Below are 55,463 nucleotides of genomic sequence, written 5' to 3' on the forward strand. Positions count from 1 at the left end.
CCGGTCTCCTGCGGCAGCGAACCACGCTGGCGCTTCATCTTGTCGGCGGTCTGCCAGGTGCGGATCGCCACTTCGCCAACGCGACCCATCGCCTGGCTGTCGGACGAGATGATCGAGAAGGCGCCGATGTCGTGCAAAATGTCTTCGGCGGCGATGGTCTCCTTGCGGATGCGGCTTTCGGCAAAGGCGATGTCTTCGGGGATCGACGGCGACAGATGATGGCAGACCATCAGCATGTCGAGATGCTCGGCCAGCGTGTTGACGGTGTAGGGCCGGGTCGGATTGGTCGAGGACGGGATGACGTTGGGCAGCCCGCAAACCTTGATAATATCGGGCGCATGGCCGCCGCCGGCGCCTTCGGTGTGGAAGGCGTGGATGGTGCGGCCCTTGATCGCCGCGACCGTGTTCTCGACAAAGCCGGATTCGTTCAGGGTGTCGGTGTGGATCATCACCTGCACGTCGTAGTTGTCGGCGACCGACAGGCAGCAGTCGATTGCCGCGGGCGTTGTGCCCCAGTCCTCATGCAACTTCAGCGAGCAGGCACCGCCCAGCACCATCTCTTCAAGCGCGGCCGGCAAGGACGCGTTGCCCTTGCCCGACAGGCCGATGTTCATCGGGAAGGCGTCGAAGGACTGGATCATGCGCGCCAGATGCCACGGCCCAGGCGTGCAGGTCGTCGCCAGCGTGCCATGCGCCGGTCCGGTGCCGCCGCCGAGCATGGTGGTGATGCCTGACATCAGCGCCTCCTCGATCTGCTGCGGGCAGATGAAATGGATATGCGCGTCGAAGCCGCCGGCAGTGAGGATCTTGCCTTCGCCGGCGATGATCTCGGTGCCGGGGCCGATGATGATGGTGACGCCGTTCTGCATGTCCGGATTGCCGGCCTTGCCGATCGCGGCGATGCGTCCGTCCTTGAGGCCGATATCGGCCTTGAAGATGCCGCCTGACGCATCGACAACCAGTGCATTGGTGATGACGGTGTCGACCGCGCCTTGGGCGCGGGATACCTGGCTCTGGCCCATGCCGTCGCGGATGACCTTGCCGCCGCCGAATTTCACCTCTTCGCCATGAAGGGTGAAATCCTTTTCGACCTCGATGAACAGTTCGGTATCGGCAAGCCGCACCTTGTCGCCGACGGTCGGGCCGTACATCTGGGCATAGGCGGCGCGGGTGATTCTAGCCATCAGCGATTGCTCCCGAAATACGGCAAAAAACACAGCCGGTCGAAGCCCGGCCCCACATTGTCGCCATCCTATGGTCACGCAATGACCCGCTGAGCGACACCTTCCGATCCCATTTAACGTTTGAGGTGGCCGGGTCACCCCAAAACGACCGTTCGCCAATCGATGGAAAGGAAGATCCATGCGCAAAACGATAAGTCTCGCAGCCGCCGCCACCCTCCTGCTCGCGACCGCTGCCAGCGCCCAGCAACAGCCGGCGCCGCAACCCGGCGAGCCGCCGGCTTCGCCCGCTCCCGCGGCACCCGGCGCCCAGCCGGAAGCGCCGGCGATTCAGACCGTCAACGTCGTCGACATCGAAGAACTGCCGGAGGAAACGAAGACGAAGGTCAACGAAGTGATCGCCAAGCGCGGCGAGGACGGGCTGCAGAAATTGCGCAGCTCGATTGACGCGACGCCCCAGGTCAAGTCCGCGCTGGAAGCCAAGGGACTCACCTCGGCGCAAGTGATCGCCGCCAGCATGGATGCCAACGGCTCGCTGACCTTGATCACCAAGAAAGCGAGCTGACGATACGCTGTGGCGGGCCGGCACAAGGCCGGCCTGCCGCATCGGGGAGGGAACCTTCGCAGGGCAGAATACGTTTCGACTTTTTGGCGTAGTAACGAGTCTCGAAAGAGTCTCTGAAAGCGAGCGATGGCGATCACCACCTTCCCCGACACCAGATGGCTGCATATGATTGCCGCCACTGCGTTTCTCGCGGCGAGCGTTCCCCAGGCCGCTCTGAATGCACAGGGTCTGGAAGGCCCGGATACGGTCAACAAGATCATCGGCTCGGAGGTCGGCCAGGAAGAGACCAACACGGCTGTGGAAGCCGGCAAAGTCGCCACGGCGATCGACCGGACGCGTGAAAACATCGGTACGGTGCGCAAGACATCCAAGCTCGACAAAGTCGATATCGTGTTCCTCACCGACGCCGCGCGCACGGAAGGCGGTCTGCCGCCGGCGATAGCAAGCAAGGTCGAGCAGCATCAGGACGACATTGCGGAACTGCGCGAGGAGATCGAGGCGAACGCATTGCTGTTCAACGCCATCGACTCTCGACGCGTGCTGACCGAAGACGTTCTCGCCGTGGAATTCGATGATCCTGGCAAGGTCGTCATCTACGCCGCGGCCAAGCCGCCCAGCTGAGCGGAAACTGCTCGACGCGCTGGATCTCACAGCGCGCCCATGATCTTCTGCTGGAACCCGTAGACCTCCCGCTTGCCGCCGAGCGGCACCAAAGTGACGTCGCGCTCCTGGCCGGGCTCGAAGCGCGTCGCCGTGCCGGCGGCGATGTCGAGGCGCATGCCCCGCGCCTTGTCGCGATCGAATTTCAGCCCCTCATTGGTCTCGAAGAAGTGGTAGTGGCTGCCGACCTGGACCGGCCGGTCGCCGCTGTTGGCCACTTTCATGGTGACGGTCGGCTGGCCCTTGTTGAGTTCGATCTCGCCGCCTGCCGTGATGATTTCGCCCGGGATCATCGCCAGCCTCACAGCACGCCGAAGGCGAGACCGGCGGCGAGAAGCAGGATCGCCGAGAGCGACGTGCGTTTGATCGTTGCGGGGACCATCGATATGCCTTCCGTTGTCAGGATCGTGCCGTCACGCGGCCTTGCGGGCCGGGCCGCAGCCTTCGGCCTTGAGGACGCGCTTTGTCGAGGCGGGATGTTTCGTCAGCATCGCTGCCGGGCGGATCGGGCGCGCTGAAAAATTGCCGCCGCAATTCGGGCAGACGCCGCCCAGCACGTTTGCCGCGCAGTCGGCGCAGAAGGTACACTCAAAGGTGCAGATCAGCGCATCCGTCGCCTCAGGCGGCAGGTCCTTGTCGCAGCATTCGCAGTTGGGGCGCAGTTCAAGCATCTTTCCTCTCCTCACCTTATCGGTTCGTGCACGGTCACCAGCTTGGTGCCGTCGGGAAACGTCGCCTCGACCTGGACGTCGTGGATCATCTCGGCGATGCCCTCCATCACCTGCGCGCGGGTGACGACATGGGCGCCGGCCTCCATTAGCTCGGCGACCTGGCGGCCGTCGCGGGCGCCCTCGACGACGAAGTCGGTGATCAGGGCGATCGCCTCCGGGTGATTGAGTTTGACGCCGCGTTCGAGCCGCTTGCGCGCCACAATCGCCGCCATGGCGATGAGCAGCTTGTCCTTTTCCCTTGGCGTCAGGTTCATGCGTATCCCAGGAATGACATAATCGGAATCAGAGTGACCATAATTTGGGCAGACCCGCCCGTCCGTTGAGCAATTCGACGAGCGGAACCAGCCGCTTGCGGAGCTGGTAGCCGTCCTCGGCAAACAGCCTCGCAAGAAGCTTGCCAGATTTCTTCACGCTCCAGACGCTGGCGTCGCCCTGGCCGCCGATAATGTCCCGGGCCGGATCGAGAAAAGCCTCCACCCGCGGCGAGATCATCAGCACCGTCGCCATGGCGATGGCGCCGCCGGCCACGGCGGAACGGCCCAGAATGGCGGCAATGCCGGGCCCGATGCGGAAATCCTCGGCATGAACAAGGGCTCCGTCCTGGCTGACCCGCCAGCGGTCGTGGAAGCTGCCATGCGCCGCGCGTTCGCCCATGGCGAGGCGGCCGAAGACGGTCGCCTCGAGCACCAGCGCCTCGGCACCGGCGGCAAGCTCCAGGTCGAGCCTGCGGGCAAAGGCCGATCGATCAAAGACGATGGTTTCCTGCGGCAGCCAGGCGATGCGGCCGCCGGCGCCGACGGTCAGCTTCACCCGCACCTCGGCGCGATCGGATGCGGCGCGGTAAACCTTCTCGCAGGCCTGGGTGGTTATGGTGGCGGAGGCGCCGGCGCCGACTTCGACCTCCCAGCCGAGGCGGTCGCCGCCGGTCAGCCCGCCGGCGGTGTTGATCAGGACGGCTTCGAGCGGATCGGCCGAGACGGCAGGCATGCGGATCTTGGCGGAACCATCCTGATAAAGCCGCCGAAGACGCGTGCGGCCGCCATCCTTGTCACAAGCAAGCCGCGCCGTTCCGGCGACGCGCTGGGCCGACGGCACAAAGGTCAGGCCACGTTCGATCATATCCATGTCCATGGCGCCAACGTTAAGCACTCCGCCGGCTTTGTCGACATATAGCTTGTTGCTTGACAACGTTTCGGTTTCTATAGAGGAGCCGTCTTGGTACGGTCACACAGCGCCCAGCGGGATAAAAGGCGATGATGACGATTTGAGCCTGGGGAAAAACAGGCGCCGATCAGTTGGCGCCGAGAAACGACAAGGTTGGGGAAGGAACCGAATGGCTGACCAGCTGGCAACGGACATCATCGCGAAGATCAAGGCGCATGCCGAGCCCGGTGGCGAAGAAATCACCACCAGCACCGAACTGACCTCACTTGGCATTCATTCGCTGGAACTGACGGAGATCATCTTCGACCTCGAGGAACAGTATGGCATCGAGATCGAGATGAACACGGTCGATGCCTGGAGCAACCTGAAGAACGTTGGCGACATGGTCGAGGCGGTTCGCGCGCTGATCGCGAAAAAAGCCTGACTGAATGCACAAGCGCGTCGTCATTACCGGCATCGGCGGCATTTGCGGGCTCGGCACCAATGTGCCCGCGATCTGGGGCGAGATGCGCGCCGGCCGCTCGGCCATCGGCCCGATCGTCAATTCGGAGCTGCATGACCTGAAAATCAGGGTCGGCTGCGAAATCAGGACGCTTCCCGATCACGGTATCGACCGCAAGCAGGTCGTGTCGATGGACCGCTTCAGCCTTTTGGCGACGATCGCCGCGCGGGAGGCCGCGCAACAAGCCGGGCTGAACCCGCACGCAGCCAACACTTACCGGATGGGCGCCATCGTCGGCGTCGGCGTCTGCGGCTGGGAGGCGATCGAAGAGAGCTATCGCGCCATCCTGCTCGAAGGCAAGAACCGCACCGGCATCTTCACCGTGCCGAAAGTGATGCCGGGCGCGGCGGCCGGCCATGTCAGCATGAATCTCGGCCTGCGCGGGCCGGTCTTCGGCATCACCTCGGCCTGCTCCTCGTCCAACCACGCCATTGCCTCGGCGGTCGACCAGATCAGGCTCGGCCGCGCCGATGTCATGCTCGCCGGCGGCACCGATGCGCCGCTGGTCTGGGGCATCCTGAAAGGCTGGGAGGCGCTGCGGGTGCTGGCGCCCGACACCTGCCGGCCGTTTTCGGCCGATCGCCAGGGCCTGGTGCTCGGTGAAGGCGCCGGCATGGTTGTGCTGGAAACCTACGAGCATGCCATGGCGCGCGGCGCCACGATTCTCGCCGAAATTGCCGGCGCCGGCCTTTCCGGCGATGCCTCCGACATCGTCGCGCCGACCATCGAAGGGCCGGAGGCGGCGATGCGCTTCTGCCTCGTCGATGCCAGGCTCAACCCGGAAGACATCGATTATATCAATGCGCATGGCACCGGCACCAAGGCCAACGACCAGATCGAGACGGCGGCGATCAAGCGCGTCTTCGGCGATCATGCCCACAGGCTTTCGATCTCCTCGACCAAATCGATGCATGCCCACTGCCTCGGCGCGTCGGGCGCGCTGGAGCTGATCGCCTGCGTGATGGCGATCCGCGAAGGCATCGTGCCGCCGACAGCCAATTTTCGCGAAACCGACGCCGATTGCGATCTCGACATCACGCCGAATATGGCGCGCGAGCGCAAGGTGCGCGCGGCGATCAGCAACGGCTTCGCCTTCGGTGGCACCAATGCGGTGCTGGCGTTCAAGGCGGTCTGACCGCAACCGGATCATCCGATAGGGCGAAGCTCTTGCCACTCGCCGCGACCGCGCGCTGCCGCGCGAAAAATCCCCGCCCAGGAGTTTCGATGACCGACCTGTCCGCCTTTCCGATCGCCACGCGCTGGCCGGCCAGCCATCCCGACCGCATCCAGCTCTATTCGTTCCCGACGCCGAACGGGGTGAAGGTGTCGATCGCGCTGGAGGAACTCGGCCTGCCATACGAGGCGCATGCGGTGAACATCGGCAAGAACGAAAGCTGGACGCCGGAATTCCTGTCGCTGAACCCCAACGGCAAGATCCCGGCGATGATCGATCCGGACGGCCCGGGCGGCAAGCCGATCGGGCTGTTCGAATCCGGCGCCATCCTGCTCTACCTCTCCGACAAGACCGGCAAGCTGGTCCCGGCCGACCCGGTGCGGCGTTACGAAACGATCCAGTGGGTGTTCTTCCAGATGGCCTCGATCGGGCCGATCTTCGGCCAGGTCGGCTTCTTCCACAAATTCGCCGGGCGCGAGATCGCCGACAAGCGGCCGCTGGCGCGCTATCGCGACGAATCGCGGCGGCTGATCGGTGTGCTCGAGGCGAGGCTGAAGGGCCGCAGCTGGATCATGGACGACGATTACACCATCGCCGATATCTCGATGCTGGGCTGGGTGCGCAATTTGATCGGTTTTTACGAGGCAAGGGAGCTTGTCGGCTTCGACGACTTTCGCAATGTCGCGGCATGGCTGGAACGCGGCCTTGCCCGGCCGGCGGTGCAAAAGGGTCTTAGTATCCCCGCCCGGGGCTAGGTCAACAGGCCGCAGGCGCCGAGAAGAGGCTGTGCCTACTTTGTCTTGGCTTTGGATTTTGAGCCGCCCTTGCCCATGACGGAAGCGGCAAGAGATGCAGCGCTCCTGGCGGTGGCGACAACCGCACCCGCTGCGACATTGGCCGTCGTTTTGACCGTGCGCATTGCACTGTCTGCCATGGAGCTGCCACCGCTTGCCGATTTCCTCGGCTTGGCGGGTTTTGCCGTGGCCTTAGCTGCGGTCGGTGTCACTTTCTTCGGTGCTGCCTTGCCAAAGGTGGGCTTTGCCGCATCCTTGGAGCGGGCGGCGACCGCCGGGCCAGCGCCTGTCTTGGATTCAGTTGCCTTTGATCGAGTTGCCCTGCCCTTGCGGGGCGCAGGCTTTCTTGCGTTGGTTGCCATCGGAGTTGCCATTGGACAGTTTCCTCATGTCAGCATCATTGCCGTATCTGACATAACGGCCGGAAAGTCCTAAGGTTCCGGCGCGGGCTGTCCCGCAAATCAGGCGTGATCGCCGATCACCAGATCGGCGGGGCGGCGGCGGGCAAGCACGCGGTCGATGTTGGGCATGTCGTTGTAGGCGATCCAGGCGCGGGCGTCCTCGTCGGAGCGGCCATGCTCATGCCATCGCTCCAACAGCCGGCGCTCGAGCTCGGCGCGCGGCACATCGACGAAGATCGAGAAATCGAACAGCGGCGCCAGCCGCGACCAGGGTTCCTCGTCAAGCAAGAGATAATTGCCTTCGACCAGGATGAACTTGGTGTCGGCGGCGATGATCGAAGCGGCCGCGCGAGAGAACTCCATGCTGCGGTCGAACACCGGAATGGCGATATCGGGCTCGGCCGCGCGGATGCGCTTCAGCAAGGTTTCGAAACCGGCAAAGTCAAAGGTCTCCGGAGCGCCCTTTCGCGCGCGCAGGCCGCGCTGCTCGAGCACGGCATCGTCGTAATGGAAGCCATCCATGGGGACGATTTCGGCCGCACCTTCCGGCAGCAGTTCATGCAGGCGGGCTGACAGCGTCGACTTGCCGGCGCCCGGAGGACCGGCGATGGCAACGACAAAGCGCGGCGCCTTGCCGGCGCGCTTGAAGATGGTGGCGGCGAGATGAGCGGTCTCGGACATCGGAGCCTTTCTGGCTGGGTGTTTTGGATCGCATCTTGGCGATAGTTCGCGGGAAATTCAAACGCGGGATTGAAGATCGACCAATTGTCGAGGTCGCCGCCGCCCCTCATTGCCCTGCCGGGCATTTCTCCCCGTATAGTGACGGGGAGAAAGAGCTGGCCGCGACGTTGGCGCCCTTCCTGCAACGCTGGTGATTGGCGAAACCGTCGATGAGAGCGCCCCTCTCCCCGTCACTATACGGGGAGAGGATGCCGGCAGGCAGGTGAGGGGCGGCGCAAACGCTCGCTATGAGCAATTGCCCTGCGCACAGCCCAATTAGGCAGGCAGGGATTGTCCTATCCTCAGGAAATCGCCGTCGAAAGGTACTTCCCGCATTGTACCGTCGGCAGCCGCAATGCGCATATGCCCCTGCGCGGTGGCGATGTCGCGCGGCGGCTCGCCGCCGGCTTCTTGAGGCAGGGCGCCGATGACGTGGCGGAACGAGACATTGCGGCCTTCGCCAAGGGCAAAGGCGGTCGCCACCCCTTCCCGCTTCAGCCAGTTGTCACCCAGCGAGGCGGCATGGCCGAGCGCCGTGCGACCGTCCTCGATGCCGAGCACGCCGCGATGGCGGCCGCTCCACGGCGCGTAGTCGCGCCCGCCATTGCTGATCCACAGCATGGTGACCGGCAGTTCGGCCGGGTTCTTCAACACCAGCACCAAATCGGCTTCCGCTTTCCGCGCCAGCGCGGTCCAGCCCGGCCCGCCATGGTCGGCCTCGACCAGCGTGACGAAATCCTCTCGGCTCTGGTCGATGCGATAGTCGGTCAGGTCGAGCGTGCCGCCATCGGCGGCGGGAAAACGCGTCAGGTCGGTGGAACGCGCGGGATAGGCGAAGCGGAAACGGCCGCGGGCCGGATCGGGCTCGAGCGGGTCGTCCGGCGTTGCCGCAAATCGCTTCGGCGAGAAGGCCAGCCTGCCGCCGTCCTTCATCGCCGTCATCGGATGATGGGCGACGGAAATCGCGCCCGAACCGCCGGAAAAGACATGTTCCTGATAGAGAAAGGGATGGTCGTCGCGCAGGGTGAGGATCTTGTCGACCGTCGCGCCCATGACCTTGTGCTGCAGCCTGAAAACGGCCCGCCAGCCCTCGGCAGTCGCCTCGGAGGCGACGACATCCCAGGGGCTGTTGGCCGGCCAGCCATGCAGGGGTGCTTCCTCGACATCGCTGCGTGAAAACGGCGCGCAGAGAAAATCGCCGGACAGGCGAACGGTGCCGGCGGGCAGGTCCTGCGGCAGCGTCTCGCGCGGCTCGTCGATCCAAGGCGCGCGATGCAGCGGTTTTAGCCGCCGCCCGTCGATATCGACCGCCATGTCGGCGAGATGGCCGACGGCAAGATCGACCGTTACCGAAATGCCTTTTGCCGTGATCGTGAGCGTATCCATGGCGCACCTGCTGATTCTGCCGGCGCCAGCAAACCCGCTCGGTGCCGGTTGCGCAAGCTGGGTGATGGGCATTTCACGTCAGAGACAGCGGAGCACCCTGTGGGAGCGATCATTGCCGGCTGGCGGCGCTGCCCCTCATTGCCCTGCCCGTCCTCCGCAGCAGCTGCGCTGCAGCTGCGGAGGGTGGACCGGGCATTTCTCCCCGTAAACGGGAGAAAGAGGCTGGCCGCAATGCCGGCACCCCTCTTGCGAAGGCTGGTGATTGGCGAAACCGTCGATGACAGCGCCCCTCTCCCCGTTCTACGGGGAGAGGGTGCCGGCAGGCAGGTGAGGGGCGGCGCCAACGCCAGGAGCGTGGTGAATGACCGGTGTTAACGAAATAGACGGCGCCATTGGGTTACGCTAGTTTCCCATTCGTTTCAGCAACGGCTTACCTTCAAAACAGTGTCCCACCCGCGCCTCTTTCCGCTCCTCCAAAGATTTGTCGCAGCGCTGGCGCTGCTGGTGCTCGTCGCCGGCTGCGCGACGACGCCGACGGAGACCATGCTGGCGGTGCCGGCGCCGGCGCAGAAATATGCGGCTGTCGTCATCGATGCCAGCAGCGGCAAGACGCTGTTCGAGGCCAATTCGACGGCGCCGCGCTATCCGGCGTCGCTGACCAAGATGATGACGCTCTACCTTCTGTTCGAGGCGCTGGAGCAGGGCCGCATCAGCAAGACGACGCTGATCCCGGTCTCGGACAACGCCGCCAGGCAGCCGCCGACCAAGCTGCGCTTCAGGCGCGGCGAGGCGATCGATGTCGAATCGGCGATCCGGGCGATCACCGTCAAATCGGCCAATGACGTGGCGGTCGCCGTCGCCGAGTATCTCGGCGGCAGCGAACAGGCGTTCGCCGCGATGATGACCGCCAAAGCGCGCCAGATCGGCATGCGCAGCACCGTCTTCCGCAACGCGTCGGGCCTGCCGGACGCCGGCCAGTTGACGACGGCGCGCGACATGGCGGTGCTCGGCGTGGCGCTGCGCGCCCGCTTCCCGCAGCATTTCCACTATTTCTCCGAAAGCGACTTCATGTTCCGGGGCAGGCTGGTGCGCGGCCACAACGACATGCTCGGCCGCGTCCGCGGCGTCAACGGCATCAAGACAGGCTATATCAGGGCCTCAGGCTTCAACATCGTCACCTCCTACGATGCCGACGGCCGCCGGCTCATCCTCGTGGTGATGGGCGCCGACAGCGCGCGCCAGCGCAACGACCATGTCGAGGCGCTGATCCAGCGCAACCTGTCGCCGGCATCGAACACGACGACACGGTTGCTGTATGCCGAGCAGTGAGGGCTGACGAAATGCCAGGGCATTTCAAATGACGGACGTCCTGACCCTTGCGAGGCCGCGCAGCGACCGGATGCGGCGCGAACCTCATATGCGACAGCCTAGCGGGACAACTTTACGACGTCTGCCACTTGCCCGTTGAAGCCTGCGCCTGCTTCCGCTAAGAAGCCGTGGCTGGCCGGTTCACCGGCTGGTTCGTTTTCCGGATCGTCGATCCCGAAAGCACCCGTAGCTCAGCTGGATAGAGCGCTGCCCTCCGAAGGCAGAGGTCACAGGTTCGAATCCTGTCGGGTGCGCCATAGATTTGCCTCAGCCTCGCTCGATGGCCGAAGCTTTCTTCCAGCCTACTGGAACCATAGTACAGACGATGGTCGACAGCATTTCCTCAGAAGTTCGCTCGCGAATAATGGGCCTGATTCGAGGCAGGAACACGCGTCCCGAGATTTATGTTCGGCGGATCCTCCACGCTGCCGGCTATCGATTCCGCGTTCATCGTAAAGATTTGCCGGGCCGACCAGATATAGTGCTGCCGAAATACTGGACTGCAGTGTTCATAAACGGCTGCTTCTGGCACGGTCACGATTGCAGGCGAGGTAAGCGCCCGTCTTCGAACACGGAATTCTGGGCAGAGAAGATCGACAGAACCATGGGCCGCGACCGACGCAACTCGGAAGCCCTGACGGCGGCAGGCTGGCGCGTAGTGACCATCTGGGAATGCCGCCTCGAAGCCGACACCGATGCCCTGCTGGCAGACTTGGCAGACGTCAGCGGACGCGCGACGGTTCTATCGAGTTGACAAGGTACCCGGCAAAATAGCGAGCCAGCTTGGGAGGGACGGCATTTCCGATCATGCGAGCAACAGGCTCGATCTGCTCCGTCGGATAGAAAACGTATTCATCTGGAAAAGATTGCAGGATGGCTGCCTCTCGAAGGGAAATCCCGCGAACTTGCTTAGTGTCGAAATGCCCAAATCGCCCATTTGAAATGCTATGGCATTTCGTCGTGATCGTCGGCGACGGCCGATCTGGATGCATTCGGGTGTAGACATCGCTGAAGCAGCGGTCGTTGAGACGCTCGTTGACTTTGCGGTGGCAGTCGAGCGTTAGGTCGCCGTATTGGGTGTTTGCCATATAGGCGTTCGACTCTCCGGGCTTGGCGGAAGACAGACGCATGAGGTTCAGCTCGCTCAGCGAACGTGCCTTGTGGTTGGGGATTTCCGGATGGACTTCGCCCGCGGCCACAGGGGGCAAGTGTCCGATCGCACGGGACACCGAAACCAGAGTTTCGTTCGGATCGGAATCCGGCACCAACAGCTCGGTTTCCATGAGATCGGCGAAACGCTCTTCGCGGACAAGGTCGCGTCGAACTGCGATTAGAATCGACCGTTTGCGGAATTGAGGGATGCCGAAGTTCGAGGTGCACACCACCTTCGAGCCGGTCACGTAGCCCAGCTGATTGAGGCGCGCTCTGAAATCTTCCCAGATGCCTCCGTACTTGGCATCCTTGATACCTGCAACATTCTCGGACAACACCATTTCAGGCTTGTAGCGGTCGACATATTCGGCAGCTTCCGTCAGCAGGCTACGATCCTTCTCCCTTCCCAATCGGCGCTTTTCGCTCAGTTTCTTCCGGGAAAGGCGGGTGAACGGCTGGCAGGGCGCACAAATGGCAAAAAGTACCGGAGTGGCTGGAGCTTTCGACCGATAGTAGCCCAGCAGCGAATCAAGCTCCGCACACAGTTCTGCCTGTTGCCCGCCTGGGTAGTCCTCGGTTGCGGGGAAAACGTCGTAGTGGAGGAACCGTGAGTTTGAATGGTCGACCGATTCGTTGAAATTGTTCTCTGCGTAGGTAAGGCGGCAGCGATTATCTTTGTCGATCCCGGCAATCACGTAACCGCCGGCATCGATCAGACCCCGCGTCGTTCCGCCGGCACCGCAAAAAAAATCGACTGCGAGAAAATTCGGCATCTTTGCCGCCTTTTGCTCGTCTCTCTTGCCGACCGAAACACCCATCACAGTACCTTCCTGATGCGCTTGATATCGGCAGACGTGAACACACGCCAACCATTTCTGTCGCGCTTCACATCTTCGATCCTCTTTTCCCGGAACCAGCGCAGGAGGGTGCTTTTCGAGATTCCCAACTCCTTAGCGGCCCCGTCCGTGGAGTAGGTCTTCTCGCGCGACACACGTATCTCCGTGAATATATTTAATCATACTCATGATCGGAATGCAGTCAATGGTTGCAAAAGAAATTTCGTTGGAGTCACAATCGTTTAACGGGTGAGCGGTCGTCCAAAAGACGTCGCACGCGCTGGCCCATCTTACCTAGCACTGCAACATATCGCTTTGCATGGTCGTACATTTGTCATATGTACGATCGTTACTTGCCTGGAGGCGAATATGGTACGCGAAGAAGATAGAGCAAAATTTGTAAGATTGGCATCCACCCGAGTCTCCAAGGCGCTCAAGGATATCCAGCTTATCGGAAATCTCGCGAATCGATCGAACTATGACTACACGGATGAGGATATTACGAAAATTTTTAGGGCTCTGAACGACGAGATCAGCGTTTGTCGGAAACGGTTTGAACTCTCCGGAAAGAGAGATGGGGCGACCAAGTTTACGTTGGAATAGGGGAACAAATTCATGGATTCTAAAAAAGTTTGTCTGTCACTGCTGGCTGCCGAGTCCGAACTCGAGGTCGAAAAGATTCTTGCTTCAGTCCCGGAGATGCAGGATTCAAACAATTGGAAGCCTCTCGACGGTCGGGAGACCAACTTCAACGTTACTTCTAACCAGGCATCGGACGGCGGCAAGGCATTGACCGAACTGATGACCAACATGGTCGATGCCGTGCTCCTGAAACACGCCTACCTCAAGGGAATCGATCCGAAGGGCAAAAAGGCCCCCACCACCATGTACCAAGCGGTCGACCACCTCGTTCATAAGATGCACGGCGGAAAGCTGGTGAATCTCGGGCCCAACGATCCATGGCTCAAGAAGTTCGCCCAGAGCAATCTCGCGATCGGTATCACAGGTGCGAAGTCGAAGGCGGAAGGCTTGCCCTGTTATTCATTCGCCGACAACGGTGAAGGCCAGCACCCGGACGATTTTGAGACCACTTTCCTGTCGCTGAGCGCCGGCAACAAGAAATCTATCAACTTCGTCCAGGGCAAGTTCAACATGGGCTCGTCCGGCGTGCTTCGCTATTGCGGCCGTCGCTGGTTCAAGCTCATCGTGTCCCGTCGTTACGACAAGTCGGGTCCGTGGGGATGGACCATCATGCGTCGCCGCCCGACCGACGGCGATCGCATGCCTGTGGCGGAGTATTTCGTCATGCCGGGCGGCAAGATCGCAAGGTTCGATGCCGAGGAGCTGTTTCCCTACCACACGATCGAGAAGAAGCGTTACGACCGCATGCATTTGAATGCGGGCACGATCGTGAAGCTCTACGACTACCAGGTCGGGTCCCGGTTTCTCAGCTTCCGCGGTTCGCGCGATGCACTTAACGAGAACTTGGTCGAGACCATCCTGCCATTCCGCATCCTTGATCTCAGGCAGAAGCCGGATCCGAAGCGCGGTCCGGACCGCGCATTGGGGGTCGACCCACGCCCTTTTTACGGGATGGAATTCCTGCTCCTTAATTCCCACAAGGAAGAAGGACTGGAAGGCGAAGACGAAGCCTCGGGCGAAGACAGGGTTTTTGTCGGCAAGTTTTCGCACCCGAATCTCGGCGAAGTGAGCATCAGCGCGATCCCGTTGAAGCGCGACATCCCAGGGTGGCTCAAGCCGAACAACTCCAACAATCGTGTCTTCCATGCCGTCAACGGGCAGGTCCAATTCAAGCAGACACGCGGCTATCTTTCCACCACATGCGGATTTCCTGCCTTAAAGGACCGCATCGTTGTTATCGTTGATGCCAGCAATCTGACATTCGCGGCACATAACGAGGTGTGGAAGGGCGACCGGGAGCACCTTAGCAACACGCTCGATGGCGAGCGCTACGTCGAAGAGGTCACCAAGACAATAAAAGAGTCACAGGCACTGAAGGATCTACAAGACAAGATCGCCGCCGAGGAGCTGGAGCGCGCCGCGAAGACAGAGGGCAATTCGCTGTTCCAGAAGCTTGTCGACAGAGATCCCAGTCTCGCCGGCTTGCTGTCGAGCCGCGATCCTTCGATCAAGCTGCCTGCCTCCGGAGGGTCCAAGGCTGGCGGAAAAGAGAGCGGAACAGCCGAGGAGTTCGAAGGATCCTACAGCCCGACCTTTATTCGGTTGGAGGAACGCGTTGCGAAGAACGCTGTCGAAATTCCGCTGGGCCGCAGCCGACCGCTGGGAGCCAGAACGGACGCGGAGAACGATTATCTGCAGAGACCAGACAATCCCGGCCGAGTGATCCTTCACGAAGAGATTCGGAAGAAGTTCGGCGTACGCGAGCATCTGAAGGACGGTCGACTGACCCTCTACCTTTCTCCGGACAAGGAAGATGTTGATGTCGACGACACATTCACATTTCGGATCGCATTACAGGACGAAGCAATGCCGCAGGCCGTTGTATCGGAAGAGGTGACCGTGCGGGTCGCTGCCGCGGTCGATGAAGACGATGAGAAAAAAGTAAAGCCGAAGCCGAAGCCGAAGCCCGATGTCAGTGCCGGGGATAAGAAAGCAGGCGATGGGGAAGATGCCCCGACCCACGGATTGCCGGCCGTCATTCTCTTGACCAAGGACGGGCGAGAAGTGTCCGGCTATCAGACCGAAGAATGGCCGGATGACTTCTCCGAGACCGACGGTGGCCTGATTCAGGATCTCGGGCAGGAGAGCGTTTACAAGATCAACTATGACAACGTCTATCATATCAAATACCGAAAAGCGGCGAAGGACGGCGTTGCCCGCGACGTCATTACCGAGAAGTACATCCTCGGAATGCGCATTCTTTTGTTAGGCTGCGAGCACGCGCTTCGCAGCATGCATCCGACCAACAGCTCCGGAAATAGTGGCATAGGGGAGTTCATGGACGACTTTCGTCGTATGGCGGCTAGAGGCGCCGCATCCACTGTGCTGGCCTTAGCTGAAAATCTGCCGAAGATCGTCGACGCATCTTCAATTCAGCAGGCAGAGCAGGTGGAGTGATAAGGCACCGATAGATGACAAACTCAAGCTGAATTGAGGTGCAGGAAGGTGGATCGCCGCAGGGTGCGGCGATCCGGCCTTCGCGACCGCTCTGCCGGAGAGATGGGGAGCAATTTTGGCCGAACGGACCCGCCGAGCTTAAGCACCGGGGTTCCTAGACGATCCCGACCACGCCCGCCTTCGATCTCACCGATGCTCTGGAACCCAATCCGCCTCAAATGACTTGTTCTCAGATAGATCTCGAAGGGAGAAACCATTGTCCGCACCGAAGGCAATGGATGTCGTCCTCGAAAAGCTGCCTTTGAAGGATCGGCGCCTACGTGCCCGACGACTTGCTGGAAGACTGGTTCGCGCCGGGAGCGGGCATGAACCCGGTCAGTAAGAAAGCGCTGGCGGCTGCCAAGACTTACGGATGGCGCTTCGCATGCAAGTTCAAGCACTACCCCAAACCGATGGCGGCCACTATGGCCATGAAAACGTCAGTGACCGGATGAGGAACCCGAGCCACTGGACGGCTCATCGCGGCCGGACGTCTCCGAGCTGCCGACCTTGGCTTCTGGCATATTCTTCAGGGTTCTGATCACCCTGTACCGCGGTTCCATGCGCTCGTGGAGCACTCGAACGACAATGACGCCGATCGTATCGTCCGAAAGGCGACCCTTCATGTAATAGAGGCAATGCGCGGCACCTCCGCGCCTTCTCGCGGCGATCTCCAGGTGCAGCAGTCGAACACCAGGTGCGAGTTCGGCGCTCGATGGAACCTGGTCGATCCGGATCTTCCGAGATTAGCTCGATACCAAATTCGATGATGCGGGCGTACCCGACGACTTGCTGGAAGACTGGTTCGCGCCGGGAACGGGCATGAACCCGGTCAGCAAGGAAGCGCTGGCGGCGGCCAAGACTTACGGATGGCGCTTCGAATGCGAGTTCAAGCACTACCCCGAACGGATGGAGGGCGTGTTCTGGAAATGGGTGCCGGCGATCTGATCCGCACAATTGCCATCGGCCCCTTGGCGCTTCAATGATCGAGATGATTGAGATGGTCGCGAGGCGTGATCGCTCTCCTGATCGCCTCAGCCTATCGGCGTCGTCACCTTCCCGGTTCCGCCGCATTCGGGGCAGGTGCGGCCGTCGATCATGCCTGTCCCGGCGCAGCGGTGACACATATGCTCGCCGGCGCCAGCAATGCCTGCCGCGTCGGCATTGGCTTGATCTTCCGCAAGTTGCGCAGGTTTGCCTTGCAGCTTGCCTCGCAACCGGGCGGCGGTCTCGTCGACTTCGAGCGGCTTGCTGCCCGGCAGGCCTTCGCCGGATTGGCCGATGGTTTCGTTGCGCGGCCGGTCGCTGGTGCCTGTCGTTATCTTTGCTTTCTGAGCCATTGCAGTACTCTTTTGCGGTGGCACAGCTCTCAGTTTCTGCGGTTCGAACGCCTCAGCTCCGCAGAGGTTCCGGTTGGCAATCGCCGCGGCAGCCTTTGCGTCAGCACTGCCTCCAGCGCCGCAAAAAAGTCAACCGCAAAAAATCGTGGGCCTTCCCTTGATCGGCCTGAAGATTCGGCATCGAATTAGCCTTGCCGACACCCAATTCCTCCGAATCCCCAATGCCGAGTCAGCAACGACCGATGTGGGCACTGCTGAAAGCAATCGCCTATATACCGGATTCTGGCAAGGAGGTTGTGTGTGCGGCGCCAGGCTAGCGCCCGTTATCGTGTTAGGCCCGTGCTGGATCGTTGGCTGTTGATAAATGCAATCCAACAAGTCCTGCTCACCAAAACAAGCCTACAGGAAGCGAAGGCAGAAGCGAATTGCTCGTTAGGCAATTGTGGAAACCTCGGAGCGAGATTGAGCGCAACCGGGAAAAAACTGTACGCTCATAAAATGAGCAGCATCACCCTTCTGAGTCGTAACGCGTTGTCGCGATTTGCCGATCTCGTATATGTTAAGAGGGACGATCTATATCGGTTATGGTTGATTTCGCCTTGGATCAGCGTAAGTGCGGAAGGTGCGTACCCGGCGGAACGAATTCGCGATTCTATCGGCCGGCGGAGGGTTTCTGTGTGTATAGTAACCCGCCCTCCGGTATATGTTTGGCATAGCGATGCAGTACGAGTGCTGAGTTCAATCCCAGGGTCTCAGGTGTTTCATTGTCGGGAGCTCCATTCGAAATTGTATATTGCGGAATGCAATGGCTTTCGAGGAGCAGTCTTCGGTTCCCCCAATCTCACTCCGGGGGGAGAATCTCGCAATGAGGAGCTAGCAGTCGAGTTTCGTACGACGGTTTCAACGCGGGAGAACGAGGTAGCGGCACTGATCAATGACTTGGTCCGCTACGCCTCGCAACTCCGCGATCAAGACAATGTAACACTAGCGACAGGTTAGACGAGATGGCGACTCTTAAGGAATGGTTCTGCCTAGGCGGGGATCGCAAGAGCTTCAAGCCTCAGGTCCTCCAGGATCGCCAACAGGTCTTCTGCCATGAACAAGAGATTGATGGCGGTATCCTTAGCACTATCGAGCGCCAATTCGCTGCTGGCGAGCCTATTAAGATGATGCTGTGGGGAGGCTGGGGGGTCGGGAAAACTCATGCGGTCAACCACATGGCGTGGTGGCTGGAGCAGCACCTAAACGAGTACCCAGCCGAGGCGATCATTGTCGAGCTCAGTGACGTAACCAAGAAATCTCGCTTTGACATTCTAACTCGCTCTTTCCTGGACAAACTCACCCTGCCGCGGCTTATTGAACTGGTCCACGACTATTCCAGTAAAGCTGGTGGGACACATATCTCAGACGGTTTGGCGCGCATTGGAGTAGTTTCCCATGTAGCGGATGCCATCGCAAAGCTTCTGCTCGCGAGGCGCGGAGACACACCACCGCCTGACGTTCTGACTGCTTTTGAATACTTGAAGGGTGGAAAGGGTGGCTCGAACATAGGACTCGGCCAGCCGCTGAATACAAGTGAGGAATTCTACAGTGTCCTTTTGGCAGTTGGGCATATCTATCAAATAACGACTGGGAGACTTCTTGTCTACGTATGCGACGAGGCTGCCAAACTTGAGGATGTCGACAAGGACGATGCCTCTCGGCAGCACTGGATGTCTGTAAATCGTCTTATATTCGACGACAAGAATGATGTGTTCGGATTTGTCTATACGATGAGCGGTGTCAGTGAGCGACATCTGGCAAAGGTCCTTCAAGATAATCAGGTCCTGAACAGGCTGGGTCGAGCAAATCTCATCGAATTGCGAACGTGATAGGTTCCTTAGGAATCTTGTCACCACCTTTGTTGATAAATCATGTGTCGAAAAGAAATTGGCTGACGAACAACTACCTTCCGAATATGATTGGCCAGCGTACCCTTTCACTCCCAGCGCTCGATCCGAGTTCGTTGCCTATTGGAGTCAAGATGCAGAAAATGCGAAGCCGCGCGATATCTGCGACAAGTTGAATGACGTGGCGTTTCAAGCCTTAAAGCAAGGCAAGGGGCTCATTGACGAGGACTGCCTGCGCCAGGTGGGGCTGCTCTAATGAGACGCTCTGACCAGGAAACCGTCCACAACAGGGCTCCACGAAGCGTCCCCCCAAGCCATACGAACCATCGGTAGATCAAAGGCAGAATGAAATGCACAGGCTCCGCGCAAATCGCGTGGGTGGGATGTCGCGTTGAGTATGACGCCCACAGAGGCAGTATGTTGTATGCTGTCGTATGCCAGCGAATACGAGACGCCGAGCTCGACCAATGCCGACAGATACCAGATAAGTAACGGATGCTCTCCACGTTCGAAGACGGCATCCGCTCCATCCTTCCGGCGCCTCTCCAAGGAAGTAGTGACGTCGGCCCAGAAATCGGTTCCAACCCGGATTTCAGTCTTCGCCACTTTGATCAGCTTTCCGTCCACATTTTGCTTTGAAAGCAGTACAACTTGCCCATCTGAGGCAAGGGCGACCTCGCAGAGGCTTAGCCAAAAGCCCTGGTTCAAGAGCTCGCAATCCATTTCGCTCAGTCGCAACATTGCCTCGAATGAATGGTCGGTTACCGTCAGCTCACTGGCAAGCGACGCTGCTTTGACTGAGCGGCCAGCGGCGGTGATGATGGAAGTGTTGGAGCCAAACACTCCCACCGTAGCCTTGGTGCCTACGTATATTGCAGGTGCTTTCGGCTCAGAAAAGAATTCCACTTCCCCAAGCGCGACCTGACCGAAACGGTCAACTCCATAAACCTTCGCACTAGGCATTAGCGCTCCTGTAGCGCACCAACCCCCCCGCGATTGGAGTTGAGAGCACCCAGGAATTATTGTGAATGGCATAATCTAGCTCAGGGTTCAGTTGATATGCGTCCTCTTGGTCGATCTGGCATGCAAACCCTAGGTAGGCCAGGCGAGCGCAAACTGCGCTTGTATAGCTCCATGTGCCCCATTCCTTCTTCGGAAACATTTGCAGTCTGAGGCCTGAAATTGTCATACGTCTCTCACTCTTCAGCCGAGCAAAGGCGGTTGCAATACATCGATCGAATTGTGACAGATTGGTCCTATGGACAATCACCCTAAATGGCCCCCCCGCCGAGGACAGACAGGGAAGTGCGTCTGCATGCCCCAATTTCAGGGCGTAGCCGAGCATGGCTGAAAAAACCCTTGCCTCCCAAGATCCTCCAGCCTTCTCGATGCGTCCACGAAGTAGCTTAGGAGTGAGTGCGAGATAGAGCTTTGCCTGTTTGCAAACCTCAAGGAGACCCTCAGCAGCAAACGCCTCAAGCTGGTGCAAATCATCAGAGTAGAACGATATTCCGCCGAATCGCAGCTCTGCTACCGCGACCACACTAGCCGGAATATCTGCCCTGCGTAGCCATAGTCTGTCAGGCTTCAGCAAGGTCGTTCACAAATGCGCGAATCTCCTCGACACTGAGTATTCGCCCCTCAAACTGCATCTCGTCATAAACCCAGGCAAGCGCCTGCAATAGGACCCGAGGTGATGCTGCGCCTCCAGTTTTCGCGTGCAAGGCGTTCACAAGTGCAGCCAAACCGTCTGCGCCGAAAGGGGCAGCGGGGTCCCCCGAATAACCGGTCGGCCGGAATGATGCCATTCGCTCGACTGCAAATGAGACTGCTTCCGCCTCGTCGAGAGCTGGCAGCGCAATACCGGGTCGAATGCCGACAAGAGTCTTCAATTCAGAAGGTAAAATCTCCAGCGCGGTCGACTCGGCGCGGCTAGCGACGCCCAAAACGACGGATAGCCAATTGCTATTTGCACTGAGTAGACTTCTAATGCTCTGCATTATTCGCTGGCCTTGCTTTGGGTTCCCAAAGGCCAAACGTTGGAATTCATCCAAACACAACATTACGCGCTGAGATCTTGCCGCGAAGGCAGATATTATCTGACTCAATATCTCAGCCGCCCGGATGTCATCGTCAATTCTTGTTGAGATGCCGCTGGCGTTCCGCAAATCCTTCAACGAAGGTCGCCCTCCGCCAATCCAGTCGTGGATCAATGATCGTTCCGCTGCCCCCCCATGAATATAGGTTTGGGCCGCTCTGGCAAGATCTGATTCAGCAGAGCCAAATTCCTGAATAGCATTCGCGACATTCTCTAGCGGCCATGATGCAAGTACGCGGCGATAGACATCTAAGAACTGGCGCGTCTGCTCTGGCACCTCAACGTAGCTGGGTAGAAAGCGATGTGACCCGGCTTCTTTCTTTGCCATCTCAATCAAATGAAGAAGGAAGTGGGTCTTTCCGGCTCCAAAATTCGCCCAAACAATATCGAGAGACGACTCCGACCTGTTGAACATCTGGTGTACCAGCCGCTGCGCGCGACGTTTTCCGTCGGGTCGTCCCGCCCAGGTACTTGCTGTTTCAGGACTCGCAGTGAACGCGAACACCCCGGGATTAAATAGCCCGTCCCTCACCTCAAAGCTCCCCTGCGCCTGACTGACACGAATTCTGCGTCGCGGCTATATCTGCCAGCAGAGGGCCGGACAACATCTGGATGCTGTCTAGCAAACGCTAAAATCGAGGTCCGAACTTCGTTCAAATTCAGCTTAGTCCCGCCCTCGGCCGCTAGTATAGCCAAGCTAAGACTTAGACGGTCAATGGAGACTAAGGGCGTGCCGGACGTGATAAGCGTCATTGCGTCATTTAGTAACTCTATCGTGAGTTCTGGCGTACCCGATATGAGATTCTCTGGCCCAAATAGCGCTATAAGATTTTCATTCACCCATGCATTATAAGTCGTTTGCGAGCCAATCGTTCGGGCTGCGTCTGATAGACGTGCAGTGGGCATATAGAAATACTCGTAGGAACGGGACTGTGAGCCCTTTTCCAAAAGCCCTAGGTCAACAAGCGTCTCCATCCGAGACGAGGTGCGATGCCATGCGGTGGATGTTGAGCCTGGCGATTCGCCGTGACGTGCAGCCCGCTCAATGTCGGCCAGTGCATCGAACAACGGTTGTTTCTGTGAACTGGACATGGATCGAGATTTTTCGGACTCCTCAGCTAATCCCGAGATAATTTCGGCATAAATAAAGGCAGCGTCCTTTTTCTTAATTGGTTTCCCGACTTCGGCTAGTGCCAGCACCAGACCTTTAAAAACGTCGAAATCCGCTCGCACAAACGACCACGCGTACACGACCCGCTCAAGTCCGATGAGATAAGGATTTGTGTCGCCTGACCTTGCACGAATTTTGGCAACTAAACGTCCCTCTGGGGTTAAGTCCGCACTTCTGGATACGAAATCCAACAGAACCGCCCAGTCAAAGATGTGCGAAAGGCCGGTTTTTGACCCGCTCTTTCCGCCGACTGTCACTGCACCAACCCGGGAGGGAACATCGGGAAAGCTAAGCATATAGTCCTGCCACCATACCTGCGGAGGACCAGCATCCGTTGCCCACAACGCTGTGTGATCAGATATTGTCTGAACTCTTAGCTGAGGATATCGATCTTTTCCGCGCCGGACAATCGAACCAGACTCGTCGACTACATCACATAGCGACTTCGACAAAAGGTATTCGGCCACATGCGAAGCGTCTTCATCTGATACCTGCACGAATCTGGTGAGCCGCTGCGACAACTCCTCGATAACTCGGTACTCGTTTCCACCCAGATCAAGCGCTACTTCCAGTAGCACAGAAATGTGCCCCAACCTGAGCATGAACTCGTCTAGATTGAGAAGAACTCTTCCTTCTGGCGGCGACATTAGGCCTCATAGCCCCCGTGTGCCGTGGTGCGTGGCCGCATCGAGACAACACAGAGCCGGTTTAGAGCCGGCGCGTTTGCGCATGAAAACGTGGTAGTGCCCTGGTCTAGTCGACGTAGCAAATCGTCTACCGACACAGGTTGGCTGTCCACATTTGTCGCGCTTGGTAACGGCGACCTGATGTTTTCTCTCGCGACCGCCGCGTCTTTAGGGCTCGTGAGTTGGTGAACAATCAACGTCTCGATCTGGGATGTAAGCCTTGGATCAAGTGCGCTAGGTTGTTGTGTGGCTACAGCAAGGGACAGTCCGTAGTTTCTTCCCTCTTTCGCGTATTTGACAAATGTGTCACGCGCCATTCCGTTAGGTCCGGTACCTGCAAGGTTGTGTGCCTCATCCATCATCACCCAAGTGCGTGGAACTGACGTCGAAATGATTTCGGCTAGGCGTGTTGATTCTTCTTTGGTGAGATCACCAGCCAGGTCTAGCCGTTTCTGAGCGAAAGATGCATCCCTCCGCTCGCGCATGAGCCTGCGAAGCAAAGTTGATACAACCACGTTCTTCAGTGGGTCTGGCAAGCGAGCAAGCATTAGTATGGATACCCGGAAACTCCCTATGACATCGGTAAGCGGGGTGTTAGTCCCGGAGAACAAAGCTTGGGCGCCGTACGTGCCAACCCTCTGTCGTATGCTTCGAACGGTTGTGTCTTGGTATACTCCTTGTATTTCAGAACAGTTCTCCAGAAAAGCACTCAGATCGGCGAACGTAAACTGTTGGTCTGGGGCTATCCTATTCCCATTTCTGACATCGGTATACCCGTCTCTGCTGACATAGTTCAGCATGTCGGCTATCAGCATGCCCCTAGGTTCCGCGAATACATCAACCTCAAACAAAGAAGCCCAATCGTCGAGCTCCAGTTCGTGCGCCGCTATATAAAGCTGTCTCACGCCAGGCGGATCAATCGCTGGGTTCTGAAATCCCGCAGGTATCCAAAGGTCTACAGAAAGAGCACGAGACTGGAACCCAGCTTTATCCATAATGGCGAACTGCTTGCGAACTTCTGCGCTTCCGTCATTAATAAGTGGAATTGTTGAGGTCCAAAAAATGTCCATGATATCCAGGACCAACGCGCCGCGCGGGGTTGCCAATTCTGCCAGCCGCGTTGATCCTGCTCCTGAGGCTAAGCCCTCCAAAAGCAACCCGAGCGAGTACGATTTGCCGGTTCCTCGCTTGCCGAAGATACCAACAACCTGCTCACCAGTTATATCGAGCCATAGCCGCCGCCGAGCCCCTGCCTCTGCTAGTGTGCCAAGGAGCAGCTTATCTCGCCCGCGCTGCCCAGCATCGCCCACTACCAAGTCGCCCGGCTGGCGGGTCACTTCAGGTTCGAGCCGATAGTTCGTCATCTCAGATTGCTCATCCAGCAGTTTGATGCTGACCAACATATCTATGCATTGGCGGATTCGCGCAACTCGCGCCTCAGGAATGACGAAATTTTCCGTGCGGGTTTCTAACATACTGCGGGCGCGAGTTTCCCCCCATAGGCTACATTCTGATAGCTAACCCGGTCACAATCTCGTCACAGAGGTTGCAAATTTGGGACTGCAACCAGCTTGACTATGGCAAAGCCGGAGGGTTACCCTCTAACGTCAACCGGCTGTAGCCATTGAGTTATTTCCGGGGTGTGAACGATTTCGATCTTGATTGCGACCGCTGGCTGGCTGCCCTCCGAATGCAGAGATCATAGGTTAGAATCCTATCGGGTGCGCCAACTTGCGATCTGCCAAACTCTCATTTCAGCCACATCTCATAAAGCTGAATGTCGAATCCTGTCCTACCCGCATGCCGCCTCGCTCTCACCGATGGGTCTGGAACCCAATCGGCTTCGAACGACTTGTTGTCGGTAGCTCTTGAAGGGAGAGACCATTGTCCGCACCAAAGGAAATGGATGTCGTCCTCGAAAAGCTGCCTTTGAGGATCGGCGCCTACATACCCGACGACTTGCTGGAGGACTGGTTCGCGCCGGGAACGGGCATGAACCCGGTCAGCAAGGAAGCGCTGGCGGCCGCCAAGACTTACGGATGGCGCTTCGAATGCGAGTTCAAGCACTACCCCGAACGGATGGAGGGCGTGTTCTGGAAGTGGGTGCCGGCGATCTGATCCGCACAATTGCCATCGGCCCCTTGGCGCTTCAGTGATAGAGATTGCCGCGGATCTGTCAAACCGAGTGGACTTGAAGGCCATGCGTACCTATCTGCTAATACGTTCTCAGCGAATGTTAGGCATATGAGTAACGAACGCATTCAACGTCGGCTTGCCGCCATTCTGGCGGCTGACGTCGTCGGCTACAGTCGGCTCATGGAGTGGGATGAAGCAAGCACGCTGACGGAGCTGAAGCTCCGGTGGAGCGATATGGTGGAGCCGCTCGTCGCCCGCCATCAGGGCCGTATCTTTAAGACGATCGGCGATGCGATACTGGCCGAGTTCGGCAGTGCCATTGGCGCCGTCGAATGTGCGATCGAAGTGCAGCAGGCCATGGCCGCGGCGAATGCCGACGTTCCCGCGGAACGGCGCATCGTGCTGCGCATTGGTGTCCATCTCGGCGATGTAATGGTCGAGGGCAGCGATCTTTATGGCGACGGCGTCAACGTGGCCACCCGCATCGAGGGGCTCGCCGATCCGGGGGGCGTGGTGATTTCAGATGGTATCCACGAGCATATGCGCGGCCGCCTGGGCATCGATTTCGTCGACGGCGGCAATCGCGAGGTCAAGAACATCGAGCGCGCGCTGCACATCTGGACCTGGTCGCCGAAGACAGCCGCGCCCGCCGATGCAGTCGGTGGATTGCAGCCGCCGCTCGGCAAGCCGTCGATTGCGGTGCTGCCGTTCGACAACATGTCGGGCGATCCCGAGCAGGGCTATTTTGCCGACGGGATCGCCGAGGACATCATCACCGACCTTTCGAGGGTCTCGGGCCTGTTCGTCATCGCCAGGAATTCCTCCTTCGCCTACAAGGGCCAGGCACCGGATGTGCGCAAGGTGAGCCGCGAGCTCGGCGTCCGCTACGTGCTGGAGGGAAGCGTGCGCCGGGCCGCCAACCGTATCCGCATCAACGCCCAGATGATCGACGGGACGACGGGCGGCCATCTCTGGGCGGAGCGCTATGATCGCGATCTCGAAGACATCTTCGCGGTTCAGGACGAGGTGACCCGCACCATCGTCAGCGCACTCGAGGTGAAGCTGACCGCCGGCGAGGAGGCGCGGCGCGGCAAGCACGGCAAGGTCGATCCGGAGGTCTACGATCTGATTGTCCGCGCCCGTCAGACCGCCTTGCAATTTCGTCCCGAGGCATCGGTTGAAGCGCGCAAGATGCTAGAGCGCGCACTGGCGATAGATCCGGGGCTGGCTCTCGGCTATTCGGGGCTCGCCATGGTCACCTTCGCCGACTACGCCAACCAGTGGAACGGCGCGACCGAGGACAATCTGACCAAGGCGCGGGAACTGGCGCACAAGGCGATCGAAACCGACGACACCGAGCCGCAAGGCCATATCGCGCTTGCGATCTGCCTTTCCTGGATGCGGCGCCTGGACGAGGCGGAGCATGAAGCGGAGCGCGCCATCGCTCTCGACCCCAATTCCGCACAGGCCTTCAGCGTACTTGGCAGCGTGAGGGATTTCCAGGGGCAGCATGAAGATGCGGTTGCGCTTTTTACCCGGGCCCATCGGCTCGATCCCCAGTTCGACATGTCCCTGCACCTAATGGGAAGGGCCCTCCTGGCGCTTGGCCGCTTCGACGAAGCCGAGATCGCGTTCAAGCGGCGGCTGGCGCTGGCGCCGCGGACGGACATGACGCGCTTCTATCTCGCCTGCCTCTATGGCCTCACCGGACGCCATGACGAAGCGCGCCGCTACTGGCAGGAGACGCAGCAGGTCAATCCGAACTTTTCCGTTGAACGCCTCGGTCAGATACTCCCCTATCGGAATCCCAGTCAGCTCGGTCGGCTGGTGGAGGGGCTGCGCAACGCCGGCATCGCGATCTGATCAGATATTCCGGTCCACCAGGCAGATGTGGCAGCAGCCGGAACCATGGCCCGGAGTCCAGGTGACGTTCTCGAAACGCACACCTGTCGCCTCGAACAGGCCGCGATCGAATGCGCCGGCAATGCGGCACAGAACCGCGAGCTCTCGTCGCCAACGCCGGCATCCAGTCAGCCGTCTTTCAATTCGACCGATGCTCGGCTTCAAGCCGACCGTCACCGCCGGCATCATCCTGTCCGGTATCGAGATGGTTCACATGATGCGCAAGCACCAGGCGAGGTACACCTACAATCCCAATCCATCCCTGGCCGAGCAGTTCGCCATTCTCGCCGCCTGACCAACAGCGCACCACTTCTCCCTGCGTCCCAAGTCAGCCGTTGCAACAAAACCAGTCCCGGATCGTGGCGGAGACGCTGGTGCCTGGCACATCGGTGGCCGAAGCGGCGCGCCGGCGCAACATGAACGCCAACATGCTGTTCATTTGGCGTCCCGAGGTCGGGCAGGGCCGCCTGCCAGCTGTCGCGCCCCAGCCGAAAGGGGCCGACAAATCCGCTGCGATGGAGTTCATCCCGATAGGCATCATCGGTCGCGATGACGGGCCCAGGCCTATAAGCGCGGCGCCGCGATGCAAGCCTCGCTCGCGATTATTTCGGGGCCCACTGAGCCGGAGCCGCGCGATACCTTGAGGAGACCCTGGAGCGGAGGGATAAGCGGAATCCAGACACCTGATCATTGCGGATGTGCCGAGGCGGCGGTAGCTTACCTCCGGGCCATCGAACACGGGCCTTCGGGCTAAGGACGGGGTCAAATGAACAGAAGACGTCTATTGCGGACAACCGCAGCAGCCCTCCCCTTCCTGCACAGCCTGTGGTCGTGGGTGCTTAGCCCGATCCAGGCGGCGGCAGCAGACCGTTCTATGTCGCGCGTCCGTCCGACTCACCCGGAATGGCCGTCCCAGGCAAGTTGGGACCGGCTTAACCAGGAGGTCGGGGGTCAACTCGAAAAGGTTCGCTCACCGCTCGCCGCGTGCATGGAAGCGCCGTCGAGCCCCCGCTGCACCGATGTCTTCAAGGAACTGAAGAATCCCTATTACCTCGGCGACGAGGTTGGGCTAACGCAGACCCTCGGCTGGGTCGATGGCTGGACGTCACAGCCGAGCGCCTATGCGGTGGCCGCGCGAACGACCGGCGATGTCGTGGCGGCGGTAAATTTCGCCCGCGAGAACAATTTGCGGCTCGTCGTGAAGGGCGGCGGGCACAGCTATCAGGGCACCTCCTGTGCCCCGGATTCCCTGGTGATCTGGACACGCAAAATGAACGCCGTCACCTTGCATGATGCGTTCGTCGCCACGGGATGTGCCGGGCAACAGCCGCCGCAGCCGGCCGTCACCGTCGAGGCAGGCGCGATCTGGGGTCACGTCTACGACGCGGTCACGACGAAGGCGGGCCGCTACGTCCAGGGTGGCGGCTGCCTGACGGTGGGCGTTGCGGGCCTGATCCAGAGCGGCGGCTTCGGCAGTTTCTCGAAGGCCTACGGGATGGCCGCGGCGAGCCTGCTGGGGGCCGAGATCGTTACCGCCGATGGCGAAGTGAGGATCGCCAACGCCTGCACGAACCCTGACCTATTCTGGGGGATCAAGGGCGGCGGTGGCGGCAGCCTCGGCGTCGTAACGCGGCTTACGCTGCGCACACACGAACTGCCGCAGTTCTTCGGCGCGGTGTTCGCGACGATCAAGGCGGCATCGGACGCCGCCTTCCGCCGGCTAATCGGCCAGATCCTGGAATTCTACAGCGCGGCGCTGTTCAATCCGCATTGGGGCGAGCAGATCCGCCTCCGGCCGGGCAACGTTCTCGATATCGCAATGGTGTTCCAAGGGCTCGACCAGCAGAAGACGGAGACGGTCTGGCGGCCGTTCTTGGACTGGCTGGAAGGCGCTCCGCAGGATTTCAGCCTCGACTCGGAGCCGATGATCATGGCGGTGCCGGCTCGAAATTTCTGGGACCCCGCAATTCTCACAAAACTTCCCGGATTGGTGATCGCCGACGATCGCCCCGGCGCGCCAAAAGCCAACCTATTCTGGGCAGGCAACGTGGGGGAAGCGGGACAGGTCCTGCACGGTTATCAGTCCGCCTGGCTTCCGTCCTTCCTCCTGCAACCGGGCCAGCAGGGCCGTCTTGCCGATGCCCTGTTCGCGGCGACCCGGCATTGGGGCATCTCCTTGCACTTCAACAAGGGCCTGGCAGGCGCCTCTGCGGAGGCAATTGAGGCGGCCCGCGACACGGCGACGAACCCGGCGGTGCTCGACGCCTTCGCGCTGGCCATCAGCGGCGCCGAAGGGCCGCCGGCCTATCCCGGCATTCCCGGTCACGAGCCCGACGTGCCGACCGCCCGCCGGCATGCAGCCGCGATCGACAACGCAATGACCGAGGCGCGCAAACTGCCGGCCGTCGGCTCCTATGTGTCGGAAAGCGATTTCTTCGACGAGGCGTGGCGGGAGTCTTTTTGGGGCTCGAACTACGCAAGGCTCCTCGCCGTGAAGGACAAATACGACCCTGACGGCCTCTTCTTCGTGCATCACGGTGTGGGCAGTGAACGCTGGAGCGCCGACGGCTTCACGAGAGTGACCTGACATTGGCGATCGGGGCAAGGAACCTCTGCGGACACCTCAACCATTCAATGTGCGACGTTTGTTAAAGGCGAAGGTTCGCCACGGTCAGCAGAATGATTTGGCGTCATGGGCAAAATGACGGCCGAACGGATGAGCCGGGTCGTGGAATATACTCTGCTCAGCCACCATCATCGTGGTCGCCGTTCCGAGCGGCTCCCCCGTTCCCAGATTTCGCGCAAATCGCGGAAACGCGCCGCTGTGGCAGAAGAAGTCGTACCAGCCGCCCGGAACTGTGGATCGGCGCGGTCGCGTCGGCCGTTTGCCTGCGCCAACGGTCGGCGCGATCTTTATTGTCGCTTCTTTTTTCAGCCCATCTTGGCAATGACCTTTGCCATATCGTTGGCGTCTAACGCCCTTAGGGTCTGCGTTCGGACGTTGCCGAGCGAAGCTATTGATAAGCTGAGCGCGGTCGCGGCTATATCATCGTCGGCTTCGGCAATCGCGACCACGTCGTGCTGACCGAGCGTCCAGTAAAGCGAATGCACTTTGACCCCGCTTTTGGCCGCCATCTCCTTGAATGCTTCAGCACGCTTTACGGTGTCCTTGACTGTCTTTGCCCCCTGATCCGTGAAGTTGGTGAGCAGCACATAGTAAGCCATATTATCCTCCCATAGACAGGGAGGCGTGCGGGCGCTTCGGCGACCGCCGTATCTCCCGCCTCAAAGCATAGCACGTCACGCGAACTGCGTCCCATTGCTAAGGCCGATTGCAAGAATGGCTCCCTTATGACGCCTTGGCTCGGGAACAGTGGGCGGAAGGCCCTAGCAGGCCGTTGAAGAAGGATCACGTTTGGCCTGGAGGATGGCCTCGTCGCCATTGTGATGCGAATGTGATCTCGATCGAGCCGTGGTCCAGCAGTTCGGCGAAGCCATCCCTGCGACGTCGTCCAACTCCTCGCAGCCGGCCCAAGTGTAGGAAGACCGTCGAGGGACTGTAGCTGAGATCGACGGCCACTTGGAGGACAAGACTTACAGCACGCTTTCGCCACCAGCCAGAACGATTGTCATAGCGGTGTCTGTCGCTGTCCTGAGTCCAGAAGCTCGAGTCTCGATTTTCGGGCAACAATCTTCGCCCGATGTGTGGACGGGTTCATGTAAAGCGCTCTATCGCAGAGATGGTGGCGAAGTTTTCCTTCGCTGATCCGGACAAGGTCGACCGGCTGTCGAACCAGTTTCCGGTCTAGAACGGCGCACCCCGGCTGACATATCCGATGATCGTTGTCGATGAGTTGGTGCGCGGTACGACCATGTTTGTGTCGGCGCGGTGGGGTCTGATCCCGTATTGGGCGAAGGACCCGAAAGGTGGCGCACAGCCGAATCAACGCCAAGAGCGAGACTTTGAAGACCGACGGCCGAGTGGTGCCGCGCGAAGGCGGCGACTGGCAGGTGTCAAACGTGCGGTGCCGTGCCAATCGGCAGCTTTGCCCATTCCAAGATTGCGGGTCCCTGATATATTACTCTGACCATCTCGTTCGCAGGATCCGTTTTGCGCATATGCAGCCGGCAACTCGAGCGAGAGCGTAAGCAAGCCTTCCTTCCCGCCGACGCGCCGAACCTCGGAGGTGTTATGCTAGTACTGGTTTTCGGCCTCGTGATCTTCTTCGGAATCCATTCTGTTCGGATCGCCGCCGGCAGCTTTCGTGATGAGCAAATCGCCACAAACGAGCGGCGCTGGAAGGGACTTTATTCGCTCCTATCGATCATCGGCTTCGTGCTGATCGTCTGGGGCTGGAGTCTTTATCGGCCCAATGCGCCTGAGATCTACGAGCCGCCCTCTTGGGGCCGCCATGTCGCGTCGGTGTTGGTGCTCGCCGCATTCGTCTTTCTGGCAGCCGCTTACTTGCCCACGGGTTCAATCAAGCATCGGCTGAAGCACCCGATGCTGGTGGGCATCATCCTTTGGGCCATCGGCCACCTCCTGGCCAATGGCGACCTTGCCTCGCTCCTAGTCTTCGGAGCATTTCTGGTTTACGCGATTGTCGATCTCATTGCCGTCATTCCACGCGGCGATCCGGCACCCGCGGTCGTGCGACCGCGTAGCAACCTGATTGCTGTGGGCATCGGCTTGGTGGCTTTCGCATTGTTCGGGCTCTGGCTGCACGGCTGGCTGTTCGGAGTCTCGCCCTTCGCTTGAACGTCCGCAGCGACGGCGCGCCTTCGACTAGTGGCATCCCCCGAGTATCTCGCTGCGCATGGCACACCGGGATCGTTGGCGGAGATCGAGAGCCATTGTGGAATCCTCTATGCCAACCGCAATGCCGACTGGCGCTTCGGCAGTCCGGGGAACTGGACCGTGATCCGCCCTCGCGCGGCGCTTCGTGTCAATAACGGCGTGGTCATGCGCGACACCGCTGTCGCCGGCCTCGGCATTTCGCTGCTGCCTACCTTCTTCGTCCACTACCAGCTTGTAGACGGGGCCCTCACCCGAATCGACATTGGTGTAGAGGCCGAAGGCGCGGAGCTGTTCATCGCTTATCCGCGTGAGCGCAGTGCGTCAGCCAAGGTGCTCGCGCTCATCGAAAGTCTGCGGCGAAGCTTCGGCGATCCGCCTTATTGGGACCGAGCGTCCGACCAATCGCCGAGTCGCAACACGCGTCCGCCTTTTGAAGCTTAGAAGAACCGTCACCGTCGCGCCGGAATGTGCCGCCGGCAATCTTGAATTGATGAGCCGCGTGTGCATTCCATATCACCAACAAGCGTTTGCGGCGGAAGAGCTATGGTCGCGAAACTAGTACAGCCAGTCCTTCGAAGCTCATATCGGGCGTTCTGCGGCTCAGGTGTTTGAACCAGCGGAACGCACCATTTCGTGACGTTCACGACAATAAGCGACAAGGTCGCCGTTCGCACGCATCGCGGCCGTCCGAATGTCCGCTATCGTTTTTCGGACACCAGAAGTTGCCGGTCTGCTTCCGGCCCCGGTCCTGCCGGACGGCAAGGCGCCCACAAGCGGTCGTCAAGTATGCCCCATAGCTCTATCTGCAACCTTGTGAGAACACGCTAGCCGGCGTTCGACCAACCGGCGGCGGCGGGCGGCCTGAAATGTGCAGATCGAGAGACAGTCGCCCATCACGTTTCCCTTCCACTCTGCCATTGTCTGGAACCCAATCGGTTTCAGATGACTTGTTCGTTGATAGCTCTTGAAGGGAGAAACCATTGTCCGCACCTGAGGAAATGGATGTCGTCCTCGAAAAGCTGCCTTTGAGGATCGGCGCCTACATACCAGACGACTTGCTGGAAGACTGGTTCGCGCCGGGAACGGGCATGAACCCGGTCAGCCCGGCAGCGCTGGCGGCCGCCAAGACTTACGGATGGCGCTTCGAATGCGAGTTCAAGCACTACCCCGAACGGATGGAGGGCGTGTTCTGGAAGTGGGTGCCGGCGATCTGATCCGCACCATTGCCATGGGCCCCTTGGCGCTTCGGTGATCAAGGTTGCCGCGAGATCGCTCCCCCTGATCGCCTTAGCCGCCGCCGATCGGCGTCGTCACCTTTCCGGTTCCGCCGCATTCGGGGCAGGCGCGGCCGTCGATCATGCCTGTCCCGGCGCAGCGGTGGCACATATGCTCGCCGGCGCCAGGAATGCCAGCCGCGTCGGCATTGGCTTGATCTTCCGCAAGTTGCGCAGGTTTGCCTTGCAGCTTGCCTCGCAACCGGGCGGCGGTCTCGTCGACTTCAAGCGACGTGCTGCTGTCGTCGGGTTCGCCGGATTGGCCTATGGTTTCGTTGCGCGGCCGGTCGTTGGTGCCTGTCGTTATCTTTGCTTTCTGAGCCATTGCAGTACTCTTTTGCGGTGGCGCAGCTCTCAGCTTCTGCGGTTCGAACGCCTCAGCTCCGCAGAGGTTCCGGGTTGGCAATCATTCGCCGGCGGGCCGGACGGACGTGGCAAACAGCCAAGCGCATCCAGGGTGAAACGGCACGCGATCAGGGAGACACTCAAGCAGGGCAGGAAATTCCCTTCAATGGCGCCGCGCCGCTTTTGGGCCAGCGCTACGACAGCCGCTCCGACCGCACTTTCACATCGTCGCTCAGCTGCCGCACGATCCCGGCGGTCTTGCGGATGTCGGCTTCGTCGAGAGCGACGCCCATGGTCGAGGCGATCGCCATGAGCTGGGCGTTCAGCTCGCCGTAGCGCGCGGCGCCTTTGCGCGTCAGCTGCACAAGCTTCGAGCGCCGGTGTTTTGGATTGTCGATGAATTCGACGAGCCCCTCGGCCGCAAGCTCATCCGCCAGCCGCTGCATGCGCTGACGGCTGGTGGGTCGCATCTGGGCGATCTGCGGCACGGTGAGCGGACCAAGCAGCGCCACGCTTCGCATGAAGCCGAACGCACCACCGCCCCAACTGGTGATGAGCCCGGTCTTCTGGCCGAGAGCCCGTATCCTGAAGAAGCACTGGGCCACTTCGAGCATCAGCTCGGTGATCGCCTCGGCCTTGCCGTCATTGTTGGGGTCCGCCCCCTTCGTTCGGTCAGTCCCGTGTCGTGCCGACGCCATCGCTTTCTTTCCATCTATCCAGGCCAATTCTGTCGGGGCCAACTTCTGCGATTGACACCACAGTTGTCAACTTTTAGGATGACACCTTGATTGTCATTTCTAAGCGGCTATGAGCTTCGTAGCCCTAGGCATCTGCGGGAGCAGACATGGAAACGGAACCGGCTGGGGAAGAGGTAACCGACAGCGGAACCGCAGGTGTCATCGCGAGACCGCCCCTGCTCTTTCTCGCTGCTTTTCTGATTGGCTTCGTGCTGGATCGCCTGCTGCGTTTGCCGTTCCCGATTCCCAGGAATGACCTGGTCACCTGGATCATCGGCGGCGCGCTGATCGTGATCGGTTTTGCGCTTTTCGCCGCGGGCATTCGCAACTTCATGCGCGCGGAGACGCCGGTGCCGACGAATGAGCCGACGCGCGTGCTGGTGACGACCGGCATCCACGGCTGGACGCGCAATCCGATCTACCTCGGCATGTTCCTCATCTATGGCGGCATCGGCGTAGCCGCGCAGAATATCTGGATCCTTGTCCTGACGCTGCCGCTGGCGATCCTGATCCGCTACGGCGTCGTCGCCCGCGAGGAGGCCTATCTCGAGCGGCGTTTCGGCGATGCCTATCGCGACTACAAGCAAAGCGTGCGGCGCTGGCTCTGAGCGCCGCAGGAATGCCGACAGCGTGCTCTGATCCCAAAGTCTCGCCGAGCTGGTACTATTTTGTCGGCTGACGACGATCCAGAACCAACACTTAGGGATTTCAAATGAAACTCGGCTTCATCGGCACAGGCGCGCTCACGTCAGCGATTGTCACCGGACTTAAATCCGCCGCGGACAATTCCGTACCGGTTGTCCTGTCGCCTCGTAATGAAGAAATCGCTGCCGGCCTGGCGCTTCGCTACCCGGATGTACGCGTTGCACCCGATAATCAGGCCGTCCTCGACAGTTGCGATACGATCATGCTGGCGGTTCGGCCGCAGATTGCGCATGAGGTGCTTGCAGAACTGCGGTTTCGTCGTGACCATCACGTCGTCAGCTTGATCGCCACCCTGTCGCGCGAGGAGATAGCCACGTTGATCGCTCCTGTGGAGCAGGTGACGAAAGCACTTCCCATGCCGATGATCGCTCACAGGCAGGGAGCGACAATCATCTGTCCGCCCGATCGGCGCATGTCGGCGTTTTTCGGCCGGCTGGGAAAGGTGATCGAGGTCGAGGATCCGAGCGAGTTCGACGCGCTGAGCGTCGTTACCGCGACATTTGCCAGCTATTTCAAATATCTCGATACAATCCGTGGCTGGCTGACAGAACATGGCGTCGCGGATGCGCGGGCGCACGACTATATCGTCACCATTTTCAAAGCGCTGGCCAACGCACCGGAAACAGCACCGGATACGGGCTTCATGGATCTGGCGCAACACTATGCAACACGCGGCGGGCTCAACGAACAGATTTTGCGCGAGCTCACGGCACGGAATGTCTTCGATGCCTTCGCAGAAAGCCTGGATGGCGTGCATCGGCGTATCGCGGCAGGAGCAGCGCCGCGCATTGGCCCTCCATCGTGACGATGACAGTCGGCCCTGCCATAATCCTCCACACCAGCTCGCCGGCGGTGGCGATGAAGCTGTTGCGGGACAAGCATCTTGGGCTGTCGGTTTACCCTTGTGACAGCTACGCCGGTCTGGCCGCCCTGATAGAAGAGACAAAGGCCGAGATCGTCTACTCGGTGCGCTTCGACGGCACAGCGCGCTTTCCGCGTTCCGCTCTCCTGGAAAGCCCGACGGTGAAATGGGTGTCGGTCGGCGGGTCGGGGACGGATCATCTGGGTCGCTGGAACCCCGAAAAGGTGACGGTGACGAACGCCGCCGGTGTCGCGGCCGATATGATGGCCGAGTACGCGCTGGGGGCGATGCTGTCCTTCTCGCTGGGTCTACGAAATTTCGCCAGGCATCAGCGCGCCCGGACATGGATCACCGGTACGGTCGAGCCGATCCAGGGCAAGACCTTGCTGCTGCTCGGCCTCGGCAGGACCGGGCAGGCATTGGCCCGGCGCGCCAAGGCCTTGGGGCTGACGACGCTGGGCGTGCGTGCGCATCCGAGGCCAACCGTCGATGTCGACGAGGTTCACGGTATCGAGGCATTGCCGGGGCTTTGGGGCCGGGCCGACTTCATCACCTGTTGCGTGCCGCTGCTGGAGACGACGCGCGGGCTGATCGGCGCTGCGGCGTTTGCCGCGATGAACCCGTCGGCGGTGCTCATCGACGTTTCGCGTGGCGGCGTCGTCGACGAGGCAGCACTGCTGTCGGCGCTCGACGGCGGCCGTATCAAAGGCGCCGCGCTCGATGTTTTTTCGACCGAGCCGCTGCCAAAGGATCATCCACTTTGGCAGTATGAGAACGTGATCGTCACCCCGCATTGCTCGTCGGTCTATGAAGGCTGGGAGGAGAAAGCCCTCGATATGTTCGCAGACAATCTCAGCCGCTATCGGCGCGGCGAAAAGCTGCTCGGCGTTGTCGATCCAATGCGCGGCTACTAGCGATGAAGTCTCCCGACAGCGCCTCGATACAGGAAGCCGATATCGCGATCATCGGCGGCGGCATTGCCGGAGCGAGTGCGGCCTACGAACTGGCGGCCATCTCGTCGGTCATCCTGCTCGAGCGCGAAAGCCATTGCGGCTACCATTCCACCGGCCGGTCGGCCGCGAGCTTTACGGAGAATTACGGCAACGCCGTCATCCGACGGCTGGCGATCGCCAGCCGGTCTTTTCTCGAAGCGCCGCCCGAGGGCTTTTGCGATCATCCCTTGATGCTTCCGCGTGGCATGCTGACCATCGCGCGCCAGGATCAGCTGGGCCGGCTTGAAGAGGAACTCGAAAGGGCCCGCCAACTGGTCCCGTCGATCCATCGGGTCAGCCCCGAACAGGCGTTTGCGCGCGTGCCGGTGCTGCGATCCGACTATGTCGCCGGTGCGATCGTCGAACCGGACTGTCGCGAGATCGACGTCAACGAGCTTCATCAGGGTTTCCTGCGCAACGCGCGCAAGCGTGGCGGCCGGATCGTCACCAATGCAGGCGTCGAGGCGATCGAGCGGCACAAGGATCGCTGGATGCTGCAGACGAGCCAGGGACTGTTCGCCGCGCCGATCCTCGTCAATGCGGCCGGCGCCTGGGCGGACAGGATCGCCGCTTTGGCCAAAATTGCGCCGATCGGTCTCGTGCCGAAGCGACGTACCGCATTCCATGTCGCGGCACCGGATGACGTCTCCATTGCCGGCTGGCCGCTGGTCAACGATGTCGGCGAGGAATTCTACTTCAAGCCGGACGCCGGCCGGATTTTCGTCTCGCCGGCGGATGCGACCCCGAGCGAGCCGATGGACGCCTTTCCCGACGATTTCGACGTCGCCGTAGGGGTCGATCGCCTGCAGCGGGCGACGACGATCGACGTGCGCCGGATAGAACACCAATGGGCGGGCCTGCGCAGTTTCGTGAGCGACGCCTCGCCGGTGGTGGGCTTCGATGCCGAGGCCGAGGGCTTCTTCTGGCTGGCGGGCCAGGGCGGCTACGGCATCAAGACATCGCCGGCCTTGGCCAGGGCATGTCGCGATCTGATCGGCACCGGACGCTTGCCGGATGATCTGTTGCGTCAAGGCATCGAGCCGGGCGATCTTGCGCCTGGCCGGATCGGGGCGACATCTGCGCCGGAGGAAAAAGCATCGTGAGGAAGGATGACCGCATGACAATCGAACGTTTCGAGAATGGCCCACGCTTCTGCCGCGTGCTCAGCCACAATGGCATTGTCTATCTGGCCGGCATGACGGCCGACGATCTGTCGGGCGACACCACGCAGCAGACGCGCGACGTGCTCGCCAAGATCGACACCTATCTGGCGAAGGCCGGCAGCGACAAATCCAGGATCCTGAGCGCCACGGTATGGCTGCGCGACATTGCCGACTTCGACAAGATGAACGCCGCCTGGGATGCCTGGATCGACAAAAGCGCCATGCCGGTGCGGGCAACGGTCGAGGCCCGGCTCGCCGGCGACGGCTATCGCGTCGAGATCATGGTGACCGCGGCAGCCTGAACTGCGATCTATTGGGGAGACGACGCCATGGCTCGAGACCTGACCATCGCGGTCTGCCAGACCGGCCCTGTACAAAAAAGCGCGCAACGATCCGAAACGGTGGACCGGCTGGTCGCGCTTCTGGAAAAGGCGGCGGCCGCCGGCGCGGAAATCGCGGTGTTTCCCGAACTGGCGCTGACAACCTTCTTTCCGCGCTGGCGGATCGACGACCAGGCCGAGATCGAGGCGTTCTTCGAGCCGGCCATGCCGGGCCCGCAGACGCAGCGCCTTTACGACACCGCGGCGCGGCTCAAGATAGGCTTCGCGCTCGGATATGCCGAGCTGACGCGCGTCGACGGGGTCACGCGCCGCTTCAACACGATGGATCTGGTCGGGCAGGACGGCAAGCTTGTCGGGCGCTATCGCAAAATCCATGTGCCGGGATCGAGTGAGCCGGAACCGGGCACGACCGTCCATCTCGAGCGGCGTTATTTCGAGCCCGGCAATCTCGGCTTTCCGGTCTTCGTCTATCGCGGCGTGCGCGTCGGCATGGCCATCTGCAACGACCGGCGCTGGCCGGAGACTTACCGCATGCTCTGTCTCAACGGCGCTGAAATTGTCGTGATCGGCTACAACACGCCGCTGCTGCTCGATGAGGCGCCGGCGCTGGCGCATCTGCGCATGTTCCACAACCATCTGCCGATGCAGGCCGGCGCCTATCAGAACACTGTCTGGGTCGCGGCAGCGGCCAAGGCCGGCGTCGAGGACGGCCAGGCCTTGATCGGCGGCTCCTGCATCATCGCCCCGACCGGCGAAATCGCGGCGCAGGCGATGTCGCTCGACGACGAGGTGATCGTCCATCGCGCCGATCTCGACCTGATCGCCGTCTGCCGCAAGGTGAATTTCGACTTCGCCAGATATCGTCGGCCCGACCAATATCGGCTGATCGCGGATCAGGTTTGAGGTGACGGTCCTCGCTGGCGTCAGAGCGCTTTGCGTTTTGGTGGAACCAAAACGGCGCCCTAACTCTTTGTTTTAACGCATTTTGTCGGACGCCAAACGAAGACGTTTGGCTGCAAAATGCTCTAGGAAACAGCAACGAGATGACCGTTGCCAAGATCCTTCAGGGCCAGTTTCGGCGGGTCCTCGCCGATGTTTCGAGTCGGGCTCGGGATCTCCTGATCGAGACGCGCGAAACGCGGCCGGCGCTTTGCCGGATCGGGCACCGGCACGGCCTCGATCAAGCGCTTCGTGTAGGGATGGCGCGGGTTCGAAAAGACTTGGTCGCGGGTGCCCATTTCGACGATCTGGCCGAGATACATGACGGCGACACGATCGGAAATGTTCTCGACCACCGCCATGTCGTGCGAGATGAACAGATAGGCGATGCCGAATTCGCGCTGCAGTTCCTTCAGCAGGTCGAGCACGCGGGCCTGCACCGACACGTCGAGCGCCGAAACGCTCTCGTCGGCGATGATGAGTTTGGGCCTGAGCGCCAGAGCGCGCGCGATGCAGATGCGCTGGCGCTGGCCGCCCGAGAATTCGTGTGGATAGAGCTCCATCTGGTCGGCCGACAGGCCGACGCGCTCGAACAGCGCCGCCACAAGCTGGCTGCGCTCTTCCTTCGAGGCGATGCCATGGATCAACAGCGGCTCGGCAACGAGGTCGCCGACGCGCATGCGCGGGTCAAGCGAGGCATAGGGATCCTGGAAAATCATCTGCACGTCGCGGCGAACCGCCTTGCGCTGGTCACGGCCAAGGCCCGCCAGATTGCGCCCGCCGATCACGATATCGCCGTGGTAGGGCACAAGCCCGGCCAGCGCCTTGGCGGTGGTCGACTTGCCGCAGCCGGATTCGCCGACCAGCGCCAGCGTCTCGTGCGGCGCGATCGAAAAGCTGATGCCTTCGACGGCGTGGACACGGCGGTTCACTTGGCCGAAGAAGCCACCGCGCAGGTCGAAATGGACATGCAGATCGTTGACCACCGCCACGCTTGCGGGCATTTCCGCTTCGACGGATTTTTGGCGGCCGACGCCGGTACCAATGCGCGGCACGGCGGCGAGCAGCTCGCGCGTGTAGTCGGCTTGCGGGCGGGAAAAGATATCGGCGGCTGTTCCCTCCTCGACCATGCGGCCGTGCCGCATGATGACGACGCGATCGGCCATTTCGGCAACCACGCCCATGTCGTGGGTGATGAGGATGATGCTGGTGCCATGCTCGCGCTGCAGATCGCGCAGCAGTTCCAGCACCTCGCCTTGCACGGTGACATCGAGCGCCGTCGTCGGCTCGTCGGCGATCAGCACATCCGGTTTCAGCGCCAGCGCCATGGCGATCATCACGCGCTGGCGCATGCCGCCGGACAGTTCGTGCGGAAACTGTTTTAGCCGGCTTTCGGCTTCCGAGATGCGGACGGCCTTCAGCGCCTCGATGGCGCGCCGGCGGGCCTCGGCACGCGACAGGCCGGTATGGGCCTCGATGGACTCGACCAGCTGCCGGCCGATCGACAGCACCGGATTGAGCGAGGTCATCGGCTCCTGGAAGATCATCGCGATGCGGTCGCCGCGAATGCGGCGCATCCGACGCTCATCGAGCACCGCCAGATCGATCTCTCTCCGATCCATATCGCGAAGCCGGATCGCGCCGGATCCTATCCGGGCGGCGGGCTGCGGCAGCAACTGCATGATCGCCAGCGCGGTCATCGATTTGCCGGAGCCGGATTCACCGGCAATGCAAAGCGTCTCGCCGCGCGCAAGCGAGAACGATAGGTCTGATACCACCGGCCGCTCGCCGTCTTCGCCGCGCACGCTGACGGTCAGGTCGGAGATTTCCAGCACCGGTCCGGCCGTGACCGAAACGGCCGGGGCAAAAGCCCCGGTCCGCTTGCTGGTTGCGCCTTTGCTCATTCGAAGACGCAGCGCGGGAAGTAGAACGACACCACCCAGTTCGGCATGTCGACGATCTCGCTGATCCGGAGATCGCCGCAGACCGAAACCAGCATGTAGGCCTCGACCGGCTCCATTGCGTAGCGGCCGGCAAGCAGGTCGACCATCTGGGAGACCGCTTCTCTGGCGCCCGTCATCAGGTCCGGTCCGATGCCGGTCGTCACCTCATAGCCCTTGGCATCGAGATGGCGCGTCACCGGGCCAGGCGTGGTGAAGCGCGGTGTCTTCAGCCGCGCATCCTTGACCAGGTCGAGCTTGAGCACGACATCCATCGGGCTTTCGATCGCCGTGCCGCACACTTCGCCGTCGCCTTGCGCGGCATGCGTGTCGCCGACCGAAAACAGCGCACCGGCCACCTCCACCGGCAGATAGAGCGTGGTGCCGGCCGCGAGATCGCGGATGTCGAGATTGCCGCCGACGCGCCTTGGCGGCACCACCGAGTGGAGGCCCATTTCAGCCGGCGCGTTGCCGATGGTGCCGGCAAACGGTTTCAGCGGCACGCGGGCTTGCCTGCCGAACAGCGCCGGCTCGAGCGAGACGGCGTCGTATGTCCAGATGTTCAGCGCCGGTTCCGGGAAGTCGTCGGCGAGCAGGCCGAACCCCGGAATGTTCCCCGTCCAGCCGAAGCCGGACGGCTTGAACATCTCGATCGTCACCTTCAGTGCATCGCCAGGCTCGGCGCCGTCGACGAAGATCGGCCCGGTCACCGGGTTGATCCTATCAAAATCGAGCTTGGCGACGTCGGCAACGGTGCTGTCGGCCTGAAGCTGGCCACCCGACGAATCAAGGCACTGGAATTCGATCGTCGAACCGGGCGCCACCCGTTCAGCCGGGACAAAGGAATTGTCCCAGCCGAAATGGTGATGGCGCCCATGGATGGTGTAGTCGCAGTTATTGCACATCGGTCACATACACATTGTCATAGTTGATCGGGATATGGACGGGGTCGACATAGAGATTGTCGGCGCCGCCCATCCGTGCCGATTTCATGGTGAAGCGCTGCTCGTTGAAGACCGGTGCCCAGGGCGCGTCTTCCATGATCTTGCCGTAGATCGCGCTCCACATCTTGGCACGTTCGCCTGATTTGGCCGGATCGACGATCGAGTCGGCCTCCGCCGCCTTGGCGTCGAGATCCTTGTTGCAGTACCACGACCAGTTCCAGCCGCCCGGAACCGCGCCGGCGCAGCCGAGGATCGGCCCGTAGAAGTTCGACGGATCGGGGAAATCGGCGATCCAGGCCATGCCGCCGGACCAGATCATCGGCGCGCCGGCCTTGTCGCCGCCGGCTGCGATGACGTTGGCCTGCGCGAGCGACTGAATGCTGGCCTTGATGCCGACGGCCGCCAGATCCTGCTGGATCGCCTGGGCGATGCGCGGGTTGGGATCGGTGTTCATCGCGAACAGCTGCGTGTCGAAACCATCGGGATGACCGGCCTCGGCAAGCAAAGCCTTGGCCTTGGCCACGTCATAGGGATAGCCCTTGAATTCCTTGTCATAGCCGGGCATCGATGGCGGCAGCGGCTGGTTGGCCGGCACCGCACGGTTGTTGATCAGCTGGACGACACGGTCCTTGTTGATCGCCATGTTGACCGCTTGCCGCACCTTCACATTATCGAAGGGCGCCATGGTGGTGTTCATGGTGACGTAGCCGGTGTGCAACTGGCCGCCCTCGACGACGCGGGCCTTCTGCTCGGGATCGGCCATCACCTCCTGGAACTTGGCCGGCGGAATGCCGTCGCCGGGAATGTCGATCTCGCCCTTCTGCAGCCGCAGCAGTGCCACGATCGGCTCCTGCCCGATCTCGAAGCTGACCTTGTCGAGATGCGGCAGGCCCTTGTGCCAATAATCCGGGTTGCGCTCGAAGACGACGCGCTGGCCGAGCGTCCATTCGGCGAACTTGAACGCCCCGGTGCCGACCGGATGCTTGCCAAAATCCGCGCCGTATTTCTCGACTTCCTCCTTCGGCACGACATGCGAGAAGTTGATGGCCATGACATGCAGGAAGGTGGCGTCGGGCCGGGTCAGCTCGAACTTGATCGTGTAGGGGTCGACGACGGTGACGCCCGACAAGCTTTCCGCCTTGCCGGCAGCGACATCGTCAAACCCCTTGATCGAGCCAAAGAAGCCGGCGCCCGGGCTCTGCGTCTTCGGATTGGTGACGCGATCGAGCGAATATTTCACGTCGTCGGCAGTCATCTCGCGGCCATTGTGGAACTTCACCCCTTGGCGCAGCTTGAAGGTGAAGGTCTTGCCGTCGGGCGCAATCTCGTAGCTCTCGGCGAGGTCGGGCCGCAGGTTGGTGGTGCCCGGCTCGTAGTCCATCAGCCCGTCGAACAGGCTCTTGATCATCGACCAGTTCTGCCAGTCATAGCCGATGGCCGGATCGAGCGTGGCGACGTCGTCCTTGTAGGTGATGGTGATCGCGCCGCCCTGCTTGGCGTTCGGATCGACGGCGTCTTCGGCGCGTACGCTTGCCGTGCCGAGCATCAGCGCGAGCGCCGATACCGTAACAGTGGAGGTCAAGAATTTCTTCATCTCATGTTCCCTTTCTCTGGTTTTTATCGGTCTCTTTTTGGTTTTCATCTGAGCTTGATGCGCGGGTCGATGAACGGTGCGACGGTGTCGGCCAGGAGATTGCCAAGTACGATGGCGAAGGCCGAAACCAGGGTGACACCCATGATGATCGGAATGTCGACGCGCTGGATGGCCTGCCAGGCAAGCTGGCCGATGCCGGGCCAGCCGAACACGCTTTCGACCACCACGATGCCGCCCATGAAGATGCCGATGTCGATGCCGATCATGGCGATGACCGGCAGGATGGCGTTGGGAAGTGCGTGGCGGAAGATGATGGCGCCGCGCGCAAGGCCCTTGGCGCGGGCGGTCCGCATATAGTCCTGGCGCAGCACGTCGATCATCGACGAGCGCATCATGCGGGCATACCAGCCGGCGCCGAGGATCCCCATGGTCAGCGAGGGCAGCACCAAATGGCGCCAGGTGCCGTAGCCGCCGATCGGAAACCAGCCGAGCCGCACGGCGAATACATAGAGGAGCAGCAGGCCGACGACGAACTGCGGCGCCGAGACGCCGACAAAGGACGCGACCATCAGCGTCTGGTCGGTGGCGGTGCCGCGCCTGACGGCGGCAAGCAGGCCCATCGTCAGGCCGATCGCCAGCTCGCAAAGGATGGCGCCGATCATCAGCAGCAGGCTTGCCGGCAGCCGCGAGACGATGAGCACCGTGACCTCGGAACGCTGGATGTAGGAGCGTCCGAGATCGCCGCTGAGCAGGCTGGTCAGATAGTGCCAGTACTGGATGATGAAGGGCTGATCGAGGCCGAGCTGCCGGCGGATGTTCTCGACCGTCTCGGGCGTGGCGCTGCGGCCGGCGATCTGGCGGACGGGGTCGGCAGGCAGCAGGTAGAGCAGCGCAAAGGTGATCAGCGAGACGCCCAGCAGGATGAGCAGCGATTGAATGACGCGGCGGCCGAGATAGGCGATCATGCCCGGCCCCTTTGCGTCGGATCGAGGATGTCGCGCAGCGCATCGCCGATGAGGTTGAAGGCCAGCGCCAGCGCCAGGATCGCCGCACCCGGAAAGAAGACCAGCCAGGGTGCTGCCTGGAAATAGGTCTGGTTCTCGAAAATGATGTTGCCCCAGGATGCGGTCGGCGGCTGCACGCCGATGCCGAGATAACTGAGCGTTGCTTCGAGCAGCACCGTGGTCGAGATGCCGAGCGTGCCCCAGACGATGATCGTCGGCAGCAGATGCGGCAGGATATGGCGAAACAGGATGCGTGGTGCGCTGGCACCGATCGTACGCTCGGCGTCGATGAACTCGCGCTCGGCGAGCGAGCTGGTCTCGGTGTAGATGACCCGCGCGGTCTGCACCCAGTTCACCAGTGCGATCACCATGGCAACGATCCACAGGCTCGGCTGGAGTACCGCCGCCAGGCAGATGGCGAGCAGCAGCGCCGGGAAGGCCATCATCAGATCGGTGAAGCGCATCAGCGCGCCGCCGATCCAGCCGCGGAAATAGCCCGCGGTGACGCCGACCAGCGTGCCGATCAAAAGCGCCACGCCGTTGGCGACAATGCCGATGATCAGCGAGGTGCGTGCGCCGAAAAGGATGCGGGTCAGCAGATCGCGGCCGAGCAGATCCGTGCCCAGCCAGAAGCTGGCATTCGGCGGCAAGGGCGCGCCTTCAAGCGTCAGCCCGTCGAACATCTGCTCGTTCGGATCGTAGCCCGTCAGCCACGGCGCCAGGATGGCGCCGGCCACAACGACGGCAACGATCACCAGGCCGATCAATGCCAGGGGACGCTTGACCAGGCGCCGCCAGACGCCGGCGCGCGGCCTGGCCGGCATGCGCCCGGTTGCCGGAAGGTCAGGCGCGATGGGACTGGTCATCGCCGCCTTCTTCCGTCATCGCCACGATCCTGCGCGCGGCCTCCTCGACACTGATCTGCCAGCTCATCGCCAGCGACCGGAGCTGCGCATAGGCGCGGCCGTCCTCGGCGCCTTTCGACAAGGCCTCCACTGCGCGCACGATGGTCTGGCGCTCCGCGACGCGCAGGCGAAGCGACGATATCTCGCTTGCCAAAAGCTTGCGCGCCTCGAAACTCTGCCGTGCGATCAAAAGGGCGCTGTAGACGCCGGCATTGCCGACCGGCTTCAGCAACTGGGCGTCGGCCTTGTGCGACAGCGCCCACTCGATGCGGCCCGGCGCTTCGGAGCCGATCAGCGCGACCAGCGGCATCGGCGCCTCGCCCGGCGCCCATGGGAATTGTTCGTCGAAGCCGAGATCGGCATCGAAGAAGACGAAGTCCGCCACGAGCGCCTCGGCCGGCAGTTCCGGCCAGCAGCCGACCGTATCGAGGCCGATGGCCGACAATTGCCGCGTTATCGCCTGCACCGTCGAATGCGGACGATGCAAGACAAAGGCCCTGGCGCCGCCGAGATTCGGGATGCGCGGGACCTTGCTCACGAGACCACCCTCAGGCGTGGGCGGCCGAACGTCTCGGTCCGGTCATAGCGGGACAGATAGGGATCGGGCGCGACACCCTTGGTCAGCGTGACGGTCCTGAACGCGGTCCCCTCGATGCGCCCGATCTGCACCGGCAAGGTGGCGTGCTGGGTTTGCGGATCGATGGAGATGTCGCCGAGCGGGGTTCGAAACGAGGTTCCGGCAAAGGCCTGGGGAAGGTCCGGCCATTGTGCGCCGGGATTGCGGGCGAGGATCTCGGCAAGCGTCCGCACCGAGGCATAGGCCGCCGCCTCGAAGGACGAGGCCGGCATGATGGAGGGCGCCGAATCACCCTGGCGATCCGCTACCGAGATATCGTGAAAGTACGGCCCGACGGAAAGGTGGCCATTGCCCGCCTCGTTGAGCGCCGGCAACTCGCATTCGGTGAGATTGCAGGACAGGATCGGGCAGCGCTCCGGCCTGAAATGCGGGTCGCGTTCGGCAAGTTCGGCATAGGCCGCGATGAAGGCATAGGACGAGGAGCCGATCAGGTTGTTCAGGATGAACTCCGGCCGGGTGGCCTGGATCTCGGCGATCAGCCTGGAGACATCGACCTCGCCGAGCGGCAGATAGCGCTCGCCCAAAACCTTGCCGCCGGCGTCGGCGATCAGGTCGCGGGCGACACGGTTGGTCTCCCAGCCCCAGATATAGTTCGAGCCGAGCAGGAAGCCGTTGGCACCGAAGCGCGGCACTACATGGGCCAGCAGCGGGACGAGGTGCTGGTTCGGGCAAGCGTGCATGTAGACGACATGCTCGTTCGCTTCGAAGCCCTCATAGGGGCAGGCGTACCAGAGCGTGCCGCCGGCGCGCTCGAGGATCGGAATGACCTCCTTGCGGCTCCATGACGTGATGCAGCCAATGATGTGGCGCGCACTGCTGTTGGCGAGAATGTCGGCGCAGCCCGTCGCGTAGCCATCGATGTTGCCCTGCGGGTCGCGCTCCACCGGAACGAATTCGATCGGGATGGCGGGATCGGCATTGATGTCGGCGATGGCCGTCATCGCACCCGAACGGCAGGATTCGGACAGCAGGCGGTAGTTGCCCGACCGCGAGTAAAGGATGCCGATTTCGATACGCCGTCCCAAGCAAATCCCCAAAAATAACAATGCCCCGCAGCCGCCGCCGCGGAAGGCGAGGCATACGAGGCATTTTTGCCGCCCGGCGGTCGGAGCCGGTATTTTCCCCATTAGCGTATTCGGTACGGCGGGTCAGTCAAGCGGGAAAAGCGAGGGCCGGGAAAGTGACCGCGTTGCATCTGGTTGCGCGAAGGGGTCCCGCGGAAAAATGGCGTGCCCCGCCTAAACGATGCACGCGGTAAGCCCCCCTGTGCTCGCAATGGCAGAATCTTTGAGAGAATATTCCCGGCTTCGCATTTGGCGAGAAACGCGGTTCTTTGATCCGGCGGCCAGCATCCCCGATGCTGTGAAACAAGGCTTCGCACTTTGCTTGGCCACCATGATCTAACAACGGACGGGATTCATCATGATAGGGAATACCAACACTTTGCTGTCGTCCTTTTCGGCAACTATAACTCGGCGCACAGGTCTCGCATTACTTTTCGCTTCGGCCGTCGCAATTGCCGGCTTGGCTGCACCCAGTTCGGCCTTCGCCGAGGACAAGAAGGCGGTCAAGGTCGGCATCATCAGCGGCGAGGATGAAGACGTATGGCGCGTCGTCACCGCGCAGGCGGCCGAGAAGGGACTGACGATCGAGACCGTGGTGTTCAACGATTACACCCAGCCCAACGAGGCGCTTGAGCGTGGCGAAATCGACGCCAACGCTTTCCAGCACAAGCCCTATCTCGACAATCAGATCAAGACGCAGGGCTATCACATCGTCCCCGTCGGCTATACCGGCGTCTGGCCGATCGGCCTCTATTCCAAGAAACACACTGATGTCGCCGACCTGCCCGAGGGCGCCGTCATCGGCGTGCCGAACGACCCGTCCAATGAAGGCCGGGCGCTGCGCGTCCTGCAGAACGAGGGCCTCATCAAGCTGAAGGACGGCACCGGTATCCTGGCGACAACGGCCGACATCGCCGACAACCCGAAGAAACTGGTCATCAAGGAGCTCGACGCCGGCATCGTCGGGCGTTCGGTGGAAGACCTCGACGCGGCCGTGGTCAACACGGATTGGGCGCTGAAAAGCGGCCTGACCCCCGAAAACCGTGTCGCTCAGGAGCCGATCGCCGACAATCCGTACCGCAATTTCATCGCAGTCAAGGCCGGCAATGAGAACGAACCCTGGGTGAAGACGCTGGTGGCTTCCTTTCAGAACGAGGCGGTAAAGGCCGAGTTCGACAAGGTCTACAAGGGCACCGGCACCAGCGCCTATTGATGAGACATGGATCCGGGGCGTCCCGGATATGAAAAAGCGGTCCGCGCCCAACGCGCGGGCCGCAATCCTATTTACGGACCGCCGAAACAGGAACGGCCATGAACCAGCATTTCCCCGCAACTGCCGAGATACCAGCCGGCACCCCGGAGCGGCCGGAGCATGTCGTGCGGCTCACCGAGCTGAAGCGCCGCTTCGGCGCAACGCCGGCGCTCGATGGCGTGTCGCTCACCGTCCGCAAGGGTGAGATTCTCGGCATCATCGGCCGCAGCGGCGCCGGCAAGTCGACGCTGATCCGCTGCCTCAACGGTCTGGAGCGGCCGGATTCCGGCCAGGTCTTCATCGAAGGCCGCGAGATCAGCCGGCTTGGCGAGCGCGAATTGCAGCCGCTCCGGCGGCGCATCGGCATGATCTTCCAGCACTTCAACCTGCTTTCGGCCAAGACCGTCGAAGACAATGTCGCGCTGCCGCTCAAGATCGAAGGCCGTCCCGAGGCCGAACGCCTGGCGCGCGCGGCCGAGCTGCTCGAGTTCGTCGGCCTGTCGGAGAAGGCGAAAGCCTATCCGGCATCGCTGTCGGGCGGCCAGAAGCAGCGCGTCGGCATCGCCAGGGCGCTTGCCGCCCGTCCCGCGCTGCTGCTCTCGGACGAAGCCACCTCGGCGCTGGACCCGGAGACGACCCGCTCCATCCTTGCCTTGCTGAAAGACATCAACCGGAAGCTCGGCCTGACCATTCTGCTGATCACCCACGAGATGGAGGTGATCCGCTCGATCGCCGACCGCGTCGCGGTGATCGATGCTGGACGCATCGTCGAGGAAGGCCCGGTCTGGACGGTCTTTGCCGATCCGAAGTCGGCAATCACCCAGAGCCTGCTTAGCGGCATCCGGCCGCAATTGCCGGCGGAGATCGCAAGCCGGCTGACGCAGGGCGCCGGCACGGAGGCGATCCTGAGGATCGACGTCGCGGGCGAGGCGGCGCGTGGGCCACTGCTGTCCGACCTTGCTGCCGCCCTACCAGGCGGGTTTCGCCTCGTGCATGGCGGCATCGACCATGTCCAGCAGCAGCCTGTCGGCACGCTGTTCCTGGCGGTGACGGGGGCCGACGCAAATCACCTTGAACAAGTGACCGCGTTATTGAGAGCCCGCGAGGCGCGGGTGGAGGTGCTTGGCCATGTCGCCAAATCTGTTTGAGCTCCTGCTTCGTTCGATCTGGGAGACGATCCTGATGACGGCCGCGTCCGGATTCATTTCGCTCCTCTTCGGCCTGCCGCTCGGCCTGGCGCTGGTCGCCACCGACCGCGGCGGCATCGCCGAAAACCTGTGGGTGAATCGCTTCCTCGGCGCTGTCATCAACGGCTTCCGCTCGGTGCCTTTCATCATCCTGCTCGTCGCGCTGATCCCGGTGACGCGGCTGATCGTCGGCACCTCGATCGGCACATGGGCAGCGATCGTGCCGCTGTCGATCGCGGCCACGCCTTACTACGCCCGCATCGCCGAAGTGTCGCTGCGCGAGGTCGACCACGGGCTGATCGAGGCGGCGCGTGCCATGGGCGGCAACCGCTGGACGATCATCCGCGAGGTGCTGGTGCCGGAAGCCCTGCCGGGCATCGTCGCCGGCTTCACGCTGACGCTGGTGACGCTGATCGGCGCCTCGGCAATGGCCGGGGCCATCGGCGCGGGCGGGCTTGGCGACCTCGCCATCCGCTATGGCTACCAGCGCTTCGAGACGTCAGTCATGGTCGCCGTGGTCATCGTGCTGATCGTCCTGGTCTGCGGTATCCAGTGGGCCGGCGACCAGCTGGTGGCCAGGCTGGATCACAGGGGGTAGGATCAGACTCTCAGCCTCGCCCCGTCAGGATCGAAGAACGGCATCGCCGACACCACCGCGCGTGTCGGCATGCCATCGATGTCGATGCTGAGTTCCGTGCCGATCCGCGTGAACGGCAGCCGCAGATGCGCGGTCGCCAGCACCGTCCCCAGCGAATAGCCGTGGTCGCTGTAGGTGACGACGCCGGCATCCTCGCCATCGGCCAGAACCCGCGCATTCGCCGCAGCCGGCGTGCCGCCTTCGACGATCAGCCCGGTCCAGCGCTCGTCGACGCCTTTGTCGCGGATCTTGAGCAGCGCCTCGCGGCCGACGAAATCGCCCTTGTCGAATTTGATCCAGCGGTCGAGGCCGACATGGAACGGCGTGCGGGTCTCGTCCATGTCGATGCCGTGCGCCGGATAGGCCTTCTCCAGGCCAAGCGTGAACATCGCCAGCACGCCATAGGGTTTCAGGCCAAAATCGCGGCCGGCCCGCATCAACGCGTCCCAGACGGTGGCGGCCTCGTCGGCCGGCACGAACAGCTCGAAGCCGAGCTCGCCGGTGACGCCGGTGCGCGAGATCAGCAGCTTCGTCTCGCCGATGCGCCCTGATGCGAACGACCAGCGCTTCAGCCCGTCGAGATCGGCGTCCTGCACCAGCACCTTCAAAAACTCGCGCGAGCGCGGCCCCTTTATCGTCGGGAAGGCGATGGCCGCGGTGATGTCGGTGACATAGGCCTTTCGCCCTTCGGCGTGATGCAGCAGCCAGGGCAGCATTTTCTGGCGGTTGACCGAGCCGGTCACCAGCATGAAATGCTCAGGCCCGAGCCTGAACACGGTGAGGTCGTCCATGATGCCGCCATCCTCGCGGCAGATGGTGGAATAGCGCACCTGGCCCGGCCGCATGGCGGCGGCGTCGTTGACGATGACATGGTTGACCAGGGCCTCGGCATCCGGACCCTTGATGTCCATCTTGCCCATGGTGCTGAGATCCTGGACACCGACATTCTTGCGGGTGTTCAGATGCTCGTCGGCGACGCCGGAATAATATCTGGCCGAGGTGAAATCGCCGCCGACCCGGCCCATTGTCGCGCCGAGCCCGACGATATTACTGTAGAAAGGGGATCGCCGCTCAGGCATGATACTTCTTCACCAATTGTCGATGTCGGCGCTGCCCCTCATCTGCCTGCCGGCATCTTCTCCCCGTATAGTGACGGGGAGAAGGGGCTGGCCGCAACCTGGCGCCGATCCTCCACCGTCGCTGATTGGCGAAACCGTCGATGAGAGCGCCCTTCTCCCCGTCACTATACGGGGAGAAGTGCCCGGCAGGGCGATATGAGGCAGCACAACCCGAAGCGATTGCCCTGGCGTTTAAACAAGGCACTCCGTTCGAAGCGCCTCGCTACTCGCCGTAGACGTCGAAGGCAAAATACTTGTCGTTGATTTCCTGGTATTTGCCGTTGGCGCGCAGCGCGTCGATCGCCGCGTCGAGTTTTGCGGCCAGCTCCTTGTTGCCCTTCTGCAGCGCGATGCCGACGCCTGGGCCATGGATGGCCGGGTCGGGGGCCAGGGTGCCGAGCAGCTTGCAGCAGGCGCCCTCGGGCTTCTTCAGCCATTCGGTCAGCAGGATAGAGCCGTCCATCACCGCGTCGAGGCGACCGTTGACCATGTCGGTGCGGGCGTCGTCGCCGGTCGGATAGGGCTTGATGGTCGAGCCGCCGTATTTCTGCTCGGCGAAATTCTGGTGGATCGTCGCGCTCTGCACGCCAAGCGCCTTGCCTTTCAGATCGTCGGGCGAGGTGCCTGATACAGTCGAATCCTTCGGCACCGCGATGGCCGGCGGCGTCTGGTAGTATTTGTGGGTGAAGTCGACCTTCTCGGCCCGCTCCGGCGTGATGGTGATGTTGATGATGGCATCGAACTTGCCGGCCTGCAGCGCCGGGATCGAGCCGTCGAAATCCTGCACGACGAATTCGCATTCGGTCTTCATCTCGGCGCACAGCGCCTTGCCGAGATCGATGTCGAAGCCGCCCAGCGTGCCGTCGGCATTGGCATAGTTGAAGGGCGGATAGGCGCCCTCGGTGCCGAGCCTGAGTTTCTTGTCCTGGGCGGAGGCGGCGCCGGTTGCGACAGCCATGGCGACGGACGCGGCAAGCACGAAACGACCGAAAAGACGCATGATCCAGATCTCCGTTGATCCGGCAAGTCTACGGGCTTTTGTGTGCGCGGCGGAGACGGAAACGACATGCCCTGCGGCGATCACGGCGCGGCCGGGCCGATTGGAAGCTTCGTCGGTCAGCGGTATCCGGCTGCTCGTGCCCGCTCGGTGGCGGCTCGGTCGATTGCCGACCCGTCCGCCGACAGGGCGACGCCAAATTTCTCGCTGGCCTGTTCGGGCCTATAGTATCCCAAGGCCACATCCCTCTGCACCAGTTCCGGATCGCGCGCCAGGGGATCGCCATAGCCGCCGCCGCCCGGTGTGCCGACGCGCACGCGGTCGCCGGCCTTCAGGGCGATGTCCTGCTCCTTGGAGAGGTGCGGCGGCACATGTTCCTTGCCGTCGCGGAACACGGTCACCGTGTTGACCGCGCCGTCCTTGCCGCCGAGTGCGCCCTGCGGGCCGAAGCGGCCGTGGTCCATGACGAAGGAGGCGCGGGCGTCGCCGCGCAGGATCTCGACCTCATAGGCGAGCCCAAAACCGCCGCGATGCTTGCCGGCGCCGCCCGAGCCTTCGCGCAGGGCATAGTGTCGGTAGAGCACCGGAAACGCCTGCTCCATGATCTCGACCGGCGGCGATTTGGAAATGCCGATGGTCGAGCAGCCATTGGTCAAGCCGTCATGATCGGCATTGCCGCCATAGCCGCCGCCGGAGATCTGATACATGACATAGTCGCGGCCGCGTGCCGGGTCGTTGCCGCCAAGCGCGAAATTGCCGCTGGAGCCGGCGGGAGCCGCCGTCACCTTGTCAGGCAGTGCCTGCACCATCGCCGCAAACACCGCCTCGGCGATGCGCTGCGAGACCTCGGCCGCACAGCCCGATACCGGGCGCGGATATTTGGCATCGAGGAAAGTGCCTTCCGGCCGCTTGACGATCAGCGGCTCGAAGGCGCCGGCGCTGATCGGCACGTCGGGGAAAATATGGCGCATGGCGAGATAGACCGAGGACAACGTCGTCGCCAGAACGCTGTTCATCGGCCCGGCGCAAGGTTTTGACGAGCCTGAGAAATCGAAGCTGAGCGTATCGCCCTGTTTCTCGACGGCCAGCGCGATGGTCAGCGGCTCGTTCACCACCCCGTCGGAATCGACGAAGGCCTGCGAGCGGTAAATGCCATCGGGAATGGCTGATATGTTGGCGCGCATCTGCTCGGCGGCGCGGCGGCGCAATTCAGCGATCGCCTCGACAACTGTTTCGTCCCCGTAACGATCCAGGATTCCAAAGAGCCGGTCCTGGCCGATCAGCAGTGCGGCCGCCTGCGCGCGGATGTCGCCGATGCGCTGGTCGGCAACCCTGATGTTCGAGCAGATGATGGCGTAGATCTCGCGGTCGAGCACGCCCTTCTTGAACAGTTTGACCGGCGGCAGCCGCAAGCCTTCCTGCTCGACCGCCGTTGCCGAAGCAGAAAAACCGCCCGGCACCGAGCCGCCGATATCGGGCCAGTGGCCGGTGTTCGACAGCCAGCAGAAGATCCTGCCGTCCCTGTAGACCGGCATGGCGAAGCGCACGTCCATCAGATGGGTGCCGCCGAGATAGGGGTCGTTGACGATGTAGATATCGCCTGGCTCGGGCGGCAGGCAGCGGCCGTCGGCGATCATTTCGATCACCGTTTTGGTCGAATACTGCATCACGCCGACGAATACCGGCAGGCCCTGGCTGCCCTGTGCGATCAGCGAACCATCGACCGCCGAATAGATGCCGTCGGAGCGGTCATTGGCCTCGGCGATGACCGGCGAAAAGGCGGCGCGCGAGAAAGTCAGGTCCATCTCGTCGCAGACCTGCTGCAGCGCCGCCTGGATGACCGAAAGCGTGATGGCGTCGAGCTTTGCCATCTCAGGCCTCACCGATGTCGATGATGATGTTGCCGTCGCCGTCCGAGCGCGCCCGGTCGCCGGGCTCGAGCACGGTGGTGGCGTCCATCTGTTCGAGGATCGCCGGCCCCTCGACGACCGCGTCGAGCGGCAGCTTTTCCCTAATATAGACCGGCGTGTCGTGCCAGCGCCCGCCATACCAGACCGGCCGGATTTCGCGGCGGGCCTCATCAAGCGTTTTGGCGCGCCCTGCCGGGTCGATCAGCCTTGAAAGATCGATCGCCGGCCGCATGCCTGTCACCGAGGTGTTGAGGTTGACCAGATTGGCGCGGATTTCCGGGAGCTCGACCTTGAAGCGGGCGAAATAGGCCTTTTCGAACAGTTGCTGCAGCACCTCCCGCGTCACTGCGGACGAGGGTAGTGGCACGTTGATGATGTGGGTCTGGCCGACGAACTGCATGTCGGCGGAATGCGTGACGCGGATCGTCTCCGGCTTTACCGCTTCCTTGGCGATCAGCTCTTCGCCTTCGTTTCGGTGCCGTTCCAATATCGCGTGAAGCTGGGTTTCATCGAACCCGGCTACCGGCTGGTTTACGGTGTTAACGAAATCGTGCCTGAGATCAGCGACGACGCAACCGAGCGCATTGGTGATGCCCGGCCGCGCCGGCACCAGCACTTTTGGCAGGCCGAGCTCGCGCGCCAGCGCTGTCGCATGCAGCGGCCCGGCGCCGCCGAAGGCGAACAGTGCGAAATCGCGCGGGTCGTGGCCGCGCGACACCGAGACCATACGGATGGCGCCGGCCATCTTGATGTTGCCGAGCCGCAGCACGGCGCCCGCCGCCTCGACGCCGGACAGGCCGGTGGCACGCCCGATCCTGTCCTCGAATATGCCGGTGACGTGTTCGACAGTGACCGGATTTTCGACCGCAAGCAGCTTTTTCGGCGCCAGCCGGCCGAGCACCAGATTGGCATCGGTGATGGTCGGCTCGCTGCCGCCGCGCCCGTAGCAGATCGGGCCGGGATTGGCGCCGGCGCTTTCCGGGCCGATCTGGATCAGGCCCGCCGCATCGACGCGGGCGATCGAGCCGCCGCCGGCGCCGACCGTATGCACCGCCACCATCGGCACATGGATCGGCATCGCATATTCGATCTCGATCTCGTTCGATACCGCCGGTTCGGCATTG

General features: G+C 61.6%; 56 protein-coding genes, 1 tRNA gene and 2 pseudogenes (2 of these 59 running past the window's edge). 31 read left to right on the forward strand and 28 right to left on the reverse strand.

The features are described 5' to 3' along the window. Positions 1-1,184, reverse strand: partial view of an urease subunit alpha gene (ureC, locus tag IHQ72_RS02705; RefSeq protein ID WP_374120327.1) — the 5' portion only. 529 nt of this gene lie to the left of the window's left edge; only the first 1,184 of its 1,713 coding nucleotides appear in the window; its start codon is at positions 1,182-1,184; its stop codon lies beyond the left edge, outside the window. A gap of 178 nt (positions 1,185-1,362) precedes the next feature. On the opposite strand from ureC, the gene IHQ72_RS02710 reads away from it, so the two are divergent. Beyond that, positions 1,363-1,746, forward strand: coding sequence for a hypothetical protein (locus tag IHQ72_RS02710; RefSeq protein ID WP_258121036.1), 384 nt, complete (start codon positions 1,363-1,365; stop codon positions 1,744-1,746). Between the two features lie 126 nt (positions 1,747-1,872). Further along, positions 1,873-2,367, forward strand: a complete 495-nt coding sequence (locus IHQ72_RS02715; RefSeq protein ID WP_258121037.1) for a hypothetical protein — start codon at positions 1,873-1,875, stop codon at positions 2,365-2,367. 26 nt (positions 2,368-2,393) lie between these two features. On the opposite strand, the gene IHQ72_RS02720 is transcribed toward IHQ72_RS02715, so the two are convergent. From IHQ72_RS02720 to IHQ72_RS02735, 4 genes are all read right to left on the reverse strand, one after another. Further along, positions 2,394-2,699, reverse strand: coding sequence for an urease subunit beta (locus tag IHQ72_RS02720; protein ID WP_258121038.1), 306 nt, complete (start codon positions 2,697-2,699; stop codon positions 2,394-2,396). Positions 2,700-2,819: 120 nt separating this feature from the next. Then, positions 2,820-3,077: a DUF1272 domain-containing protein gene (locus IHQ72_RS02725; protein ID WP_258121039.1), complete on the reverse strand. Its 258-nt coding sequence runs from the start codon at positions 3,075-3,077 to the stop codon at positions 2,820-2,822. Between the two features lie 11 nt (positions 3,078-3,088). Next, positions 3,089-3,391 carry an urease subunit gamma gene (locus IHQ72_RS02730; protein WP_023801505.1) on the reverse strand — a complete coding sequence of 101 codons (303 nt, stop codon included), beginning with the start codon at positions 3,389-3,391 and terminating at the stop codon, positions 3,089-3,091. Between the two features lie 28 nt (positions 3,392-3,419). After that, on the reverse strand, positions 3,420-4,262 hold the full coding sequence (locus IHQ72_RS02735) for an urease accessory protein UreD (protein WP_258121040.1): 843 nt from the start codon (positions 4,260-4,262) through the stop codon (positions 3,420-3,422). A gap of 208 nt (positions 4,263-4,470) precedes the next feature. On the opposite strand from IHQ72_RS02735, the gene IHQ72_RS02740 reads away from it, so the two are divergent. The 4 genes from IHQ72_RS02740 (at position 4,471) to IHQ72_RS36850 (ending at position 7,206) form a co-directional block, all read left to right on the forward strand. Beyond that, positions 4,471-4,725 (forward strand): acyl carrier protein, encoded by a 255-nt coding sequence (locus IHQ72_RS02740; protein ID WP_095491223.1) that lies wholly within the window; start codon positions 4,471-4,473, stop codon positions 4,723-4,725. Between the two features lie 4 nt (positions 4,726-4,729). Next, entirely contained in the window at positions 4,730-5,938 is a 1,209-nt protein-coding gene (locus IHQ72_RS02745) for a beta-ketoacyl-[acyl-carrier-protein] synthase family protein (RefSeq protein WP_258121041.1), read from the forward strand. 89 nt (positions 5,939-6,027) lie between these two features. Next, entirely contained in the window at positions 6,028-6,732 is a 705-nt protein-coding gene (locus tag IHQ72_RS02750; protein ID WP_258121042.1) for a glutathione S-transferase family protein, read from the forward strand. Between the two features lie 75 nt (positions 6,733-6,807). Beyond that, the gene (locus tag IHQ72_RS36850) at positions 6,808-7,206 is read left to right on the forward strand and encodes a hypothetical protein (protein ID WP_309508755.1); all 399 of its coding nucleotides are present in this window, start codon (positions 6,808-6,810) and stop codon (positions 7,204-7,206) included. Between the two features lie 26 nt (positions 7,207-7,232). Here IHQ72_RS36850 and IHQ72_RS02760 read toward each other — a convergent pair whose 3' ends face one another. Next, positions 7,233-7,853 carry a nucleoside triphosphate hydrolase gene (locus tag IHQ72_RS02760; RefSeq protein ID WP_258121043.1) on the reverse strand — a complete coding sequence of 207 codons (621 nt, stop codon included), beginning with the start codon at positions 7,851-7,853 and terminating at the stop codon, positions 7,233-7,235. 315 nt (positions 7,854-8,168) lie between these two features. Continuing rightward, positions 8,169-9,278 carry a hypothetical protein gene (locus tag IHQ72_RS02765; RefSeq protein ID WP_258121044.1) on the reverse strand — a complete coding sequence of 370 codons (1,110 nt, stop codon included), beginning with the start codon at positions 9,276-9,278 and terminating at the stop codon, positions 8,169-8,171. A 444-nt stretch (positions 9,279-9,722) separates the two neighbouring features. Between IHQ72_RS02765 and IHQ72_RS02770 the strand changes: the two genes are divergently transcribed. The 3 genes from IHQ72_RS02770 (at position 9,723) to IHQ72_RS02780 (ending at position 11,400) form a co-directional block, all read left to right on the forward strand. Further along, entirely contained in the window at positions 9,723-10,607 is an 885-nt protein-coding gene (locus IHQ72_RS02770; RefSeq protein ID WP_258121045.1) for a D-alanyl-D-alanine carboxypeptidase family protein, read from the forward strand. Between the two features lie 219 nt (positions 10,608-10,826). Continuing rightward, positions 10,827-10,903 (forward strand) — tRNA-Arg (locus IHQ72_RS02775). Positions 10,904-10,926: 23 nt separating this feature from the next. After that, positions 10,927-11,400: a very short patch repair endonuclease gene (locus IHQ72_RS02780; RefSeq protein ID WP_258121046.1), complete on the forward strand. Its 474-nt coding sequence runs from the start codon at positions 10,927-10,929 to the stop codon at positions 11,398-11,400. Here the strand turns inward: IHQ72_RS02780 and IHQ72_RS02785 are convergent. Together IHQ72_RS02785 and IHQ72_RS02790 are read right to left on the reverse strand one after the other, a co-directional pair. After that, positions 11,369-12,616, reverse strand: a complete 1,248-nt coding sequence (locus tag IHQ72_RS02785; protein WP_258121047.1) for a DNA cytosine methyltransferase — start codon at positions 12,614-12,616, stop codon at positions 11,369-11,371. The two genes, IHQ72_RS02780 and IHQ72_RS02785, sit on opposite strands and share 32 nt — an antisense overlap. Then, complete coding sequence (locus IHQ72_RS02790) at positions 12,616-12,789, reverse strand: MerR family transcriptional regulator (protein ID WP_258121048.1); 174 nt, start codon at positions 12,787-12,789, stop codon at positions 12,616-12,618. The genes IHQ72_RS02785 and IHQ72_RS02790 overlap by 1 nt, the downstream gene beginning before the upstream one ends. A gap of 460 nt (positions 12,790-13,249) precedes the next feature. Between IHQ72_RS02790 and IHQ72_RS02795 the strand changes: the two genes are divergently transcribed. From IHQ72_RS02795 to IHQ72_RS02805, 3 genes and pseudogenes are all read left to right on the forward strand, one after another. Continuing rightward, positions 13,250-15,733: a hypothetical protein gene (locus IHQ72_RS02795; RefSeq protein WP_258121049.1), complete on the forward strand. Its 2,484-nt coding sequence runs from the start codon at positions 13,250-13,252 to the stop codon at positions 15,731-15,733. Positions 15,734-15,989: 256 nt separating this feature from the next. Further along, positions 15,990-16,227, forward strand: a pseudogene (locus IHQ72_RS02800) (hypothetical protein). Between the two features lie 367 nt (positions 16,228-16,594). Then, positions 16,595-16,720, forward strand: coding sequence for a hypothetical protein (locus IHQ72_RS02805; RefSeq protein WP_258121052.1), 126 nt, complete (start codon positions 16,595-16,597; stop codon positions 16,718-16,720). An 86-nt stretch (positions 16,721-16,806) separates the two neighbouring features. Here the strand turns inward: IHQ72_RS02805 and IHQ72_RS02810 are convergent, their stop codons facing one another. Continuing rightward, complete coding sequence (locus IHQ72_RS02810) at positions 16,807-17,112, reverse strand: hypothetical protein (protein WP_258124087.1); 306 nt, start codon at positions 17,110-17,112, stop codon at positions 16,807-16,809. A gap of 1,004 nt (positions 17,113-18,116) precedes the next feature. On the opposite strand from IHQ72_RS02810, the gene IHQ72_RS02815 reads away from it, so the two are divergent. Together IHQ72_RS02815 and IHQ72_RS02820 are read left to right on the forward strand one after the other, a co-directional pair. Further along, positions 18,117-18,983, forward strand: coding sequence for a P-loop NTPase fold protein (locus IHQ72_RS02815; RefSeq protein ID WP_258121053.1), 867 nt, complete (start codon positions 18,117-18,119; stop codon positions 18,981-18,983). A 58-nt stretch (positions 18,984-19,041) separates the two neighbouring features. Further along, positions 19,042-19,257, forward strand: coding sequence for a hypothetical protein (locus tag IHQ72_RS02820; RefSeq protein ID WP_258121054.1), 216 nt, complete (start codon positions 19,042-19,044; stop codon positions 19,255-19,257). On the opposite strand, the gene IHQ72_RS02825 is transcribed toward IHQ72_RS02820, so the two are convergent. The 4 genes from IHQ72_RS02825 to IHQ72_RS02840 all read right to left on the reverse strand — a co-directional run bounded on the left by IHQ72_RS02825 (position 19,254) and on the right by IHQ72_RS02840 (position 24,431). Then, a complete protein-coding gene (locus IHQ72_RS02825; RefSeq protein ID WP_258121055.1) occupies positions 19,254-19,964 on the reverse strand; it encodes a hypothetical protein in 711 nt (236 codons plus the stop codon). The two genes, IHQ72_RS02820 and IHQ72_RS02825, sit on opposite strands and share 4 nt — an antisense overlap. 617 nt (positions 19,965-20,581) lie before the next feature. After that, a complete protein-coding gene (locus IHQ72_RS02830) occupies positions 20,582-21,514 on the reverse strand; it encodes a hypothetical protein (protein ID WP_258121057.1) in 933 nt (310 codons plus the stop codon). Between the two features lie 113 nt (positions 21,515-21,627). Next, entirely contained in the window at positions 21,628-22,917 is a 1,290-nt protein-coding gene (locus IHQ72_RS02835) for a hypothetical protein (RefSeq protein ID WP_258121059.1), read from the reverse strand. After that, a complete protein-coding gene (locus IHQ72_RS02840) occupies positions 22,917-24,431 on the reverse strand; it encodes an ATP-binding protein (protein ID WP_258121060.1) in 1,515 nt (504 codons plus the stop codon). Before IHQ72_RS02840 ends, IHQ72_RS02835 begins: the two co-directional genes overlap by 1 nt. Positions 24,432-24,840: 409 nt before the next feature. Between IHQ72_RS02840 and IHQ72_RS02845 the strand changes: the two genes are divergently transcribed. From IHQ72_RS02845 to IHQ72_RS02860, 5 genes and pseudogenes are all read left to right on the forward strand, one after another. After that, positions 24,841-25,074: a hypothetical protein gene (locus IHQ72_RS02845; protein ID WP_258121061.1), complete on the forward strand. Its 234-nt coding sequence runs from the start codon at positions 24,841-24,843 to the stop codon at positions 25,072-25,074. A gap of 126 nt (positions 25,075-25,200) precedes the next feature. After that, on the forward strand, positions 25,201-26,955 hold the full coding sequence (locus IHQ72_RS02850; RefSeq protein ID WP_258121062.1) for an adenylate/guanylate cyclase domain-containing protein: 1,755 nt from the start codon (positions 25,201-25,203) through the stop codon (positions 26,953-26,955). 181 nt (positions 26,956-27,136) lie between these two features. Next, a pseudogene (locus IHQ72_RS02855) lies at positions 27,137-27,289 on the forward strand (IS6 family transposase); the annotation flags it as partial. A gap of 94 nt (positions 27,290-27,383) precedes the next feature. After that, positions 27,384-27,638 carry a hypothetical protein gene (locus IHQ72_RS37015; protein ID WP_374120379.1) on the forward strand — a complete coding sequence of 85 codons (255 nt, stop codon included), beginning with the start codon at positions 27,384-27,386 and terminating at the stop codon, positions 27,636-27,638. Positions 27,639-27,760: 122 nt separating this feature from the next. Then, on the forward strand, positions 27,761-29,581 hold the full coding sequence (locus IHQ72_RS02860) for an FAD-binding oxidoreductase (RefSeq protein WP_258121063.1): 1,821 nt from the start codon (positions 27,761-27,763) through the stop codon (positions 29,579-29,581). 344 nt (positions 29,582-29,925) lie between these two features. Here the strand turns inward: IHQ72_RS02860 and IHQ72_RS02865 are convergent, their stop codons facing one another. Next, positions 29,926-30,219, reverse strand: a complete 294-nt coding sequence (locus tag IHQ72_RS02865) for a GYD domain-containing protein (protein WP_258121064.1) — start codon at positions 30,217-30,219, stop codon at positions 29,926-29,928. Between the two features lie 967 nt (positions 30,220-31,186). Between IHQ72_RS02865 and IHQ72_RS02870 the strand changes: the two genes are divergently transcribed. From IHQ72_RS02870 to IHQ72_RS02880, 3 genes are all read left to right on the forward strand, one after another. Then, positions 31,187-31,753 (forward strand): NnrU family protein, encoded by a 567-nt coding sequence (locus tag IHQ72_RS02870; RefSeq protein WP_258121065.1) that lies wholly within the window; start codon positions 31,187-31,189, stop codon positions 31,751-31,753. A 75-nt stretch (positions 31,754-31,828) separates the two neighbouring features. After that, positions 31,829-32,233, forward strand: a complete 405-nt coding sequence (locus IHQ72_RS02875) for a LysR substrate-binding domain-containing protein (protein ID WP_374120328.1) — start codon at positions 31,829-31,831, stop codon at positions 32,231-32,233. 539 nt (positions 32,234-32,772) lie between these two features. Then, positions 32,773-33,006: a hypothetical protein gene (locus IHQ72_RS02880; RefSeq protein ID WP_258121066.1), complete on the forward strand. Its 234-nt coding sequence runs from the start codon at positions 32,773-32,775 to the stop codon at positions 33,004-33,006. A gap of 73 nt (positions 33,007-33,079) precedes the next feature. Here IHQ72_RS02880 and IHQ72_RS02885 read toward each other — a convergent pair whose 3' ends face one another. After that, positions 33,080-33,391, reverse strand: coding sequence for a hypothetical protein (locus IHQ72_RS02885; protein ID WP_258124088.1), 312 nt, complete (start codon positions 33,389-33,391; stop codon positions 33,080-33,082). Between the two features lie 214 nt (positions 33,392-33,605). Further along, the gene (locus IHQ72_RS02890; protein WP_258121067.1) at positions 33,606-34,109 is read right to left on the reverse strand and encodes a MarR family winged helix-turn-helix transcriptional regulator; all 504 of its coding nucleotides are present in this window, start codon (positions 34,107-34,109) and stop codon (positions 33,606-33,608) included. A 146-nt stretch (positions 34,110-34,255) separates the two neighbouring features. Between IHQ72_RS02890 and IHQ72_RS02895 the strand changes: the two genes are divergently transcribed. From IHQ72_RS02895 to IHQ72_RS02920, 6 genes are all read left to right on the forward strand, one after another. Continuing rightward, entirely contained in the window at positions 34,256-34,756 is a 501-nt protein-coding gene (locus tag IHQ72_RS02895) for a methyltransferase family protein (RefSeq protein WP_258121068.1), read from the forward strand. A gap of 104 nt (positions 34,757-34,860) precedes the next feature. Then, a complete protein-coding gene (locus IHQ72_RS02900; RefSeq protein WP_258121069.1) occupies positions 34,861-35,658 on the forward strand; it encodes a pyrroline-5-carboxylate reductase in 798 nt (265 codons plus the stop codon). A gap of 2 nt (positions 35,659-35,660) precedes the next feature. After that, positions 35,661-36,629, forward strand: a complete 969-nt coding sequence (locus IHQ72_RS02905; RefSeq protein ID WP_258123712.1) for a D-2-hydroxyacid dehydrogenase — start codon at positions 35,661-35,663, stop codon at positions 36,627-36,629. 2 nt (positions 36,630-36,631) lie between these two features. Continuing rightward, complete coding sequence (locus tag IHQ72_RS02910) at positions 36,632-37,810, forward strand: NAD(P)/FAD-dependent oxidoreductase (RefSeq protein ID WP_258121070.1); 1,179 nt, start codon at positions 36,632-36,634, stop codon at positions 37,808-37,810. Between the two features lie 14 nt (positions 37,811-37,824). Beyond that, positions 37,825-38,172, forward strand: a complete 348-nt coding sequence (locus IHQ72_RS02915; protein ID WP_192358033.1) for a RidA family protein — start codon at positions 37,825-37,827, stop codon at positions 38,170-38,172. A 27-nt stretch (positions 38,173-38,199) separates the two neighbouring features. Continuing rightward, the gene (locus IHQ72_RS02920) at positions 38,200-39,114 is read left to right on the forward strand and encodes a nitrilase-related carbon-nitrogen hydrolase (protein WP_258121071.1); all 915 of its coding nucleotides are present in this window, start codon (positions 38,200-38,202) and stop codon (positions 39,112-39,114) included. A 122-nt stretch (positions 39,115-39,236) separates the two neighbouring features. On the opposite strand, the gene IHQ72_RS02925 is transcribed toward IHQ72_RS02920, so the two are convergent. From IHQ72_RS02925 to IHQ72_RS02955, 7 genes are all read right to left on the reverse strand, one after another. Then, positions 39,237-41,054, reverse strand: a complete 1,818-nt coding sequence (locus tag IHQ72_RS02925) for an ABC transporter ATP-binding protein (protein WP_258121072.1) — start codon at positions 41,052-41,054, stop codon at positions 39,237-39,239. Beyond that, a complete protein-coding gene (locus IHQ72_RS02930; RefSeq protein WP_258121073.1) occupies positions 41,051-41,995 on the reverse strand; it encodes an acetamidase/formamidase family protein in 945 nt (314 codons plus the stop codon). The genes IHQ72_RS02925 and IHQ72_RS02930 overlap by 4 nt, the downstream gene beginning before the upstream one ends. Beyond that, positions 41,985-43,580, reverse strand: coding sequence for an ABC transporter substrate-binding protein (locus IHQ72_RS02935; protein ID WP_374120380.1), 1,596 nt, complete (start codon positions 43,578-43,580; stop codon positions 41,985-41,987). The genes IHQ72_RS02930 and IHQ72_RS02935 overlap by 11 nt, the downstream gene beginning before the upstream one ends. Positions 43,581-43,672: 92 nt before the next feature. Further along, a complete protein-coding gene (locus IHQ72_RS02940; RefSeq protein ID WP_258121075.1) occupies positions 43,673-44,593 on the reverse strand; it encodes an ABC transporter permease in 921 nt (306 codons plus the stop codon). Next, a complete protein-coding gene (locus IHQ72_RS02945) occupies positions 44,590-45,498 on the reverse strand; it encodes an ABC transporter permease (RefSeq protein ID WP_374120329.1) in 909 nt (302 codons plus the stop codon). The genes IHQ72_RS02940 and IHQ72_RS02945 overlap by 4 nt, the downstream gene beginning before the upstream one ends. Further along, positions 45,476-46,075: an ANTAR domain-containing response regulator gene (locus tag IHQ72_RS02950; RefSeq protein ID WP_258121076.1), complete on the reverse strand. Its 600-nt coding sequence runs from the start codon at positions 46,073-46,075 to the stop codon at positions 45,476-45,478. The genes IHQ72_RS02945 and IHQ72_RS02950 overlap by 23 nt, the downstream gene beginning before the upstream one ends. Beyond that, positions 46,072-47,199, reverse strand: a complete 1,128-nt coding sequence (locus IHQ72_RS02955; protein WP_258121077.1) for a transporter substrate-binding protein — start codon at positions 47,197-47,199, stop codon at positions 46,072-46,074. Before IHQ72_RS02955 ends, IHQ72_RS02950 begins: the two co-directional genes overlap by 4 nt. A gap of 397 nt (positions 47,200-47,596) precedes the next feature. On the opposite strand from IHQ72_RS02955, the gene IHQ72_RS02960 reads away from it, so the two are divergent. From IHQ72_RS02960 to IHQ72_RS02970, 3 genes are all read left to right on the forward strand, one after another. Continuing rightward, positions 47,597-48,451 (forward strand): MetQ/NlpA family lipoprotein, encoded by an 855-nt coding sequence (locus tag IHQ72_RS02960; RefSeq protein WP_258121078.1) that lies wholly within the window; start codon positions 47,597-47,599, stop codon positions 48,449-48,451. A gap of 98 nt (positions 48,452-48,549) precedes the next feature. Further along, positions 48,550-49,638, forward strand: a complete 1,089-nt coding sequence (locus tag IHQ72_RS02965; RefSeq protein WP_258121079.1) for a methionine ABC transporter ATP-binding protein — start codon at positions 48,550-48,552, stop codon at positions 49,636-49,638. After that, complete coding sequence (locus tag IHQ72_RS02970; RefSeq protein WP_258121080.1) at positions 49,619-50,275, forward strand: methionine ABC transporter permease; 657 nt, start codon at positions 49,619-49,621, stop codon at positions 50,273-50,275. The genes IHQ72_RS02965 and IHQ72_RS02970 overlap by 20 nt, the downstream gene beginning before the upstream one ends. Positions 50,276-50,277: 2 nt before the next feature. On the opposite strand, the gene IHQ72_RS02975 is transcribed toward IHQ72_RS02970, so the two are convergent. The 4 genes from IHQ72_RS02975 to IHQ72_RS02990 all read right to left on the reverse strand — a co-directional run. Next, the gene (locus IHQ72_RS02975) at positions 50,278-51,393 is read right to left on the reverse strand and encodes an aminomethyl transferase family protein (RefSeq protein ID WP_258121081.1); all 1,116 of its coding nucleotides are present in this window, start codon (positions 51,391-51,393) and stop codon (positions 50,278-50,280) included. Between the two features lie 262 nt (positions 51,394-51,655). Continuing rightward, entirely contained in the window at positions 51,656-52,432 is a 777-nt protein-coding gene (locus IHQ72_RS02980; RefSeq protein ID WP_258121082.1) for an ABC transporter substrate-binding protein, read from the reverse strand. Positions 52,433-52,548: 116 nt separating this feature from the next. After that, complete coding sequence (locus IHQ72_RS02985; protein ID WP_258121083.1) at positions 52,549-54,300, reverse strand: hydantoinase B/oxoprolinase family protein; 1,752 nt, start codon at positions 54,298-54,300, stop codon at positions 52,549-52,551. 1 nt (position 54,301) lies between these two features. Beyond that, on the reverse strand, positions 54,302-55,463 hold the 3' portion of the coding sequence (locus IHQ72_RS02990; protein ID WP_258121085.1) for a hydantoinase/oxoprolinase family protein. The gene runs 923 nt beyond the window's last position; 1,162 of the gene's 2,085 nt are visible here — the last part of the coding sequence; its start codon lies off the right edge, out of view; it ends in the stop codon at positions 54,302-54,304.

Origin of the sequence: Mesorhizobium onobrychidis (genome assembly GCF_024707545.1) — a bacterium.
In the GTDB taxonomy this organism is placed as follows: Bacteria; Pseudomonadota; Alphaproteobacteria; order Rhizobiales; family Rhizobiaceae; genus Mesorhizobium; species Mesorhizobium onobrychidis.

Excerpts from the sequence above, each read along its gene's own strand:
- IHQ72_RS02745 (WP_258121041.1), top strand. The coding sequence starts at position 4,730 with ATGCACAAGCGCGTCGTCATTACCGGCATCGGCGGCATTTGCGGGCTC.
- IHQ72_RS02975 (WP_258121081.1), bottom strand. The coding sequence starts at position 51,393 with ATGCCTGAGCGGCGATCCCCTTTCTACAGTAATATCGTCGGGCTCGGC.
- IHQ72_RS02980 (WP_258121082.1), bottom strand. The coding sequence starts at position 52,432 with ATGCGTCTTTTCGGTCGTTTCGTGCTTGCCGCGTCCGTCGCCATGGCT.
- IHQ72_RS02795 (WP_258121049.1), top strand. The coding sequence starts at position 13,250 with ATGGATTCTAAAAAAGTTTGTCTGTCACTGCTGGCTGCCGAGTCCGAA.
- IHQ72_RS02750 (WP_258121042.1), top strand. The coding sequence starts at position 6,028 with ATGACCGACCTGTCCGCCTTTCCGATCGCCACGCGCTGGCCGGCCAGC.
- IHQ72_RS02985 (WP_258121083.1), bottom strand. The coding sequence starts at position 54,300 with ATGGCAAAGCTCGACGCCATCACGCTTTCGGTCATCCAGGCGGCGCTG.
- IHQ72_RS02970 (WP_258121080.1), top strand. The coding sequence starts at position 49,619 with ATGTCGCCAAATCTGTTTGAGCTCCTGCTTCGTTCGATCTGGGAGACG.
- IHQ72_RS02765 (WP_258121044.1), bottom strand. The coding sequence starts at position 9,278 with ATGGATACGCTCACGATCACGGCAAAAGGCATTTCGGTAACGGTCGAT.
- IHQ72_RS02895 (WP_258121068.1), top strand. The coding sequence starts at position 34,256 with ATGGAAACGGAACCGGCTGGGGAAGAGGTAACCGACAGCGGAACCGCA.
- IHQ72_RS02830 (WP_258121057.1), bottom strand. The coding sequence starts at position 21,514 with ATGTTCAACAGGTCGGAGTCGTCTCTCGATATTGTTTGGGCGAATTTT.
- IHQ72_RS02805 (WP_258121052.1), top strand. The coding sequence starts at position 16,595 with ATGAACCCGGTCAGCAAGGAAGCGCTGGCGGCGGCCAAGACTTACGGA.
- IHQ72_RS02780 (WP_258121046.1), top strand. The coding sequence starts at position 10,927 with ATGGCCGAAGCTTTCTTCCAGCCTACTGGAACCATAGTACAGACGATG.
- IHQ72_RS02825 (WP_258121055.1), bottom strand. The coding sequence starts at position 19,964 with ATGCCTAGTGCGAAGGTTTATGGAGTTGACCGTTTCGGTCAGGTCGCG.
- IHQ72_RS02850 (WP_258121062.1), top strand. The coding sequence starts at position 25,201 with ATGAGTAACGAACGCATTCAACGTCGGCTTGCCGCCATTCTGGCGGCT.
- IHQ72_RS02885 (WP_258124088.1), bottom strand. The coding sequence starts at position 33,391 with ATGGCTCAGAAAGCAAAGATAACGACAGGCACCAACGACCGGCCGCGC.
- IHQ72_RS02960 (WP_258121078.1), top strand. The coding sequence starts at position 47,597 with ATGATAGGGAATACCAACACTTTGCTGTCGTCCTTTTCGGCAACTATA.
- IHQ72_RS02725 (WP_258121039.1), bottom strand. The coding sequence starts at position 3,077 with ATGCTTGAACTGCGCCCCAACTGCGAATGCTGCGACAAGGACCTGCCG.
- IHQ72_RS02860 (WP_258121063.1), top strand. The coding sequence starts at position 27,761 with ATGAACAGAAGACGTCTATTGCGGACAACCGCAGCAGCCCTCCCCTTC.
- IHQ72_RS02965 (WP_258121079.1), top strand. The coding sequence starts at position 48,550 with ATGAACCAGCATTTCCCCGCAACTGCCGAGATACCAGCCGGCACCCCG.
- IHQ72_RS02910 (WP_258121070.1), top strand. The coding sequence starts at position 36,632 with ATGAAGTCTCCCGACAGCGCCTCGATACAGGAAGCCGATATCGCGATC.
- IHQ72_RS02900 (WP_258121069.1), top strand. The coding sequence starts at position 34,861 with ATGAAACTCGGCTTCATCGGCACAGGCGCGCTCACGTCAGCGATTGTC.
- IHQ72_RS02740 (WP_095491223.1), top strand. The coding sequence starts at position 4,471 with ATGGCTGACCAGCTGGCAACGGACATCATCGCGAAGATCAAGGCGCAT.
- IHQ72_RS02840 (WP_258121060.1), bottom strand. The coding sequence starts at position 24,431 with ATGTTAGAAACCCGCACGGAAAATTTCGTCATTCCTGAGGCGCGAGTT.
- IHQ72_RS02720 (WP_258121038.1), bottom strand. The coding sequence starts at position 2,699 with ATGATCCCGGGCGAAATCATCACGGCAGGCGGCGAGATCGAACTCAAC.
- IHQ72_RS02835 (WP_258121059.1), bottom strand. The coding sequence starts at position 22,917 with ATGTCGCCGCCAGAAGGAAGAGTTCTTCTCAATCTAGACGAGTTCATG.
- IHQ72_RS02890 (WP_258121067.1), bottom strand. The coding sequence starts at position 34,109 with ATGGCGTCGGCACGACACGGGACTGACCGAACGAAGGGGGCGGACCCC.
- IHQ72_RS02815 (WP_258121053.1), top strand. The coding sequence starts at position 18,117 with ATGGCGACTCTTAAGGAATGGTTCTGCCTAGGCGGGGATCGCAAGAGC.
- IHQ72_RS02715 (WP_258121037.1), top strand. The coding sequence starts at position 1,873 with ATGGCGATCACCACCTTCCCCGACACCAGATGGCTGCATATGATTGCC.
- IHQ72_RS02920 (WP_258121071.1), top strand. The coding sequence starts at position 38,200 with ATGGCTCGAGACCTGACCATCGCGGTCTGCCAGACCGGCCCTGTACAA.
- IHQ72_RS02785 (WP_258121047.1), bottom strand. The coding sequence starts at position 12,616 with ATGGGTGTTTCGGTCGGCAAGAGAGACGAGCAAAAGGCGGCAAAGATG.
- IHQ72_RS02810 (WP_258124087.1), bottom strand. The coding sequence starts at position 17,112 with ATGGCTCAGAAAGCAAAGATAACGACAGGCACCAGCGACCGGCCGCGC.
- IHQ72_RS36850 (WP_309508755.1), top strand. The coding sequence starts at position 6,808 with ATGACGGAAGCGGCAAGAGATGCAGCGCTCCTGGCGGTGGCGACAACC.
- IHQ72_RS02760 (WP_258121043.1), bottom strand. The coding sequence starts at position 7,853 with ATGTCCGAGACCGCTCATCTCGCCGCCACCATCTTCAAGCGCGCCGGC.
- IHQ72_RS02925 (WP_258121072.1), bottom strand. The coding sequence starts at position 41,054 with ATGAGCAAAGGCGCAACCAGCAAGCGGACCGGGGCTTTTGCCCCGGCC.
- IHQ72_RS02930 (WP_258121073.1), bottom strand. The coding sequence starts at position 41,995 with ATGTGCAATAACTGCGACTACACCATCCATGGGCGCCATCACCATTTC.
- IHQ72_RS02915 (WP_192358033.1), top strand. The coding sequence starts at position 37,825 with ATGACAATCGAACGTTTCGAGAATGGCCCACGCTTCTGCCGCGTGCTC.
- IHQ72_RS02940 (WP_258121075.1), bottom strand. The coding sequence starts at position 44,593 with ATGATCGCCTATCTCGGCCGCCGCGTCATTCAATCGCTGCTCATCCTG.
- IHQ72_RS02730 (WP_023801505.1), bottom strand. The coding sequence starts at position 3,391 with ATGAACCTGACGCCAAGGGAAAAGGACAAGCTGCTCATCGCCATGGCG.
- IHQ72_RS02945 (WP_374120329.1), bottom strand. The coding sequence starts at position 45,498 with ATGACCAGTCCCATCGCGCCTGACCTTCCGGCAACCGGGCGCATGCCG.
- IHQ72_RS02935 (WP_374120380.1), bottom strand. The coding sequence starts at position 43,580 with ATGCTCGGCACGGCAAGCGTACGCGCCGAAGACGCCGTCGATCCGAAC.
- IHQ72_RS02865 (WP_258121064.1), bottom strand. The coding sequence starts at position 30,219 with ATGGCTTACTATGTGCTGCTCACCAACTTCACGGATCAGGGGGCAAAG.
- IHQ72_RS02905 (WP_258123712.1), top strand. The coding sequence starts at position 35,661 with ATGACAGTCGGCCCTGCCATAATCCTCCACACCAGCTCGCCGGCGGTG.
- IHQ72_RS02870 (WP_258121065.1), top strand. The coding sequence starts at position 31,187 with ATGCTAGTACTGGTTTTCGGCCTCGTGATCTTCTTCGGAATCCATTCT.
- IHQ72_RS02710 (WP_258121036.1), top strand. The coding sequence starts at position 1,363 with ATGCGCAAAACGATAAGTCTCGCAGCCGCCGCCACCCTCCTGCTCGCG.
- IHQ72_RS02735 (WP_258121040.1), bottom strand. The coding sequence starts at position 4,262 with ATGGATATGATCGAACGTGGCCTGACCTTTGTGCCGTCGGCCCAGCGC.